This is a genomic window from Curvibacter sp. GW821-FHT01G03, assembly GCF_059422285.1.
This window is the reverse complement of the sequence record NZ_JBWKWP010000020.1, coordinates 55,904-109,572: the sequence shown is the minus strand read 5'-3', so window position 1 is coordinate 109,572 and position 53,669 is coordinate 55,904. Positions and strand designations below refer to the sequence as shown.

Annotated in this window: 55 protein-coding genes (1 of these 55 cut by a window edge); 20 read left to right on the top strand and 35 right to left on the bottom strand. The window is 66.3% G+C overall.

The features are described from left to right. The first annotated feature begins 59 nt into the window (after positions 1-59). The 12 genes from AC07VS_RS24360 to AC07VS_RS24305 all read left to right on the top strand — a co-directional run bounded on the left by AC07VS_RS24360 (position 60) and on the right by AC07VS_RS24305 (position 10,103). A complete protein-coding gene (locus AC07VS_RS24360) occupies positions 60-1,028 on the top strand; it encodes a tripartite tricarboxylate transporter substrate binding protein (protein WP_494752249.1) in 969 nt (322 codons plus the stop codon). 34 nt (positions 1,029-1,062) lie between these two features. Continuing rightward, positions 1,063-1,986, top strand: a complete 924-nt coding sequence (gene hpaD, locus AC07VS_RS24355; RefSeq protein WP_492350529.1) for a 3,4-dihydroxyphenylacetate 2,3-dioxygenase — start codon at positions 1,063-1,065, stop codon at positions 1,984-1,986. A 30-nt stretch (positions 1,987-2,016) separates the two neighbouring features. Continuing rightward, a complete protein-coding gene (locus AC07VS_RS24350) occupies positions 2,017-2,451 on the top strand; it encodes a 5-carboxymethyl-2-hydroxymuconate Delta-isomerase (RefSeq protein WP_494752248.1) in 435 nt (144 codons plus the stop codon). A 31-nt stretch (positions 2,452-2,482) separates the two neighbouring features. Further along, positions 2,483-3,286, top strand: a complete 804-nt coding sequence (gene hpaH, locus AC07VS_RS24345) for a 2-oxo-hept-4-ene-1,7-dioate hydratase (RefSeq protein WP_492350531.1) — start codon at positions 2,483-2,485, stop codon at positions 3,284-3,286. 189 nt (positions 3,287-3,475) lie between these two features. After that, complete coding sequence (locus tag AC07VS_RS24340; RefSeq protein ID WP_494752247.1) at positions 3,476-4,252, top strand: SDR family NAD(P)-dependent oxidoreductase; 777 nt, start codon at positions 3,476-3,478, stop codon at positions 4,250-4,252. A gap of 143 nt (positions 4,253-4,395) precedes the next feature. Then, positions 4,396-5,409 (top strand): Bug family tripartite tricarboxylate transporter substrate binding protein, encoded by a 1,014-nt coding sequence (locus AC07VS_RS24335; protein WP_494752246.1) that lies wholly within the window; start codon positions 4,396-4,398, stop codon positions 5,407-5,409. Positions 5,410-5,456: 47 nt separating this feature from the next. After that, complete coding sequence (locus AC07VS_RS24330) at positions 5,457-6,254, top strand: class II aldolase/adducin family protein (protein WP_494752245.1); 798 nt, start codon at positions 5,457-5,459, stop codon at positions 6,252-6,254. 66 nt (positions 6,255-6,320) lie between these two features. Then, entirely contained in the window at positions 6,321-7,301 is a 981-nt protein-coding gene (locus AC07VS_RS24325) for a 2-dehydropantoate 2-reductase (protein WP_494752244.1), read from the top strand. Next, positions 7,298-8,368, top strand: coding sequence for an alpha/beta hydrolase (locus AC07VS_RS24320; RefSeq protein ID WP_494752243.1), 1,071 nt, complete (start codon positions 7,298-7,300; stop codon positions 8,366-8,368). The genes AC07VS_RS24325 and AC07VS_RS24320 overlap by 4 nt, the downstream gene beginning before the upstream one ends. Positions 8,369-8,464: 96 nt before the next feature. Next, positions 8,465-9,004: a putative metalloprotease CJM1_0395 family protein gene (locus AC07VS_RS24315; protein ID WP_492350537.1), complete on the top strand. Its 540-nt coding sequence runs from the start codon at positions 8,465-8,467 to the stop codon at positions 9,002-9,004. A 55-nt stretch (positions 9,005-9,059) separates the two neighbouring features. After that, positions 9,060-9,683 carry a glutathione S-transferase family protein gene (locus AC07VS_RS24310; protein WP_492350538.1) on the top strand — a complete coding sequence of 208 codons (624 nt, stop codon included), beginning with the start codon at positions 9,060-9,062 and terminating at the stop codon, positions 9,681-9,683. A 72-nt stretch (positions 9,684-9,755) separates the two neighbouring features. Next, positions 9,756-10,103, top strand: a complete 348-nt coding sequence (locus AC07VS_RS24305; protein WP_494655950.1) for a DMT family transporter — start codon at positions 9,756-9,758, stop codon at positions 10,101-10,103. Positions 10,104-10,208: 105 nt separating this feature from the next. On the opposite strand, the gene AC07VS_RS24300 is transcribed toward AC07VS_RS24305, so the two are convergent. The 6 genes from AC07VS_RS24300 to alr form a co-directional block, all read right to left on the bottom strand. Further along, a complete protein-coding gene (locus AC07VS_RS24300) occupies positions 10,209-10,610 on the bottom strand; it encodes a GtrA family protein (RefSeq protein WP_494752242.1) in 402 nt (133 codons plus the stop codon). Next, positions 10,607-11,578 carry a WxcM-like domain-containing protein gene (locus AC07VS_RS24295; RefSeq protein ID WP_494752241.1) on the bottom strand — a complete coding sequence of 324 codons (972 nt, stop codon included), beginning with the start codon at positions 11,576-11,578 and terminating at the stop codon, positions 10,607-10,609. The genes AC07VS_RS24300 and AC07VS_RS24295 overlap by 4 nt, the downstream gene beginning before the upstream one ends. Before the next feature lie 42 nt (positions 11,579-11,620). Further along, entirely contained in the window at positions 11,621-12,553 is a 933-nt protein-coding gene (locus AC07VS_RS24290; protein WP_494752240.1) for a glycosyltransferase, read from the bottom strand. Next, complete coding sequence (locus AC07VS_RS24285) at positions 12,550-13,614, bottom strand: DegT/DnrJ/EryC1/StrS family aminotransferase (protein WP_494752239.1); 1,065 nt, start codon at positions 13,612-13,614, stop codon at positions 12,550-12,552. Before AC07VS_RS24285 ends, AC07VS_RS24290 begins: the two co-directional genes overlap by 4 nt. A 99-nt stretch (positions 13,615-13,713) precedes the next feature. Next, positions 13,714-15,627 carry a hypothetical protein gene (locus AC07VS_RS24280; RefSeq protein ID WP_494752238.1) on the bottom strand — a complete coding sequence of 638 codons (1,914 nt, stop codon included), beginning with the start codon at positions 15,625-15,627 and terminating at the stop codon, positions 13,714-13,716. Positions 15,628-16,246: 619 nt separating this feature from the next. Continuing rightward, positions 16,247-17,365, bottom strand: coding sequence for an alanine racemase (alr, locus tag AC07VS_RS24275; RefSeq protein WP_494752237.1), 1,119 nt, complete (start codon positions 17,363-17,365; stop codon positions 16,247-16,249). Positions 17,366-17,502: 137 nt separating this feature from the next. Here alr and lplT point away from each other — a divergent pair, with 137 nt between their 5' ends. From lplT to AC07VS_RS24250, 5 genes are all read left to right on the top strand, one after another. Further along, complete coding sequence (lplT, locus tag AC07VS_RS24270; RefSeq protein ID WP_492350546.1) at positions 17,503-18,807, top strand: lysophospholipid transporter LplT; 1,305 nt, start codon at positions 17,503-17,505, stop codon at positions 18,805-18,807. Between the two features lie 98 nt (positions 18,808-18,905). After that, positions 18,906-19,199, top strand: a complete 294-nt coding sequence (locus tag AC07VS_RS24265) for a hypothetical protein (RefSeq protein WP_494655948.1) — start codon at positions 18,906-18,908, stop codon at positions 19,197-19,199. Then, positions 19,196-19,468 carry a type II toxin-antitoxin system RelE/ParE family toxin gene (locus tag AC07VS_RS24260; RefSeq protein WP_492350548.1) on the top strand — a complete coding sequence of 91 codons (273 nt, stop codon included), beginning with the start codon at positions 19,196-19,198 and terminating at the stop codon, positions 19,466-19,468. The genes AC07VS_RS24265 and AC07VS_RS24260 overlap by 4 nt, the downstream gene beginning before the upstream one ends. Before the next feature lie 13 nt (positions 19,469-19,481). Then, complete coding sequence (locus AC07VS_RS24255; RefSeq protein WP_492350549.1) at positions 19,482-20,414, top strand: DMT family transporter; 933 nt, start codon at positions 19,482-19,484, stop codon at positions 20,412-20,414. Positions 20,415-20,503: 89 nt separating this feature from the next. After that, a complete protein-coding gene (locus AC07VS_RS24250; protein ID WP_492350550.1) occupies positions 20,504-20,989 on the top strand; it encodes a glutathione peroxidase in 486 nt (161 codons plus the stop codon). Between the two features lie 13 nt (positions 20,990-21,002). Here AC07VS_RS24250 and AC07VS_RS24245 read toward each other — a convergent pair whose 3' ends face one another. The 4 genes from AC07VS_RS24245 to AC07VS_RS24230 all read right to left on the bottom strand — a co-directional run bounded on the left by AC07VS_RS24245 (position 21,003) and on the right by AC07VS_RS24230 (position 24,143). Next, positions 21,003-21,953, bottom strand: a complete 951-nt coding sequence (locus tag AC07VS_RS24245) for a DMT family transporter (RefSeq protein ID WP_492350551.1) — start codon at positions 21,951-21,953, stop codon at positions 21,003-21,005. 91 nt (positions 21,954-22,044) lie between these two features. Further along, on the bottom strand, positions 22,045-22,929 hold the full coding sequence (locus AC07VS_RS24240) for an AraC family transcriptional regulator (protein WP_494752236.1): 885 nt from the start codon (positions 22,927-22,929) through the stop codon (positions 22,045-22,047). 6 nt (positions 22,930-22,935) lie between these two features. Beyond that, a complete protein-coding gene (locus AC07VS_RS24235; RefSeq protein WP_492350553.1) occupies positions 22,936-23,325 on the bottom strand; it encodes a DUF2237 family protein in 390 nt (129 codons plus the stop codon). A 122-nt stretch (positions 23,326-23,447) separates the two neighbouring features. Beyond that, complete coding sequence (locus AC07VS_RS24230; RefSeq protein ID WP_492350554.1) at positions 23,448-24,143, bottom strand: helix-turn-helix transcriptional regulator; 696 nt, start codon at positions 24,141-24,143, stop codon at positions 23,448-23,450. An 88-nt stretch (positions 24,144-24,231) separates the two neighbouring features. On the opposite strand from AC07VS_RS24230, the gene AC07VS_RS24225 reads away from it, so the two are divergent. Next, positions 24,232-24,771, top strand: a complete 540-nt coding sequence (locus tag AC07VS_RS24225) for a cysteine hydrolase family protein (protein WP_494655945.1) — start codon at positions 24,232-24,234, stop codon at positions 24,769-24,771. 27 nt (positions 24,772-24,798) lie between these two features. Here AC07VS_RS24225 and AC07VS_RS24220 read toward each other — a convergent pair whose 3' ends face one another. The 11 genes from AC07VS_RS24220 to AC07VS_RS24170 all read right to left on the bottom strand — a co-directional run bounded on the left by AC07VS_RS24220 (position 24,799) and on the right by AC07VS_RS24170 (position 35,038). After that, on the bottom strand, positions 24,799-25,287 hold the full coding sequence (locus AC07VS_RS24220; RefSeq protein WP_494752235.1) for an EVE domain-containing protein: 489 nt from the start codon (positions 25,285-25,287) through the stop codon (positions 24,799-24,801). A gap of 13 nt (positions 25,288-25,300) precedes the next feature. Beyond that, positions 25,301-25,699 (bottom strand): VOC family protein, encoded by a 399-nt coding sequence (locus tag AC07VS_RS24215; RefSeq protein WP_492350557.1) that lies wholly within the window; start codon positions 25,697-25,699, stop codon positions 25,301-25,303. Positions 25,700-25,810: 111 nt separating this feature from the next. Further along, entirely contained in the window at positions 25,811-26,887 is a 1,077-nt protein-coding gene (locus AC07VS_RS24210; RefSeq protein ID WP_494752234.1) for a ProQ/FinO family protein, read from the bottom strand. Between the two features lie 47 nt (positions 26,888-26,934). Continuing rightward, positions 26,935-28,164 (bottom strand): glycolate oxidase subunit GlcF, encoded by a 1,230-nt coding sequence (gene glcF / locus AC07VS_RS24205; RefSeq protein WP_494752233.1) that lies wholly within the window; start codon positions 28,162-28,164, stop codon positions 26,935-26,937. Between the two features lie 54 nt (positions 28,165-28,218). After that, positions 28,219-28,986: a YoaK family protein gene (locus AC07VS_RS24200; protein ID WP_492350560.1), complete on the bottom strand. Its 768-nt coding sequence runs from the start codon at positions 28,984-28,986 to the stop codon at positions 28,219-28,221. A 29-nt stretch (positions 28,987-29,015) separates the two neighbouring features. Next, on the bottom strand, positions 29,016-30,086 hold the full coding sequence (glcE, locus tag AC07VS_RS24195; RefSeq protein WP_494752251.1) for a glycolate oxidase subunit GlcE: 1,071 nt from the start codon (positions 30,084-30,086) through the stop codon (positions 29,016-29,018). A gap of 207 nt (positions 30,087-30,293) precedes the next feature. Further along, positions 30,294-31,241 carry an SMP-30/gluconolactonase/LRE family protein gene (locus AC07VS_RS24190; protein ID WP_494655940.1) on the bottom strand — a complete coding sequence of 316 codons (948 nt, stop codon included), beginning with the start codon at positions 31,239-31,241 and terminating at the stop codon, positions 30,294-30,296. Beyond that, positions 31,238-32,134, bottom strand: coding sequence for an aldose 1-epimerase (locus AC07VS_RS24185; RefSeq protein WP_494752232.1), 897 nt, complete (start codon positions 32,132-32,134; stop codon positions 31,238-31,240). Before AC07VS_RS24185 ends, AC07VS_RS24190 begins: the two co-directional genes overlap by 4 nt. A gap of 176 nt (positions 32,135-32,310) precedes the next feature. Then, positions 32,311-33,867, bottom strand: coding sequence for an ammonium transporter (locus tag AC07VS_RS24180; protein WP_494655938.1), 1,557 nt, complete (start codon positions 33,865-33,867; stop codon positions 32,311-32,313). 37 nt (positions 33,868-33,904) lie between these two features. Beyond that, positions 33,905-34,243, bottom strand: coding sequence for a P-II family nitrogen regulator (gene glnK / locus AC07VS_RS24175; protein WP_019573583.1), 339 nt, complete (start codon positions 34,241-34,243; stop codon positions 33,905-33,907). Positions 34,244-34,270: 27 nt separating this feature from the next. Beyond that, positions 34,271-35,038 carry a TorF family putative porin gene (locus AC07VS_RS24170; protein ID WP_494655966.1) on the bottom strand — a complete coding sequence of 256 codons (768 nt, stop codon included), beginning with the start codon at positions 35,036-35,038 and terminating at the stop codon, positions 34,271-34,273. Positions 35,039-35,302: 264 nt separating this feature from the next. Here AC07VS_RS24170 and AC07VS_RS24165 point away from each other — a divergent pair, with 264 nt between their 5' ends. After that, positions 35,303-36,868 (top strand): YifB family Mg chelatase-like AAA ATPase, encoded by a 1,566-nt coding sequence (locus tag AC07VS_RS24165; RefSeq protein WP_494752231.1) that lies wholly within the window; start codon positions 35,303-35,305, stop codon positions 36,866-36,868. A gap of 3 nt (positions 36,869-36,871) precedes the next feature. Here the strand turns inward: AC07VS_RS24165 and AC07VS_RS24160 are convergent, their stop codons facing one another. After that, positions 36,872-38,107 (bottom strand): cytochrome-c peroxidase, encoded by a 1,236-nt coding sequence (locus AC07VS_RS24160; protein ID WP_492350570.1) that lies wholly within the window; start codon positions 38,105-38,107, stop codon positions 36,872-36,874. Positions 38,108-38,331: 224 nt separating this feature from the next. Between AC07VS_RS24160 and acpA the strand changes: the two genes are divergently transcribed. Further along, positions 38,332-40,014 carry an acid phosphatase gene (gene acpA, locus AC07VS_RS24155; protein WP_492350565.1) on the top strand — a complete coding sequence of 561 codons (1,683 nt, stop codon included), beginning with the start codon at positions 38,332-38,334 and terminating at the stop codon, positions 40,012-40,014. Positions 40,015-40,096: 82 nt separating this feature from the next. On the opposite strand, the gene AC07VS_RS24150 is transcribed toward acpA, so the two are convergent. From AC07VS_RS24150 to AC07VS_RS24090, 13 genes are all read right to left on the bottom strand, one after another. Then, positions 40,097-40,537 (bottom strand): PaaI family thioesterase, encoded by a 441-nt coding sequence (locus tag AC07VS_RS24150; protein WP_494752230.1) that lies wholly within the window; start codon positions 40,535-40,537, stop codon positions 40,097-40,099. Next, complete coding sequence (locus tag AC07VS_RS24145; RefSeq protein ID WP_494752229.1) at positions 40,534-40,953, bottom strand: PaaI family thioesterase; 420 nt, start codon at positions 40,951-40,953, stop codon at positions 40,534-40,536. Before AC07VS_RS24145 ends, AC07VS_RS24150 begins: the two co-directional genes overlap by 4 nt. Before the next feature lie 242 nt (positions 40,954-41,195). Next, positions 41,196-44,915: a molybdopterin cofactor-binding domain-containing protein gene (locus AC07VS_RS24140; protein WP_494752228.1), complete on the bottom strand. Its 3,720-nt coding sequence runs from the start codon at positions 44,913-44,915 to the stop codon at positions 41,196-41,198. Between the two features lie 8 nt (positions 44,916-44,923). Then, positions 44,924-45,415 (bottom strand): (2Fe-2S)-binding protein, encoded by a 492-nt coding sequence (locus tag AC07VS_RS24135; protein WP_494752227.1) that lies wholly within the window; start codon positions 45,413-45,415, stop codon positions 44,924-44,926. Between the two features lie 124 nt (positions 45,416-45,539). Then, positions 45,540-46,277: a bifunctional nicotinamidase/pyrazinamidase gene (gene pncA / locus AC07VS_RS24130; RefSeq protein ID WP_492349579.1), complete on the bottom strand. Its 738-nt coding sequence runs from the start codon at positions 46,275-46,277 to the stop codon at positions 45,540-45,542. Positions 46,278-46,366: 89 nt separating this feature from the next. After that, positions 46,367-47,125, bottom strand: a complete 759-nt coding sequence (locus tag AC07VS_RS24125; RefSeq protein ID WP_492349578.1) for an ABC transporter ATP-binding protein — start codon at positions 47,123-47,125, stop codon at positions 46,367-46,369. Then, the gene (locus AC07VS_RS24120; RefSeq protein WP_494655933.1) at positions 47,122-47,895 is read right to left on the bottom strand and encodes an ABC transporter ATP-binding protein; all 774 of its coding nucleotides are present in this window, start codon (positions 47,893-47,895) and stop codon (positions 47,122-47,124) included. The genes AC07VS_RS24125 and AC07VS_RS24120 overlap by 4 nt, the downstream gene beginning before the upstream one ends. Then, positions 47,892-49,862, bottom strand: a complete 1,971-nt coding sequence (locus tag AC07VS_RS24115; protein WP_492349576.1) for an ABC transporter permease — start codon at positions 49,860-49,862, stop codon at positions 47,892-47,894. Before AC07VS_RS24115 ends, AC07VS_RS24120 begins: the two co-directional genes overlap by 4 nt. A 97-nt stretch (positions 49,863-49,959) precedes the next feature. Further along, a complete protein-coding gene (locus AC07VS_RS24110; protein WP_492349575.1) occupies positions 49,960-51,165 on the bottom strand; it encodes an ABC transporter substrate-binding protein in 1,206 nt (401 codons plus the stop codon). A 73-nt stretch (positions 51,166-51,238) separates the two neighbouring features. Next, positions 51,239-51,823, bottom strand: coding sequence for an amino acid synthesis family protein (locus AC07VS_RS24105; protein ID WP_494752226.1), 585 nt, complete (start codon positions 51,821-51,823; stop codon positions 51,239-51,241). 49 nt (positions 51,824-51,872) lie between these two features. Beyond that, positions 51,873-52,514: an amino acid synthesis family protein gene (locus AC07VS_RS24100; protein WP_492349573.1), complete on the bottom strand. Its 642-nt coding sequence runs from the start codon at positions 52,512-52,514 to the stop codon at positions 51,873-51,875. Between the two features lie 21 nt (positions 52,515-52,535). Next, the gene (locus AC07VS_RS24095) at positions 52,536-53,456 is read right to left on the bottom strand and encodes a UPF0280 family protein (RefSeq protein ID WP_494752225.1); all 921 of its coding nucleotides are present in this window, start codon (positions 53,454-53,456) and stop codon (positions 52,536-52,538) included. A gap of 10 nt (positions 53,457-53,466) precedes the next feature. After that, a protein-coding gene (locus tag AC07VS_RS24090; protein WP_494655929.1) for a 6-hydroxynicotinate reductase crosses the window boundary here: on the bottom strand, positions 53,467-53,669 show its end. It continues 1,441 nt past the right edge of the window; 203 of the gene's 1,644 nt are visible here — the last part of the coding sequence; the start codon falls outside the window, past its right edge; its stop codon occupies positions 53,467-53,469.

Below are 53,669 nucleotides of genomic sequence, written 5' to 3'. Positions count from 1 at the left end.
GCCCAAAAACGTCGCCGTTTCGCTGGGTAGCCACCACATCCCCCACTGGGGAGTTTGAAATGGACCGTCGTCTTGTTCTGCAAGCCCTGGGCGCCACGTTGCTGCCCGGCCTGGCTCAGGCCCAGTCACCGGCCTGGCCCGCACGCCCGCTGAAGCTGATCGTGCCGTTTCCGCCCGGGGGCACCACCGATCTGGTGGCGCGCCTGGTGGCCACGCAGATGGCCGTCACGCTGGGCCAGCCGGTGGTGGTGGACAACAAGCCCGGGGCGGGCACGGTGATCGGCGTGGACGCCGGGGCCAAGGCGGCGCCCGACGGGCTGACCCTGACCTGCGTGGCCAACAGCTTCTGCGTCAACCAGACCCTGGTGAAGAACCTGCCCTACGACGGCCTGCGCGACCTGCGCCCGGTGGGCTTGATGGGCCTGTCGGAGCATGTGCTGGCCTGCCACCCGGACAGCGGCATCCGCTCCATCGCCGACCTGCGTGCCGCCGCGCGCCAGCCGGGTGCACGGCTCAGCTACGCCTCGTTCGGCAGTGGTACCTCGGCCCATCTGGCCGGCGAGATGCTGCGTGAACAGATGGGCATCGAGCTGACCCACATCCCCTACAAGGGTCAGGCCCCGGCCCTGAACGATTTGTTGGGCGGCCAGGTGACGCTGATGTTCGGCAACTGGCCCGAGTTCAGGGCCCATGTGCAGACCGGCAAACTGGTGGCCGTGGGCATGGCCACGGCACAGCGCTCAACCTATGCGCCCGACATCCCCACCCTGGCCGAGCAAGGCGTGGCAGTCGAATCCAACTCGTGGAACGGCCTGCTGGTGCCCACGGCCACGCCCGATGCGGTGGTGGCCCGGCTCAATGCCGCGCTGCGCCAGGCCCTGGAGACGGCGGCCGTGCGCGAGGCCTTTGCCAAGGGCAGCATCCGCTCGCTGGCGGGCACGCCCGAGCAGTTTGGCCAATTCATCCGCAGCGAAGTGGCCCGCTATGCGCAGGTGATCCGCAGCGCCCACATCAGCGCCGAGAGCTGACCCCACCCACCGACCTCACACTCAGGAGACCGCCATGGGCAAACTCGCACTGGCCGCCAAGATCACCCACGTGCCCTCGCTGTACCTGAGCGAGCTGCCGGGCCCGCGCCACGGCACGCGGCAAGACGCCATCGACGGCCACCATGAGATCGGCCGACGTTGCCGTGAACTGGGCGTGGACACCCTGGTGGTGTTCGACACCCACTGGCTGGTCAACGCCAACTACCACATCAACTGTGGCCCGCATTTCAAGGGCGTCTATACCAGCAACGAGCTGCCGCATTTCATCAGCAACCTGCCGTTTGAATGCCCGGGCAACCCCGAGCTGGGCCGGCTGATGGCGCGCACCTGCAATGAGCTGGGCGTGGAAACCCTGGCCCACGACGCCACCACGCTGAACCCCGAGTACGGCACCCTGGTGCCGCTGCGCTACATGAACCCCGACCAGCACTTCAAGGTGGTGTCGGTGTCGGCGCTGTGCACGGGCCACTACCTGAACGACAGCGCCCGCCTGGGCTGGGCCCTGCGCCGTGCGGTGGAGGAGCACTACGACGGCACGGTGGCCTTTCTGGCCAGCGGCTCGCTGAGCCACCGCTTTGCCCAGAACGGCCTGGCGCCCCAGTTCGCCTTCAAGGTCTGGAGCCCCTTCCTGGAGATGATGGACCACGAGGTGATCGCGCTGTGGCAGCGCGGCGACTGGCCCGCCTTCTGCGAGATGCTGCCCGAGTACGCCACCAAGGGCCATGGCGAAGGCTTCATGCACGACACCGCCATGCTGCTGGGCGCGCTGGGCTGGTCGGCCTATGAGGGCCAGGCCGAGGTCATCACCCCCTACTTCGGTGCCTCGGGCACGGGCCAGATCAATGCCGTGTTCCCCATCACGCCGCAGGACGGCCATGCCATTCCCGCGGCCCAGGCCTCGGCCGCCAGCGGCTACCAGGCCTTTCCGCGCCTGTGACCCCTTTCTGACATTTTTCATTGCATTGACATGCCCCACCTCGTCATCCTCTACACCCCCAACATCGAGCCCGAGACCGACCTCAGCGCCCTGTGCCGCAGCCTGGCCGACACCATGCTGGCCCACCGCGACGAGGCCGGCAAAGCCGTGTTCCCGCCGGGTGGCACCCGGGTGCTGGCCTTCCCGGCCGCGCACCATGCGGTGTCCGATGGCGGGGCGGCCGGCCGGGCCGCCGGTGGCAGCGGCGACTATGCCTTTGTCTACCTGAACCTGCGCATGGGCGCGGGCCGCTCGCCTGCCGTGGTCCAGGCCGTGGGCGAGGCCCTGCTGGGCGTGGTCAAACAGCACTTTGGCCCTCTGCTGGCGCAGCGCCACATTGGCATCACCCTGCAGGTGGACGAGGGTGCGCCCTCGTTTGATGGCAAGTACAGCAACCTGCACCCCTTGTTCAACAAGGCAGTCTGACCCCACCCTCCCCCTGAAAGCGAGACCCCGCATGTTCACCCCCGAGCAGATCGCCACCCTGGCCACCGAGCTGGACCAGGCCGAGAAAAGCCGCCAGCAGGTCGAGCATTTCTCCAAGCGCTACCCCGACATGCGCATCGAAGACGGCTATGCCATCTCGCGCGAATGGGTGCGCCAGAAGATCGCCGCAGGCCGCACCGTGCGTGGCCACAAGATCGGCCTGACCTCGCGCGCCATGCAGCTCTCGAGCCAGATCACCGAACCCGACTACGGCACCCTGCTGGACGACATGTTCTTTGCCGAGGGCAGCGACATTCCGTTCGAGCGCTTCATTGCCCCTCGGGTGGAGGTGGAACTGGCCTTCATCCTCGGCAAGCCGCTGCGCGGCCCCGGCGTCACCCTGTACGACGTGCTCGCCGCCACCGACTGGGTGGTGCCCGCCATCGAGATCATCGACGCCCGCATCGAGCAGTTCGACCGCCACACCAAGGCACCGCGCAAGGTGTTTGACACCATTGCCGACAACGCGGCCAATGCCGGCATCGTGCTGGGGGGGCGCCCGGTGCGCCCCGACGCGGTGGACCTGCGCTGGGTGAGTGCCCTACTGTTCAAGAACGGCGTGATCGAGGAATCGGGCGTGGCCGCCGCGGTGCTGAACCACCCGGCCCAGGGTGTCGCCTGGCTGGCCAACAAGCTGGCCCCCTGGGGCGAAAGCCTGCAGGCCGGCGAGGTGGTGCTGGGCGGCTCGTTCACCCGGCCCACGCCGGCCCTGCCGGGCGACACCTTCCATGCCGATTACGGCCCCCTGGGTTCCATCGCCTTCAGATTCACATGACCCCCACGCTCATCACTCTGTGTATCGCTGCCCCTCAAGGGGGCCCAACCCGCCTTGGGGCGGCCCGGCGGCGGGTTGACATGACCCCCACGCTTGGCACTGCGTGTGCTGCGCTGCCCCCCGAGGGGGCCCAACCCGCCTTGGGGCGGCCCTGCGGCGGGTTGACTCCCACATCGAACAAGGTGTCGCATGACTGAAGTGAATCGCCCCGTCTGCCTGATCACCGGCGCCGCCACCGGCATCGGCGCGGCCTGTGCACGCGAGTTCTCGCGCCAGGGCTGGGATGTGGGCCTGGCCTACTTCGAGCCCACGGCCGCCGAGGCGCGGGCCGTGGCCCGCGAGTGCGAGGCCCTGGGCGCACGGGTGCTGGCCCTGGCGCTGGATGTGCGCGACGACGCACAGTGCCGGGCCGTGGCGGCGCAGATGCAGTTGCATTTCGGCGGCCTGCAAGCACTGGTCAATTCCGCCGGTGTCACCCGCTTCGTGCCCCATGCCGATCTTGAGTCGCTGGATGGCCCTGATTTTCAGCGGCTCAACGAGGTGAACCTGATCGGCCCCTGGCAGATGACTCGCGCCTGCCGCAATGCGCTGGCTGCTTCGGGCCAGGGGGCCGTGGTCAACATCTCGTCGGTGGGCGGCGTGCTGGGGCGGGGCTCTTCACTGGCCTATGCTGCGACCAAAGGGGCACTCAACACCCTCACGCTGGGCCTGGCCCGGGCATTGGCCCCGGCGATCCGCGTCAATGCGATCGCCCCGGGCTTTGTGGCTGGCGGCCTGCCCAGCCGGGTGCTGGGCGAGGCCGAGCACGCCGATGTGCTGCAGCGCCAGCGCCAGGCCTCGGTGCTGCAACGCGTGTCGCAGCCCGACGAGGTGGCGGCGCTGGCCTGGTTCGTGGCCGCGCGGGCGCCAGGCATGACGGGCGAGGTGCTGGTGATGGACAACGGTTTGCACCTGAACGCGGGTTGATCCGGCTCAAAAAGGTTATGAGGCAAAACCAAACACTGCAGGTAAACACGGGTGGCGATACCGCTCAACGGCTGGAAAAATCCGCTCTCAGACATTGACGCCAATGGGGCGTCCGTGCTGAGCCAGACATTCCGGAGACTGACATGAGCCACTTCGACCCCCTGCACCCGAACCGCCGCCAATGGCTGCAAAGCACCGGCGCCGGCGCCTTGCTGGCCGCCCTGGGCCAGTCTGCGCTGGCCCAGACCAACGCCTTCGAATCAATGAAGATCATCACCGGCTTTGCGGCGGGTGGCACCTCGGACACCCTGTGCCGGCGGGTGGCCGACAAGCTGCCCGGCACGGGCTACACCAAGACGGCCTATGTCGAGAACAAGACGGGTGCGGGCGGGCAGATCGCGATCCAGTTCGTCAAGTCGCAAAACCCCGACGGCCAGACCCTGCTGCAGACCCCGATGTCGATGCTGGGCATCTACCCGCACATCTACAAGAAGCTGGCCTACGACCCGGTGGCCGACCTGAGTCCGGTGTCGCTGGCCTGCGTGTTTGACTTTGGCTTTGCCGTGGGCCCCTCGGTGCCGGCCAGCGTGAAGACCGTGCCCGAGTTCCTGGCCTGGTGCAAGGCCAACCCCAAAGAGGCCAACTTCGGTTCCCCGGCCGCCGGCTCGGTGCCGCACTTCGTGGGTTCGCTCCTGGGCCACCACGCAGGCATCGACCTCAAGCACATCGCCTTCCGCGGCACCCAGCCCGCCATTCTCGACATGATCGGCGGCCAGTTGCCCGCGGTGTCGGGCCCACTGGGCGAGTTCTCGCAGCACGTGGCAGCGGGCAAGTGCCGCCTGCTGGCCTCCACCGGCGCACAGCGCAGCAAGTTCACGCCCAACACCCAGACCATGGCCGAACAAGGCCTGAAGGACATGGTGTTTGGCGAGTGGTTCGGCTTCTACCTGCCAGCCAAGGCCCCGCGTGAACTGGTACAGCGCCTGAACACCGCACTGCGCGCCGCCCTGGCCACGCCCGAGGTGGTGGACGGCCTGGGCGCCATGGGACTGGAGGCCAAGTCCTCCACCCCCGTCGAGCTGGCCGCCCTGTTGAAAACCGACTTCGAACGCTGGGGTCCGCTGGTGAAAACCATCGGCTTCAGTGCCGACGCCTAGAGCGTCCCACCGCGCCCCCGACTGGGGGCCCCTTGAGGAAACTGACCATGACCCTGCCCCTCCAGCCCCAACGACTGCCGCCGCCAGCCCCACCCGCGGGCATGCACCCGGATGAGTGGGCCCAACGCCAACAGTTGGCGGCCTGCTACCGGGTATTCGCGCTGCTGGGCTGGACGGAGATGATCTACAACCACATCACGCTGCGCCTGCCCGACAGCGTGAGCGGGGGCGAGAAGCAGTTCCTGATCAACCCTTTCGGCCTGCACTACAGCGAGGTCACGGCCAGCAACCTGGTCAAGATCGACCTGCAGGGCCGGGCGCTCGACGGCTCAACCTACCCCGTCAACCCGGCGGGCTTCGTGGTGCACGGCGCCATCCACGAAGGGCTGGCCGAGGCCCACTGCGTGATGCACACCCACACCACCGCCGGCGTGGCCGTGGCCTGCCTGCAAGGCGGGCTGCAGCAGACCAACTTCTACACTGCGCAGCTGCACAACATGGTCGGCTACCACGACTTCGAGGGCATCACCGTGCATGCCGAAGAAGGCCCGCGCCTGGTCAACAACATCCGCGGCAAGCCCGCGGTGATTTTGCGCAACCACGGGCTGCTGGCCTATGGCCAGACCCTGCCCCAGACCTTTGCCATCCTGTGGACGCTGCAGCGCGCCTGCGAGATCCAGCTGGCCACCCTGTCCATGGGGCCGGCCATCCCGGTGACCGAAGAGGCCGCCATCAAGAGCAGCCGCGATGCCCTGCAGTTCAGCCCCAGCCACGGCGCCGGCCAGGACGTGTTCGACGCCCTGGTGCGCCAGGTGGAACGCCTGGACCGCAGCTACCAGCACTGAAGCCGGCCGCGCGCCACAATCACAGCCTCGCTCATCTTTTGCCCCCTCGGGGGCCCTGGACATCTCATGAAAGCATGCATTTACGGCGCCGGTGCCATCGGCGGCTGGATCGGTGCCGGCCTGGCCGACGCAGGGGCCACCCTCAGCGTGGTGGCCCGTGGTGCCACCTTGCAGGCCCTGCAAACGCATGGCCTGCGCCTTGAACAAGGCGGCCAGCAACGGCACTGGCCGGTGCAAGCCAGTGCCAACCCGGCCGAACTGGGCGTGCAGGATCTGGTGGTGATCGCGGTCAAGGCCCCGGCCCTGGTCGAGGTGGCGCGCCAGATCGCCCCCCTGATTGGCCCCGACACGGTGGTGCTGACGGCCATGAACGGGGTGCCCTGGTGGTTTCTGCAGGGCTTTGGCGGCGGGCTGGCCGGCACGCGGCTGCAGTCGGTCGACCCCACGGGCGAGATCACGGCCGCCATCCCGAGCACTCAGGTGATCGGCTGCGTGGTGCACGCCAGTTGCTCGCTGAACGGCCCAGGCCAGGTGAAGCACCATTTCGGCAACGGCCTGATCATCGGCGAGCCTGCCGGCGGCAGCAGCCCGCGGCTGGAAGCCCTGCTGGCCCTGCTGCTGAAGGCCGGCTTCCAGGCCAGCGCCTCGGCCCAGATCCAGCGTGACGTCTGGTACAAGCTCTGGGGCAACATGACGGTCAACCCGGTGAGTGCGCTGACCGGCGCCACCACCGACTTGATCCTGGGCGACCCGCAGGTGCGTGACTTCATCTCTGCCGTGATGCGCGAGGCCAAGGCCATCGGCGAGCACATCGGCATCCCGATCGACCAGCAGCCTGAAGACCGGCACCAGGTCACGCTCAAGCTCGGCGCCTTCAAGACCTCGATGCTGCAGGATGTGGAGGCGCGGCGCAGCGTTGAGCTCGACGCCCTGGTGGGCGCGGTGCGCGAGCTGGGCCAGTTGGCCGGCGTGGCCACCCCCTTCACCGACGCCCTGCTGGGCCTGGCCCGGCTGCAGGCACAAACCCTGGGGCTGTACCCGCGATGAGCTGCCGCCCCGTTTTCACGCCCGTCCTGTACGGCCTGTACGGCCTGCTGGCCGCGGGCCTGCTGAGCGCCCTGCCCGCCCAGGCGGTGGACGAGAACGCCGGCAACAAAGCCCCGGTCAAGGTGGTGGCGCCCGACACCTTGAGCGTGAGCGGCCAAGCCGGCCAGGGCGCGCTGCGCCTGTACGCGTCGCGGGATCTGCAGGACATGGCCGCGCTGGCCGATGTCGAACGCGCGGTGCTGGTGTTCCATGGCCGGCTGCGCGATGCCAACGTGTACTGGGCCTCGGCACGCAAGGCCGCCCAGGCTGCCGGCCCCGCCGCAGCCCACAGCCTGCTGCTGGTGCCGCAGTTTCTGGCCGATCGCGACGTGGCAGCCCATGCCCTGCCGAGCGACACCTTGCGCTGGAGCCTGGAAGGCTGGATGGGGGGCGAGACCGCCACCGCGCCCGCCGCCCTCAGTTCCTTCGAAGCCATCGACGCCCTGCTGGCCCTGCTGGCCGACCGGAAGCGCTTTCCCAAACTCAGCCAGGTGGTGGTGGCCGGGCATTCAGGCGGCGCCCAGGTGGTGCAGCGCTACGCGGTGGTGGGCCAGGGCGAAGGCCGCCTGCCTGGCGTAGCCGTGCGCTATGTGGTGGCCAACCCCTCGTCCTACCTGTACTTTCACCCCGAACGACCGGTGCCGGCCGTGGCCGCGGCCTGCCCCGGGGTGAACCAATGGAAATACGGCTGGGCCGAGGCGCCAGGCTACGCCAGCCAGCTCAGCCCCGGCGCCTACGAGGCCCGCTACCTGCAACGCGACGTGATCTACCTGCTGGGCAGCGCCGACACCAACCCACAGCACCCGGCCCTGGACAAGAGCTGTGCCGCCGAGGCCCAGGGCCCCTACCGCTACGCCCGCGGCCATGCCTATGTGGACGACCTGCGCCAGCGCCACCCCGGACTGGCCCAGCGCCAGTTTGACGTGCCCGGCGTGGGACACGACGGCGACGCCATGCTGGGCTCGGCCTGCGGCCAGGCCGCGCTGTTTGATGCGTCCGAGGCCTGGGCACGCTGCAAGGCGCCCTGAGTCCGATCAAGCCTGGCCAACTCCCGGCTTGAAACCGGGACGCTTCTGTGCTTCACTTCCTGAGGACGTGCGCCATGGCTGGCGCACGCCCCAGCCATGGCCTCGATCGGATCGTCCACCTCTGCCGCTGCCGCCCCTCCACTGCCGGCCGCCACCAGCCGCGGCAAGGCAGCGGCGCGCACCGAGTTGAGCCCCGAGCAGCAGCGCCAAGTGGCCGCCCTGAAGGCCACCGACCTGCGCGTGCGCAACCATGAACAAGCCCACATCTCGGCCGGGCAGGGGGTGGTCACCAGCGGCGCCCAGTACACCTACACCACCGGCCCCGACGGCGTGCGCTACGCGGTGGCGGGCGAGGTGGGCATCGACACCTCGCGCGAGCAAAAGCCCGAGGCCAACATCGACAAAGGCCAGCGCATCCAGTCAGCCGCCCTGGCCCCGGCCGACCCCAGCCCGCAGGACCGCCGCGTGGCCGCCGTGGGCGCCGAATTGGTGGCCGACGGCCAGAGCGAGCTCAACGCTCAGCGCCACCAGCAGGCCACAGAACGCACCAGCCCACAGGCCCGGCAAGGCACGGCCGCCTACCGCTCGGTAAACTCCGGTTCGGACACCGACACCCGCCTCAGCCTGTTCGCCTGAACCGCCCATCGGCCGGCCGACGTGCCCAACCCCTGCATCCTTCACCGGAGTTTTCATGTCCCGTCTGCAGCTTTATTTCGCCCCAGGCACCTGCGCCCTGGCCGTCCACATCGCCCTGACCGAAGCCCAGGCCGGCCACGAGCTGGTTCGCGTCAACTTTGCCGAAGCCCAGCAACGCACGCCCGAGTACCTGGCCGTCAACCCCAAGGGGCGCGTGCCCGCCCTGGTCACCGAACAGGGCGTGCTGACCGAAACCCCCGCTTTGCTGCTGTACGTGGCCCAGCGCTTTCCTGAGGCCGGCCTGGCCCCGCTGGACAACCCCTTCCTGCTGGCCCGCATGCAGGAGGTGAACAGCTACCTGTGCTCGACCGTGCACATCAACCACGCCCACCGGCCGCGCGCCTCGCGTTGGGCCGACGAGCCCGAAGCCATTGCGGCCATGCAGCGCAAGGTGGCGGCCAACATGACCGAGAACTTCCAGCTGATCGAAAAGCACTACCTGCAAGGCCCCTGGGTGCTGGGCGACACCTACTCGGTGGCCGATGCCTACCTGTACACCATCTCCACCTGGCTGGCCAGCGACGGTGTTGACGTGGCGCAGTTCCCCCAGGTGGTGGCCCACCGCGAACGCCTGCTGCAGCGCCCGGGCGTGCAACAGGCCCTGGCCTCGGGCGCTTGATGGGCCCCAAGCAGCGGGGTCCCCTGCAGGCGGCCCACACGATGCAATCCGAGCGCGGCGAGGTGCCTGGCCATGCTTGAGGTCCCTGAGCCGGCCTCGGTCAACCGCTGGCTGCTGCTGGGCACGGCCATCGTGGCCGAGGTGATCGGCACCAGCTTCATGAAGTCGTCCGAGGGCTTCACCCGCCTGGGGCCTTCGCTGGCCGTGGTGCTGGGCTACGGTCTGGCCTTCTACCTGCTCTCGCTCACGCTCAAGGTGATGCCGGTGGGTGTGGCCTATGCAGTGTGGTCAGGCGTGGGCATCGCACTCATCACCGTGATCGCATGGGCCGTACATGGCCAGCAGTTGAACGGCCCCAGCCTGCTCGGCCTGGGCCTGATCATGGCCGGTGTGGTCGTGCTGCAGCTTTACGCAGACTGAATCGTCCGCCGCAAAAAGGCCCTGTGGCGCCACGTCAAGGCTGCAGTGGCCGGCAAGCCATTGAACCGCAGCCCAAACTGGCCTGCCCGCCAGGAGCCCTCCTGCTCACTCTCGACCCTTGGACTTGCCAAACATCAGCACGCCTTTGCCCAAAAAATAATTGAGGGGAACCATCATGGCGGTGACCTCAAGCGGCGCCCAAACGCGGCTCTGATGAAAGACCTCGACGAGAGTGGACAACAGCGGTGCCGACAAGGCATATTGAACCAGATAGATCCAAGGATAGGAAAATGCACCCCGCCATGAGAGCCCAACCCTGAAGACCCACAGAGCATTCAAAGAATACGATATCAAGATACCTGAGACATAGGCCACGGCAAAGGCAACTTGATAATGCATCCAGTTCTTGAGCGCCAAATAAATAAGCCATGACAGACCTGTATTGGCGACTCCGCTCAAGATAAAGCGAACGACACGACCCAACCCCTCTCGCCAGGAAGCCTTCATCGGGCACCCGTGTGGGAAGTCAGTGTCATGAACTCTGTGTAATCTCTGACATAATCTGCTGGATCATAGGAATGTGATGCGAAGACCAGCAAGATTGCATCTTGCGAGTATTTGTATTGAGTGCCCCAAACCATGGGGGGCAGATACAGACCTGCGGCTGGATTGTCCAGCAAGACCTCCATGCGCTGTTGACCATCATCCACCATGACCGAACAACGGCCTTTCACACAGATGAGAAACTGATGGCACTCTCGGTGCGCATGCTCACCTCTGGTCTTTTCACTTGGCACATTGAAAACCAGGAAATAGCGCTTCGGAGCAAATGGAATTTGCGACTCAAAATCACCCACGGACAAATCACCACGCATATCCTTGACCAATCTCAGATGATGCATGGTGACGCCGCGTACCGCCAAAGGATAGGAAGCTGGCTCTTCTTTCGAATCTGAACCAGAAAATCTCGGAGTCGACAAAACCTGCTCTACGCCATCACGGACAGGTGTCTGGCTGTTTGAGTAACCCGTAATCCGCGCTGGATTCCCCATCACAATGGCATTCGGAGGAACCGACTTGGTCACCACTGCACCGGCCCCGACCATGGCTCCTTGGCCGATCACAATCCCGGGCAGGAGACTGGCGCCAGCACCGATCGAAGCGCCTCTTTCAATGATTGTTTTTAGAAATTTCTCAGGTTGCTGACGGGAGCGGGGAAATTTGTCATTTGAAAAGCTGACATTGGGGCCGATGAAGACATCGTTCGCCACACGCACCCCATCCCACAATTGAACACCTGATTTGACAGTAACACGATGCCCCAACTCGACGTCATTCTCTATGAAACAATGCGAGCAAATGTTGCAATCCTCTCCGACCACAGCCCCTGGCAATACCACCACATACTGCCAAACGCGGGTCCTCGCTCCTATTTTTAAAGATTGAACATCGGCTGCTGGGTGTATCGTAGGCATATTTATTTTATGGATGATGGGTCGACCTGGATTTCATTGGAATCAGAGGTCATTTTTAAATTTTCTGGCCACGATCGACAGCGGCCTCTGCTTTGTGTTCTCATAGGCCCGCCACGCATAATTACCGACAACGCCAATTCCCAGAAGATTGAGTCCTCCTAGAAAGAGCACGGCCAGCATCGTTGCAGCATAGCCTGGTACTGGAATCAGTCCGAAGATCTTGGCCACCACAACCAAGACACTGAGCAGCAATGAAACAACAACCCCCACACACCCAAGGCGGATCAACAGCCTGATGGGATAGTCAGTGAAAGCAAAAACGCTGTCCAGCATGTACTCAGCCTTTTTACGGAAACTCCAGGCTGATTGACCATGCACGCGTTCTTTCCGCTCATAGCCAACCAGTTCACGTCGAAAACCGAGCCAGAATATCAATGCAATCAGTGAAGACCGAGACTCCTCCAGCTTGAGGAGCTGCTCTCTGAAGTCATGGTTACAGCCAAAAATATCGACTCCGCCTGGTGGCATTTCCGGCACGATCCAGCGTCGATACAAGGCCCAGAACAGGCCAGATGTCATGCGACTCAGCAAGGGGTCTTTGCGGGACACGCGGGTGCCCAGAGCCACATCGCAGACGTCCCGCTCCAGCAGATCGAAGAAATCAAGCAGCAATTGCGGCGGTTCCTGGAGATCGGCCGCCATGACGCCAAAGTACGCCCCTCGTGCGGCTGCCAAGCCCGTTCGGATGGCCGCAAAGGAGCCGAAATTCCGCGAGTGGACCAGCAACTGGGCTGCAAAAGTGAAGCGAGGCAAGGCCTCCCGCACTCGTTCGAAACTGCGATCAGGACTGCCGTCGATGACAAACACGGCTTCCAACAAACCATTCAAGGACGTGTTCAGATGCGACAGGACCTCAAACAGATCCGGCAGGGATTCCTCATTACCGTAGATCGGTATCACCACTGAATATTTCATGGTCGCCAACTGTTGACGGACTCCACAACATGGGCCAAGTCCTGCTCCGTCATTTCCGGATAGCAAGGAAGGGTCAGAACCTGGCTTGCCAGCAGATCAGTGCAGGGCAAGTCCCTGTCTGCGTACCCCGTCAGAACGGGTTGCCGATGATCGGGAATCGGATAATGCACGTCCGTCGCCACGCCCCGCTCAAGCAGATGCGCCGCCAGGGATGCCCGCGCCTCAACGCGAATCACAAAAAGGTGCATCACATGGTTTTCGTCCAGGTCTGTCGGCACCTCGACCAGGGGATGGACCAGGCCACGGATATAGCCATGAGCCAGATGACGGCGACGAGCGTTGTCTTGGTCCAGAAAGGGTAGGAAAACCCTCAAATATGCGGACTGCAGTTCATCCAGGCGACTGTTGCGACCGCCTGGATAGGTGACCTTGTACTTCTGGCTCCAACCATACTGGCGCAATTGACCCAGGGCCTGCGCTGTCTTCGGATCACGGCAAACCACGGCGCCACCGTCTCCCAACCCACCCAGATTCTTGGTGGGGTAGAAACTGAAGCAGGCGGCATCGCCAAAAGCCCCCACACGGCGCCCTGCAACCCTTGCGCCATGTGCCTGGGCACAGTCCTCGATCAGGGGCACGCCACGGTCTGCGCAGAGCTTGGCCATCACATCGATACCAGGCACCGCGCGACCGTACAAGTGAGTGACAACAACGGCCTGGACCCCTGCCTCAAGCGCCTTTTGAACTTCAGCAACCGACACACACTGGGTGGACAAGTCGACATCCATGAAAAAGGGCGTCGCACCCAGATGCAAGAGACTGCCGCAGGTGTACATGCCGGCATTGGCAACGGTGGCCACGACATCGCCAGCCGCCACCCCAAGCGCACGCAGGGCCAGTTCAATGGCATCGCTGCCGTTACCCACACCGACTGCAAAATCGACACCGACAAAAGCAGAGAATTCTTTTTCAAACGCCGCGGTCTCGGGCCCCAACACCAGCCACCCGCTGTCCAGGACACGTTGAGTGGCCTGCTCAAGAGATGTTTGATATCGACTCAATCGGGCAGATATATTATTAATCGACTGCATAAATCAACATATGGAACGGCCTCAATTAAAAATGCGATCAGACATCAATAATTATTAATCATGAGGCAATCAATCCGGGATCAAGAGCTTGCAACGCAGATCAACGTCACCCAACGAGACGGATGGATTCAATGAGTCAAAATCAATGCGTAATGAATGACCAAATCCGACTTGACTTTCCAAAATGAAGTTCATCCACTCGGAATGATCACCCGTATCATCCTGCAGTTGCTTCGTAGCAGAGTGCTCGATCTGAAAAAAATCTTGCCCATCGGCCGTATAAAAAACACCTACCATCGCCTTTTGAAGACCTTGATTTCTAATACCAAGCTCAAGAATCCTACAAGCTCTTGCAGGAATATTTCCAGGTATATTTAAAAATAGTTGAGCCTTTTCTCCAGTGACAAAACCACCCACCACATCATGCGGAAGATTGGTTGTTCGAAGCCAGACAAACTGTGATGAGGCCTTGTCGCGAGAATACCTAAGCCAACTAGCCGGGAAATCCGCCTTCTCAGGCAAAGGCAGAACTGGAACCGACTGAACGAATGACGACTGCAACTTGCGAGCATATGCGTACGCCCTTGACAAATCAGCAATGAAATTAACCTGCGGACATTTCAGAGGACGCCCTTCCTGAAGTTTTTTAACCAAGCAATCGCGAAGCTCCAATTGAAAAGAGCTGGTCTCTTGAAAGTATTGATTGTGCTTATAAACACCAGAATTAATTGCATGGAGCACTAGCAAAGAAGCAACAATTAAAACCAATCTCCGCAGATTTTCCAGCCTCACGAACCGACAACTCTGAATCGCGAAGCAAACGCATGCCAAACACCACGGCCACCACAAGGTGACCCAAAAATAATGAAATCGAAGCATGCCAAACTCGAAGACCTTGAGGGGGGTATTAATATCAGGAGACCGCCAGTTAGTGCGCCCTGCAGCCACCATCATCAAGTAAACGAGGACTCCAAAAAACAAAGTCCCAACGATAGTCAGCAATTGAATTGACTTGTCGTCTGAAGATTCTTTAACAAGAAAGCGCCCGGCGGCCCAGCAGATCGAGAGGAAAACTCCACCTCCTACAAAAATAGCGATCAGCATGGAAGCCCCCCCCTGAGGCAACATCAAGGCACGAGCCAGTTTCCCAAGGAGGTAGCACCAAAAATCCATTTCCGTTGGCCATGCCATGACCACAGGGTGGGGATTTACGCCATTTCGAGGAAGCAGCGCCCAATAGCAGTGCGCATACGCCGCAATTGACCCGATCAATGTAAGACTCACCCCAGCCCGCCGTAACGGGACGCCCGCTTGATCATTTTTTTTACGCAAGACCCAAGAGAAGCAGAGAAAAAAAACACCTGTCGTCAACGAAGCAAATGCACCGGATATATACGTCAGGCTGGCCAAAAGCGCGAGAATTAAGACGAGTGGCTGACGAAGACGATCACGCATGGAATTCGCCAGCACCAAGCGAATTATTCCCAAAATAAAAATCAAAGGAAGTGCTTGGTGATACGCCATGTTCTGCGCGCCCCAATACGATCCAGGCTGCAGCATGTAGAGTGTCAAGGAAAAGCAGGCAGCACATAACACAAAGTCGCTCAGAACTCTGCGCAGGAGAGTCCACTGCAGACAAAGCAAAGCTCCCATGACGACCGAATAGGTTATGGTTTGGTAGGCAATTGAATTGCCGCGCAAAAAAATTTGCGCGAGATCGTCCAAAAAATAACCCAAAGGAGCCAGCGTCCCCCCAGCGGCAGCAAACAATCTAGAAGAACTGAATGAGCCTATATTTTCGGCGTTGAAAATTCTCCAGTCATCATAATATGGTAAATCAATCCCATTAATCAACCACGATATCAAACTCGAAAAATAGCCAATAACAGGCAGGACACACAGAACCACACCTACTATCACACCAATATTTAACTGTGACGTAACTCGACCCGACCGAGGATCGACTTGATCATGCAGCATCATTTCAGTACACCAACAAAAGATTGGCGTAACCGCAACAGCCCCTCACGGTACTGTGAAGTGCTCACATCGGGCCGGGAGACCTTCAGAAGCCCCCAGAAAAAGATGACGACTCCGATCATTTATTACCTCACAATCGACTTTGAAATGAGATGGGCGTCACAAGCAAAACCGCCGAGCACGCAAAAACTCCGAGAGAACCCTGCGGCCACTGTCATCCATCAATAGCGGGACGCCATTCCCGGATGATCTCAAAACCAATATTTATGCAGTTTGTTATAAATTTCTGCGCTGAACAGTTTAACGCGAATGCGTTGAAACGTTATTCAAAGGAAGTAACCAGCGTAAGCCATGGAAAATTACGCCTCACGAGCGAGAAACGCGCTCCAGACAATCGTCACAAAATTGATCCGGAGAATCGACACTCGGCCTACGCCGATCAGGAATCGGGTGACCCGTTCGCTGGCTATGGAGCAGTTGCGCAGCCTCGCTCCGACTGGATGACTTCGAAGGATTGATGGATTGGTACCGGTCTGGCCGAAGGGTCTACTTCAGGCCAAGAAGATCATCCATGGGCGCTGTTAAACCTAAACAGGCACCGAAGTGACTCAAAGGTGTAGCCTCAGCCGTTGTCCACGGCCATGGCCATGGCCACCCGGGGCGCTACTGCGCACATCAGTTCGTAACCCACGGTGCCGGCGGCGTGGGCCACCTCGTCGATGGGCAGCACGGCGCCCTTGGACGAACGGCCCCACAGCGTGACCTCGCTGCCGAAGCCGAAGGGCACGCCGGCCTGTTCCAGCGGCGTGAGGTCGAGCATCAGCATGTCCATGCTGACACGGCCCACCAGGCGGGTGCGCACGCCATTCACCAGAATGGGGGTGCCGGTGTCGGCATGGCGTGGGTAGCCGTCGGCGTAACCGCAGGCGGCGATGCCCACGCGCATGGGCACCTCGGCCTGGAAGCGCGAGCCATAGCCCACGGTGGCGCCCGGCGCCAGCGTCTGCACGGCCAGCAGGCGGGTGTTCAGGCTCATGGTGGGCTGCAAGCCCCAGTGGGCGGCGCTGTGCTCCGGAAAATCAGGCGCGCTGCCATACAGCACGATGCCGGGGCGCGCCCAGTCACTTTTGACGCGGGGCTGCACACTGTGGCGCAACGTGGCCGCACTGTTGGCCAGGCTGCGTTCACCGGGCAGGTCGGCGGTGGCCGCCAGGAAGGCCTCTTCCTGGTGGGCGATGCCGCGCGGGCCGTCGGCGTCACTGAAGTGGGTCATCAGCGAAATCTCGTCCACCTGGGGCAAGGCATTGAGCCGGGTCCAGGCCGAACGGTAGCGCTCGGGGGTGAAACCCAGGCGGTTCATGCCGGAGTTCATCTTCAGGAACACCCGGTGCGGCACCTGGGTCTTGTGAGCGGCCAGCATGTCGATCTGCTCGTCGCAGTGCACCGCATGCCACAGATCCAGGCGCGAGCACAGCTCCAGGTCGCGCGATTCAAACACCCCTTCCAGCAACAGAATGGGGCCACGCCAGCCCAGCCGGCGCACGCGCTCGGCTTCGGCGAGGTCCAGCAGGGCAAAGCCGTCGGCACCCCGCAGACCTTCGAAGGCCCGCTCGATGCCATGGCCGTAGGCATTGGCCTTGACCACCGCCCAGACCCGTGCGTCGGGCACGGAACGACGCACCTGCGCCAGATTTTGCTGCAGCGCAGCAGTATGAACGGTGGCCTGGATGGGACGCGGCATGACGGGAAGCTGAAGTCGAAGTAAGGGGATTTTGGCATTTCAGCCCGGGGGGCGCGTGATATAACCGTTTGCCTTTTTGAGGCCTCGTTCAACATTACAAAAGTATCAGTTTTGCTGATGCACGAATCAGCCACTCCATGAAGCGCGGTTTCTACACCATCATGTCGGCGCAGTTTTTCAGCTCGCTGGCCGACAACGCCATATTCGTGGCCGCGGTTGAACTGCTCAAAAGCGAAGGCGCCCCCGAGTGGCAGCGCGCGGCCCTGGTGCCCATGTTCGCCCTGTTCTACGTGATCCTGGCGCCCTTTGTGGGGGCCTTTGCCGACGCCCAGCCCAAGGGCAAGGTGATGTTCATCAGCAATGCGATCAAGGTGCTGGGCTGTCTGCTGATGCTGTTCGGCACCCACCCCCTGATGGCCTACGCCGTGATCGGCCTGGGCGCGGCGGCCTACTCGCCGGCCAAGTACGGGATCCTCACCGAACTGCTGCCGGCCTCGCAACTGGTCAAGGCCAATGGCTGGATCGAGGGGCTGACCATCGCCTCCATCATCCTGGGCGTGCTGGTGGGGGGGCAACTGGTGGGGCATTCGGTGTCGGGCCTGTTGCTGTCGTTTGACTTCCCGGTGTTCGACACCGGGGTCGATACCCCGCCCGAGGCCGCCATCTTCGTGCTGATCTTTGTCTACGCACTGGCCGCCTGGTTCAACACCCGCATCCCGCACACCGGCGTCACCATGCGCTCCTTGCGCCAGAACCCCGAGCAGAGCGTGCTGCGCAATGCCCTGAACCTGGTGCCCGATTTCTGGACCTGCAACTCGCGCCTGTGGCACGACCGGTTGGGCCAGATCTCGCTCTCCACCACCACCTTGTTCTGGGGCGTCAGTGGCAACCTGCGCTACATCGTGCTGGCCTGGAGTGCGGCCGCACTGGGCTACAGCACCACCCAGGCCTCGTCCCTGGTCGGGGTGGTGGCCATCGGCACGGCCGTGGGTGCCGTGGTGGCCTCGATGCGCATGCGCCTGGAGCACGCCACCCGCGTCATGCCCCTGGGGATTGCCATGGGCGTGCTGGTGGTGCTGATGAATTACATCGACAACGTCTGGCTGGCCGCGCCCTTCCTGATCCTGCTGGGGGGCCTGGGTGGCTTCCTGGTGGTGCCAATGAACGCGCTGCTGCAACACCGTGGGCACAACCTGATGGGCGCAGGCCGCTCGATTGCGGTGCAGAACTTCAACGAACAGGCCTGCATCCTGGCCCTGGGCGCTTTCTACAGCCTGTCCACCAAGTTCGGCCTGTCGGCTTTCGGCGCGATCACGGCCTTCGGCCTGGTGGTGGCGGTGGCCATGTGGCTGATCAAGCGCTGGCACCAGCACAACTGCGTGCAGCACGCCGACGAGCTCAAGGCGCTGATCACGCTGGCGCGCAACGACCAAGGGCATTGAGGTTTCGATCCAGGAGGGCGCTCACCTGGGTGCTCACCTGAGTGGTCACCTGGCCGGTGTATAACCCGCCTCAGCGCCTCAACAGCGGGAGCCCCCCCATGCCCAAGAACGCCGCCTTCACCCTGAAGCTGGAGCCCGCACTGCGTGACGCCTTCCTGGCGGCAGCCCAGGCGCACGGTCAGCCGGCCGAGCAGATCCTGCAAGACCTGGTCCGCGGTTTTGTGCAGCGCCAGCATCAGGCACACGACTACGCCACGTTTCTGCACGACAAGGTTGCCACTGCGCGTGAGCAGGTGCGCGCGGGCCGGTACCACGCGGCGGGCGAGGTAGACGCCCGGTTTGCAGCCCGGCACCCGGCCTTGCTGGCCCAGGCGGGGCGGGCTGTCACATGAGGGTCTTCTGGGCCTCGGCCGCCGAGCAGGACCGCAGCGACATCTTCGACTACACCCGCCAGGGCAACCCGCTGGCCGCCATCCAGATGGACCACCTCTTCGCCGAATGGGCGGCTCGCCTGGCCGGGCACCCCTTGCTGGGCCAGGCCGGCCTGATCCCGGGTACGCGTGAACTGATTCCCCACGAAAACTACCGCCTCGTCTACGAGGTACAGAGTGACACGGTGTGGATTCTGGCCCTGGTGCAAACGGCCCGCACCTGGCCATGACCCAGCCCACCTCATGAACCGACCTGCCCTGCACAGCCCCCCGAATCACGCCTCACTGCAAGCCTTGCCCTGTGTGCTGGCCCTGATGTTCAACGCCTTCGTCTGGGGCGTGTCATGGTGGCCACTGCGCCAACTGGAGCAGGCCGGCCTGCACCCGCTGTGGGCCACCGCGCTGATCTACCTGCTGTCGCTGAGCGTCACCCTGCTGCTGCGCCCCGGGGCGCTGGGTGGCCTGCTGCGGCACCGCGGGCTGTGGCTGTTGTCGCTGGGCGCGGGCATGACCAATGTGTGCTTCAACTGGGCCGTGACGGTGGGCGATGTGGTGCGCGTGGTGCTGCTGTTCTACCTGATGCCCGTGTGGTCCACCCTGCTGGCGTGGTGGCTGCTGGGTGAGCGGCCGCGCCTGGTCTCGCTGCTGCGCATGGCCCTGGCCCTGGCCGGGGTGGCGGTGGTGCTGAAAGCGCCGGGCGTGGATTGGCCGGTGCCCGAGTCCATGGCCGATTGGCTGGCCCTGGGCGGCGGTGCCAGCTTCGCCTTGACCAATGTGTTGCTCAAGCGTTTCAGCAACGCCCCGGCCGAGTCCCGGGTGCTGGCCATGTTCGGCGGTGGCTCGGTGTTGTCGTGCGCCACGGCGGCGCTGGGGGTGGTCCAGGGCCACATCAGCCCCCTGCCTGCGGCCGCACCCGGCTGGCTGCTGCTGGCCGCCGGGCTGAGCCTGGCCTACCTGCTGGGCAATGTGGCTTTGCAATACGGCGCCTCGCGCCTGGCCGCCAGCACCACCTCGCTGGTGATGCTGTCGGAGGTGCTGTTTGCCAGCGCCTCCTCGGTGCTGCTGGGGGCGGCCGAGCTGCCGCTGCGGGTGTGGCTGGGGGGTGCACTGATCGTGGCCGCTGCCGCCTGGCAGGCGCTGGCACCCAGCACCCCCGGCGAAGGCGCCGCGCATTGATGGCGATACGGAATGTCGCACTTCTGACGGTGCGGCTGTTGGGCCCCCGCTAGCATGGCCCACCCCACCACCATCGATTGGATCCTTGCATGCCCAGCGTCTACGATTTCGAAGCCCAGCAGATCGACGGCCAGACCGTGCCCCTGAAGCAATTCGAGGGGCAGGTGCTGCTGATCGTGAACACCGCCAGCGCCTGTGGTTTCACGCCGCAGTTTGCGGGGCTGGAGGCGCTGAACCAGCGCTATGGCGGGCGCGGTCTGGTGGTGCTGGGCTTTCCATGCAACCAGTTCGGCCACCAGGACCCGGGCAGCGATGAGCAGATCGCCAGCTTCTGCCAGGTCAACTACGGCGTGAGCTTTCCGATGATGAGCAAGATCGAGGTGAACGGCCCCCACGCCCACGCCCTGTACCGCTGGCTCAGCGCCGAAGCCCCGGGTCTGCTGGGCAGCAAGATGATCAAGTGGAATTTCACCAAGTTCCTGGTGGGCCGGGATGGCCGGGTGATCCGTCGCTATGCGCCGCAGGATGCCCCGGCCAGGCTGGCCGGCGACATTGAGCAGGCGCTGGCCAGCTGATCTGGGGCCAGGTTCAGTGCCCCACAGGGCGCTGGAAGGCCCGCACGCCCATCATCACCCCGCCCATCAACAAGCCGATGCCGGTCCCGGTGAGCCAGCCAGGCCACTGGCCGCGGTGCAGGAAGCCGTAGGCCAGGGCGGACAGGGTTTCGAACACGATCAGTTGGCCCGTCAATGAGGTGGGCAGCAGCTTGCTGGCCCGGCTCCAGGCCAGGGTGCCAGCCCAGGAGGCGAACAGGCCCATGGCCAGCATCAGCCCCACAAAGAGGCCCGGCTGGGGCCCCAGGCCCATCCACCAGGTCTGCCCGGGCAGTCGGCCCTGCCACAGGCCCCAGGCCAGCCAGCCCAATGCCGCCAGTGGCAGCGTGGCCAGGCCTTGTGCGGTGGTCCAGGTGGTGGCCGACAGGCCCGGGTGCGCCTTGAGCCAGCGGGCATTGCGGATGGGGTACCAGGTCCAGGCGGCCACGGCCACCACAGTGAGGCCAGCGCCCAGCCCGTAGGCATGGCCTTCGCTACCGCCCAGGCGCGCCATCTCCGACTGGTTGACGCAGGCGATGCCCCCCACGATCAGGCCCAGCGAGGGCATCAGCCGGGCCCAAGGCAAGGAGCGGTCATGCCAGTTGGCACACACCGCGATCACCACCGGCAGGGTACCGATCAGCACGCTGGCCAGGGGCACGCCGGCCGCCTGGATGCCCGCCGAAAGAAACAGGTAGTACAGGATGTTTCCCACCCACGCGAGCTTGAATGCCTCCACCCAGTCGGCGCGGCGCAGGGCCGCCAGGCGACTGCGGTCAGGCCAGGCCAGCAGCAAGGCCACCACGCCGAAGGCGATGTAGCGCCCAAAGGCCAGCGCCGCCGGCGGGTAATCGGGCAACAGGGCGGGGGCCACAAAGACCAGGCCCCACATGAGGCCGGCGGCCAGGGCATAGGCCACGCCTCGGATCAGATCGGCAGTTGCCATGGGGAAATAGGCTGTCTCAGCAAAAGGTCGAAGCGGCGCAGTGTGCCCCAGGCACGGGCGCCGGTCTTGTACCGGATTGCGCTGCGGCCTCTCAGGAACGCAAATCCAGCTGGCGTTGGTAGGCGCCCGGGGTGATGCCGTAAAGGCGACGCATCAGCCGGTTCAGGTGGGGCTGATCCACCAGCCCGACGCTGGCGGCCACCTCGGCCGGCGCCACGCCCTGGGCCAGCAAGGCCTTGGCCCGGGCCCCACGGCGCGCCTGCAGGTAGACCTGCGGGGTATGGCGGGTGCTCTGCTGGAAGCGGCGCAGAAAATGAAAGGGTGACAGCCCCGCCACCCCGGCGAGCTCGTCCAGGCGCAAGGTCTGGTGCAGGTGGGCTTCCAGGTAGTCCTGCACGCGGGCCAGCGTGAGCGCCGACAACCCGGCCTGGCGAGGCGGCATGCCGGCAGCGCGGCCATGGCGACGCACCAGCTCATCGACCAGCACGGCCAGCTGACTGTCAAACGCCAGCGGCTGCCCGACACAGGCCCACAGGACATCCAGGGCCTGGGTCACCCGCTGCCCCAGCACCGGGTCATCCACCGCGGCTTGGGCAAAACGCTGCACCGGCTGGCCGCTGAGCTCGGCCAGCACGGCCGGCTCCAGGTAGACCATGCGATAGCGCCAGCCCTGGGCGGTATCGGCGCGCCCGGTGTGCAGCTCGTCGTCATCCATCAGCACCAGGGAGCCTGGGCCGGCCACGTGCTCACTGCCGCGGTAGCGAAAGCGCTCCACACCCCACTCGACCGCCCCGATGCCAAAAGCGTCGTGGGCATGAGGCGCAAAGACGTGGTCGACGATTTCGGCCCGGTACAGCTCCACCCCGGCCCGGTGCGGCACCCGCCGGTACAGGGCGCGATCGCGCGGCGAGTCAAAGGCCTGTGGCACGCCGCTGGGGCGCAACGGGGGCTCGGCGTCGGGCACAGGTGCGTTCAACAAGGCTCAGGACCGGCTGGGCTGGCGCCAGGCGTGCCGCTGCAGCGATTCGAGGGTCACGAACTGCAGCGCGCTTTCATGGGTGGCCTCCAGCACCACAGGTGGGGCCACGCCTGCCTCCAGCGCCTCGCGCCAGCGCAGCGCACACAGGCACCAGCGGTCGCCCGGTTGCAACCCGGCAAAGCGGTATTCAGGTCTCGGGGTGCTGAGGTCATTGCCCACACTGAGCGAAAAGGCCAGGAAGTCGGCCGTCACACGGGCACAGACCAAGTGGCTGCCGGCGTCGTCGGCGTCGGTCTGGCAACAGCCGTCTCGGAAGTAGCCGGTCAGGGGGTCGTAAGAGCAGGCCATCAGCTCGGTGCCCAGCACGTTTTTCGCAGGAGACAAGGTGGTCATGGGGAAACTGCGCCAAGGCGCCGGATTGTTGGGGGCGTGTTCAAGGTCTCAGCCCCCAGTGTGCGACAAGCTGGTTTGCACTTTGTGAAATGTGAACAAAAACCCCGCCTGGTCCACGTGCATCAGGCGCGCTCGCGGCGCCCCTGGCCCACCTCGCGCAACAGGTCGGCCAGGGTCTTGCCGGCCTCATCGCGAAAACGATCCTCCAGGCACTCCAGCTGGGTCATGCGGTCCAGCCGAAAGCTGCGGAAGGCCTGCCGGCTTTCACACCAGGCGGCCAGCGTCCAGACCTGTCCCCAGAAAAAACAGCCCAGCGGCCGCAGCGTGCGTTCGCTGTGCTCGCCCGACAGCGCGTGATAGCACAGCCGCACCTTGTGGCGCGACTGGGCCGCCTCGCGCAGGCGCTGCAGGTGCTGCTGAACCTGCGGGTCCTGCCCCAGGGTGGGGGCATAAACGGCCTGCGACTCGGCCGCCGCCCGCGCCCCTGCGGGCAGCACCGACAGGATCTTGCCCAGGGCCTGTTCGGCCTCGCGCGCCAGGGCCGGGTCGAACCAGGCCTGGGCCAGGCGCACGGCCGCCAGCAGAGCGCCGGCCTCGGCCTGGGTGAACATCAGGGGCGGCAGCTCGAAGCCAGCCCCCATGCGGTAGCCCACGCCAGCCTCGCCCTCGATGGGCACGCCCTGGTGCTGCAGGTCGGCCACATCGCGGTAGATGGTGCGCTCGGACACCTCCAGCCGCTCGGCCAGAAAGGCGGCCGTGCTGAGGCGACGACCGCGAATCAGCTGGACGATGTGAAACAAACGGTCGGCGCGGCGCATGGGCATTGGAACGGTTGGGTGGGGTCAGGTGGGCCGGCCCCGGATCGACGATGATGCCAGTTCATTCTTTGCCCGGAAGCCCGACGCCATGAAAACCGCCCTGATCGTGATTGATGTGCAACAAGCCCTGTGTGAGGGCGAAGGCGCCGTCTGGCAGGCCCCCGCGCTGATCGAACGCCTCAATGGCTTGACGACGCGGGCCCGGCAGGCCGGCGTGCCGGTGGTTTTTGTGCAGCATGAAAGCCCGGGCAGCCCCTTGGCGCACGGCTCGCGGGGCTGGCAGTTGGCCGACGGGCTGCAAGCCAGCACCCTGGACCTGCGGGTGCGCAAGACCACCCCGGACTCGTTCCTGAACACCGGGCTGAAGCTGCGCCTGGAGGCGCTGGGCATCCAGGCCCTGGTGCTGTGTGGCATGCACACCGAGTTCTGCGTGGACACCACGGCCCGGCGTGCGCTGGCCCTGGGCTACCCGGTGACGCTGCCGGCCGATGGCCATGGCTCGGCCGGCAATGCGGCCCTGAGCGCAGAGCAGGTGGTGGCGCACCACAACATCACCTTGAGCAACATCAGCAGTTTCGGGCCTCGGGTACAGATCGTGCCCTGTGCCGAGCTGAGTTTCGGGGCATGAGCCCCATCTCACGCCCGGCGACCCGCCTCAGGCCGGGCCAGCCACGCCCATGGCGTGGGCGATCAGCCCCATGTCGTGGGCACTGAGCTCGAACAGACCGAAGCGGAAGCGGGCGCCCCAGCGCTGGCGGTCTTCGACAAAGTCGAACCGGTCCAGCAGGGGGTGGATCGGTACCTCTCGGGCCACTGGCAGGTAATGCACGTCGCGCCGGAACGGCACGAAGCCACCGCCCATGTCGAAGGCATAGGGCTGGCCCGGCGCCACCCGGCCGATCGAGACCAGGCTTTGCAGCCGGTCGCTACCGCCCATGCGGGTGCTGGGCGAGTAATAGGCCACCCAGTCGCCGGGCTGCAGACGCGCCAGCGGGCCTCGCTTGCCGCGGCAGACCTGCATGAAGCCCTGCGGGGCGTGGTCGCGGCCGCGGCGGGCGTGCTCGGCGCAAGCCACGGCCATCCAGTGGCGCGGCACACGGTCGGGCAACAAGGGGGCATCCGGGAACAGGGGCATGGCGTGCATGGCGTGCCCCGGCTCAGCGCTGAGTGCTGTGCAGGCCCACCAGGTTGCCCTCGGTATCGTGCACATGGGCAATGAAGCCGATGCCGTGGGGCAGTTCGATGCAGGTGTCCAACACCTGACCACCCGCCGCGCCAACGCGGGCCACGGCCGCCGCCAGCGAGGGGCTGCAGTCCAGGTAAGGGCGCACGCCCGCATCGGGGGCCACGCGGCGCCCGGGGCCGGCCACCAGGCAACCGCCCGGGGCCGGCTTGTCGTGGCAGAACACGGCCATGGGGCCGCCGCCAAAATCTTCGCGGTGCATGGGGCGGGCCAGCACGGCCTCATAAAAGGCCTGGGCACGGTCCAGGTCGGCGCAGGGGATCTCGAACCAGGTGATCGCGTGGCGGGTGGAGGTGGCAGAAGAGGTGTTCATGGTCTTTTCCTTCAAGCAGGGTTGTGAAGGACGCCATGTTGCGGGGGGGCTGCTGACAACGGGGTGTCAGCAGCCTGCGGCGCGGGGCCGCAGAGGACAGAGATGCCCGACTCAGGCCGCGGGGGCTGCGGGCAGTTCAGACGCTTCGGGCGCGTCGTCAGCCACCTCGGCCGCAGCGGAGGCGGCAGCATCGGCCGCAGCGATCGCATCAGCCGCCATCTGCCGACGGCGCTGGGCGCGCTCCACGGTGCGGGCCGCGTCGCGCGGGTCGAACCCGTACATGTCGGCAAAGGCCTGCACGGTCTGGCCGCTGGCTTCGAAGGCGCGCAGGCGGGCTTCGTCGCGGGCGGCGGCTTCGGCGGCCTCGGCCAGGGCTTCGTCGAGCACGGCATTGGCGGCTTCGTCACGGCCGATCACGCGGGCCGCATAGGCCTCTGAGCTCAGGCCCGAGGCCTCGAAGGCCTGCACGATGCGCCGGCGCAGCTTGGGACGCAGGTCTTCGGCGCCCGGGCGCTGCTGGCGACGGCGGAATACCTCCAGCAAGGCATGGTGCACGTGCTCGGGGGCCATGGCTTCGACCGGCTGGCCATGCAGGTCATGGCGCTGCTGGCCTGCGGCCACCGCCGTCAGATAGCGGCTGGAGCGGGTGTGCAAAGCCAGGGCGGCCTTCAAGGCTTCGCGCTCGAACACCTCGGGGTGGGCGTCCTGCAGGTCCTGGAAGATGCCTCGCTTGAGCGGCAAGGGCTGCTCGCCAAACAGGGCCGGGTACAGGCCGGCGAGTTGATCGAGCACGGGGTGGCTGCGCGCCGGACGGGCAGGCTTGGACGACTGAGGGGCTGCCGCACCATGCTCAGCACGCTCGGCGCCAGGCTGGCGTTGCGGGCGGCGGCCACCTTCACGGCCTGGGTTGCGACCACCGTCACGTCCACCGTCACGACCCCGGTCACGGGCCGCTTGGGCGGCCGCTGGCTGGGCGGCAGCACCCTCACCGCCCTCGGGGCGCGAGCGCCCACGGCCACCGCGGCGGCCACGCCGCGCGCCGCGCTCAGGGGGGGCGCCGGCCTCGCCAGCGGGTTCCTGCGCGGTGACGGCACCGGTCGGAACTTCGGATGCGGCGGCCTGCGGCAACGCCGACGCGGCATCGGCCAGAGGAGGTACGCCAGCGGTTTCGGACACGGATTCAGTCATGGCAGAACGGATTTCGCAAAGGGACAAACCCGCCATCATGCCAGCACTCAGGCTTGCAGGGCCTCATCGAGCACCTCGACCCAGTGCTTGACCGGTGTTGCGGTACCGCTTTGCAGGTGGGTGATGCAACCGATGTTGGCGCTGACGATGACCTCTGGTTGCAGCGCTTCGAGATGCCCCACCTTGCGGTCGCGCAGCTCGTAGGCAATGTCGGGGTTGAGCACCGAGTAGGTGCCGGCCGAGCCGCAGCACAGGTGGGCCTCGTTGCGCGCCACCTGCACGGTGAAGCCCAGCTCGCCCAGATGGGTCTCCACGCCGCCACGCAGTTTCTGGCCGTGTTGCAGCGTGCAGGGCGGGTGGAAGGCCACCACCCCCTGCGGGGCGCTCTTCAGGCGCGATTTGAGCAAGGGCACCAGGTCGGGCAGCAGTTCGCTGAGGTCACGCGTCATCGAACTGACCAGGGCGGCCTTTTCGGCGTAGGCCGGGTCATCGCGCAGCAGGTGGCCGTAATCCTTGATGGTGGCACCGCATCCCGAGGCATTGATGACCAGGGCCTCGACCTGGCCACTGCTGAGCAGGGGCCACCAGGCGTCGATGTTGGCGCGCATCTGGCCCAGGCCACCGCTCTGGTCGTTGAGGTGAAACTTGACCGCCCCACAGCAGCCGGCCTGGGGTGCGGTGACGCACTCGATGCCCGCGGCATCCAGCACCCGGGCGGTGGCGCTGTTGATGTTGGGCGACAGGGCCGGTTGCACGCAGCCGGCCAGGGTGAGCACCTTGCGGGCATGGCTGGCGCTGGGCCAACGCCCCGCCGACTGGGGCAGCGGCACCTTGGCGCGCAGCGTGGGTGGCAGAGCGCCGCGCACCATCTGGCCCAGTTTGAGGGCGGGGGCAAACAGCGGCGAAGGCAGGCCCTCCTTCAGCAGCCAGCGCACGGCCTTCTCGGACGCCGGGCGGGGCACCTGCTCGTCCACGATCTGGCGCCCGATGTCCACCAGATGCCCGTATTGCACGCCGCTGGGGCAGGTGCTTTCGCAATTGCGGCACGTCAGGCAGCGGTCCAGGTGCATCTGGGTCTTGCGGGTGGGGGCCTCGCCCTCGAGCACCTGCTTGATCAGGTAGATGCGGCCACGCGGGCCATCGAGTTCATCGCCCAGCAGCTGGTAAGTGGGGCAGGTGGCGGTGCAGAAGCCGCAGTGCACACATTTGCGCAGAATGGCCTCGGCCTCGCGGCCGGCCGCGCTGTCCTGGTATTGGGGGGCGAGATGGGTTTGCATGGTGGGAGCGGTAAAGGAGCGTGTTCTTGGGCCGCAGGCGGCCGTTGGAGAGAGTCAGTCGGCGGCGGCCCGCTGTTCGACCAGGCGCCCCAGCCGACGCAGGTCACCCAGCAGCGGCGGCAGCGACAGGGACAACAGCAGCGTGGCCAAAGGCAGCACCCAGATGAAGCCGATGTGCTTGAAGCCGGCCGCCCCCACGATGCCGCCCACGGTGAACAGGCCCAGCAAGGAGGCAAACAGCTTGAGCCGGGCCGGGTTGGCACGCACCTGGGGGCCGGCCCCGGGCACGCTGCCGTTCCAATACAGCATCTTGCCCAGTTCGATGCCCAGATCGGTGACGATCCCGGTCATGTGGGTGGTACGGATCTGGGCCGAGGAGATCTTGGTCACCAGCGCGTTCTGCAAGCCCATGATGAAGGCCAGCAACAGCACGGTGAACGGCACGGCAAAGGGGGTCTGGCGATTGAAGGTGCTGCCGATCAGGCCGAACAGCAGCATCAAGATGGCCTCCAGCAGCAGGGGCAGCGCGTAACCGCTGCGCAAATGGTGCACCCGGCCCCAGTTGACCAGCACGGCCGTCAAGGCGGCCCCGGCCGTGAAGGACAGCAAGGCCCCACAGGCCGACGCCACCAGCAGCACATTGCCCAGCACCAGGTTGTCGGCCAGCATGGACACAAAGCCCGACATGTGTGAGGTGTACATGCCTACCACCAGAAACCCACCCGCGTTGATGGCGCCGGCATTGAAGGCCAGCAAAAAGCCCAGCATCCGGTTGGTGGCCGGGGTACGGTGCAGTCCGGTGAGGTGTCGCAGGCGGCGCATGGGGTGGCGGCGGGAAGGCTCGAGCCGGCTTACCAGCCGCGGTACAGCCGGCCATGGCCGAACACGCCGGCCGGGTCGAACTGCTGCTTGAGGCCGCGCTGGATGCGATCGAGTGCCGGCGACAGCGGGGTGAAGACGTCGAGTCCGGCGTCCGGCCCGCGAAAACGGGTGGCATGCCCGCCCACACTGACCGCGTGGTGACGCAGCCGTTTGGCCTGGTCCGAGGGCGCATGCAACCAGCGCTGCGCGCCGCCCCACTCGATCAGGGTGGGCCCCAGCTGCAAAGGCACGGCGGTGTCAGGCACGGCCAGGCGCCACAGGCTGAAATCGGCCTGGGGCTGGAAAAAGGGGTGGGTCTGCTCGCGCAGCGACTGCCAGAAGGCCTGCGCCGGCTCGGGCGCCAACAGCTCGCCGCCCAGGCGCTGGCAGGCGGCCTGGACCGCGGCCTGGGCGCCGCGCAAACGCAGGTGGAGCACACCGGCCAGCCAGCACGAGGCATTGACGGGCAGAGGCTGGCCGCCCCAGGCGTTCAGGCGGGTCAGTGCGGTGGGCTCGTCGAATTCAAAGCGCAGCGTGGCCTCGGCCACCGGCACCGGCAGCACCTTGAGCGAGACCGAGGTGATCAGCCCCAGCGTGCCCAGTGAGCCCGCCAGCAGGCGCGACACGTCATAGCCGGCCACGTTTTTCATGACCTGGCCGCCAAAGGTGAGGTGCTCGGCACGGCCATTGACCAGCTCCAGCCCCAGCACGTAGTCGCGGACATTGCCCACCGCGGCCCGCGCCGGTCCGGCCAGGCCCGCCGCCACCATGCCCCCCACGGTGGCACCGGGGCCGAAATGCGGTGGCTCAAAGGGCAGGCACTGGCCCTGAGCCGCCAGTGCGGCCTCCAGCTCGGCCAGGGGGGTGCCCGCACCGGCGGTGATCACCAGTTCGCTGGGTTCGTAGGCGCTGATGCCCGACAGGCTGCGGGTGTCCAGGACCTGGCCATGCAGGCTCTGGCCATAGAAATCCTTGGTGCCACCGCCGCGGATGCGCAGGGGCGTGGCAGCGGCGGCGGCGGCGCGAATGCGCTCGATGAGGGTTTGCAAGGCGGTCTCCATGGGCGCAAATGGTACGCCCAGGGCCCGGGAGGCGCGATAGGCAGCCACGTGATTTTTTTGAACGCCCTGCATGCAGAAAATTGAGCCAGGGCAAATTCCACCGACCAAGGCCGGTCCGGAGCGGGTCCGCAGGACGCCCCCGGGCGGGGTCGGGGCTCAGAGGCTGTTCACGCCTCCCACGGGCCGCGCGAGATCGTGAACTGGCTCTCAGCCCTCGGCGAAGAAATTCACCGGCAGGCCCGGCACGTCGACCCGGGCGGCCAGCACGCGGCCGTTATCAGGCCAGCGCTCGGCCTCGGCCTCCGGACGGCCGTTGGACGCCGTGGTGACATACAGGGTGCGGCCATCGTCGCCCCCGAAGCAGGGCATGGTGGGGCAGCGGGCGGGCAGTGGCACCTCGGCCAGCAGTTCGCCTGCGGGCGAGAACTTGAGCAGGCGGCCGCCTTCGAACTGAGCGCTCCAGTAGTTGCCCTCAACATCGACCGCCGCACCGTCGGGGCGGCCACCATAGCCTGCGGCGGCGGCCATGTCGTCGGAGCGGAAGCCTTCGGGCTTGGGGGGCAGTTGGGCGAACAGGCGATGTCGGCGCAAGGCCCCGCTGGTGGGGTCGAAGGTCCAGGCGTCGATGCGGTGGTCCTGGGTGTCGGCCCAGTACAAGGTGCGGCTGTCGGGCGACCAGGCCAGCCCGTTGGACACCACGTTGTTGATGGCGCGCAAGGCCAGCGTGGGCTTGCCCCCCTCGCGGGCGTCCACGCTGAACAGCTCGCCCAGGCGGCGGTCGCGGGGCTCATAGATGGTGCCGGCCCAAAAGCGGCCCTGCGGGTCGCAGCGGCCATCGTTGAAGCGGGTGGTACGCGGGTCATAACTGAAACCAGCGATGCGCTGCAAGGTGCCGCCCCAATCGCGGGCGCGGTAGACACCATCACGCAGCGCCAGCACCAGGCCGCCAGCGTGGGCCGGTGCCACGCACCCGGGCTCGCTGGGCAGGGCCCAGTGCTCGATGTGGCCAGTGAAGACGTTGCAGCGCAGCAGTTCACGCCCGGGGATATCGACCCAGTACAGCATCTGCTCGTGCGGGTGCCAGAACGGCGATTCTCCAAGTTTGCTGCGTTCGGGGCTGACGGCCTGCCAGTTCAGTTGCAGGGTGGTGCTCATGCGGGTTCTCCTTCGTCATGGCTGACTTCGATGCTCATCTGCAAGGTCAGCGACTCGCCTGGCGCCAGCGTGCGCACCCCCAGTTCGGCCGGGGTGCGGCCCTGCGCGTGCTGCAGGTTGATGGCGTTGTTGGCATGGCTGACCGGCTCAATGGCCACGCTGTCTCGTTGAGGCTGGGTGCACACCACCAGGTAGGCGGTGTTGCTGCGCACGCGCACCGTCATGACCGGATCGCGCAAGGTGGCCAGGCCACGCCAGCCCTCGAAACAGTGGTCCAGGTCCAGCAGTTTGGCATCGGCGTGCAGGCCCGTGGACGGGGTGCGGTGAGTGGGCAGCTTGTCGGGGCCCATTTCCCAGCGAGCGGTGGCTTCGAAGGCCAGGTGGGCACCGGCCCGCTTGACGAACCAGGGGTGCCAGCCCAGGCCTGCAGGTACGGGCTGGGGCGACTGGTTGGTCATGCTCAGCGTCAGCTCCAGGGTGTTGTCGCGCAGGCGCAGGGTCTGGGAGGCGTCAAAGGCAAAGGGCCAGGCGCCGTCGGCCGGGTGTTCGAAGGCCATGAGCAGGCTGTCAGGGCTTTGCTCCAGCACCTGCCAGGCGCGTTGCCAGCCCACGCCGTGAATGGCATGGGGCTCGGGCGCGTTGTTGTGCACCAGGGGGTGGCCGGTGCCTTGCCAGTGCAGCACGGAGTGGCCGATGCGGTTGGAATACGGCACCAGCGGGTAGCTGCCGGATTGCCGGGCCTGGGCCAGGCCCTCAGGCGGCGGCAGGCGCAGCACCGGCTCGCCGCGCCACCACAGGCCGGCCAGACAGCCCCCCAGGTCGGGGCGTACTGCGCAACGCAGTTCACCGCCTGCGGCGGTGTTGTCCAGGATCAGGGTGGGGGCATCGTGCATGGCATTCACCTTGGCGGCCGGGGCGGCGAAAAACGGAATCCCGGATTGTGCCCTCGGCCCGGAATGGCTCGCGCAAAAAAAGGGCCCGCCGAAGCGGGCCCAATATCCAAGGGAGACTCTCAATGAAAAAAACCTCGGAGGGGTCGCAGGGCAGCTACGGCCCCTCCGGCATGGCCTCAACGGTTGTAAGCCGTTTCGCCGTGCGAGGTGATGTCCAGACCTTCGCGCTCGTCTTCTTCGCTGACGCGCAGGCCAATGGTCAGGTCGACCACCTTGTAGGACACGAACGAGACCACGCCCGACCAGACCACGGTGACCAGGACGGCCTTGGTCTGGATCCAGACTTGGGAAGCGATGGAGTAGTCAGCAGCAGTGATGCCGGTGGCCGTGACCCAGTCAGCCACGAAGCCAGGGCCGCCCAGGGAAGGCGAGTTGAACACGCCGGTCAGGATGGCACCCAGGATACCGCCCACGCCGTGCACACCGAACACGTCCAGGGTGTCGTCAGCGCCGAGGATCTTCTTCAGACCGGTCACGCCCCACAGGCAGACAAAGCCAGCCAGCAGACCGATCACCAGTGCACCGCCGATACCGACGTTGCCGGCAGCCGGGGTGATGGCCACCAGGCCGGCGACGGCGCCAGAAGCAGCACCCAGCATCGAGGCCTTGCCCTTGTGCAGGGCTTCACCCACGGACCAGGACAGCACAGCGGCAGCAGTGGCGCCGAAGGTGTTGATGAAGGCCAGGGCGGCAAAACCGTTGGCTTCCAGAGCGGAGCCGGCGTTGAACCCGAACCAGCCCACCCACAGCAGCGAGGCGCCGACCATGGTCAGGGTCAGGCTGTGAGGCGCCATCGATTCCTTGCCGTAGCCGATGCGCTTGCCGACCATGAAGGCACCCACCAGGCCCGCCACAGCGGCGTTGATGTGCACCACGGTGCCGCCGGCGAAGTCCAGCGCGCCCCATTGCCAGATCATGCCGGCCTTGCCGTTCATGGCATCCACAACGTCCTTGCCGGTGTAAGCGTCCGGGCCCATCCAGAACCAGACCATGTGGGCGATCGGAGCGTAGCTGAAGGTGAACCACAGCACCATGAACATCAGCACGGCCGAGAACTTGATGCGTTCGGCAAAGGCGCCGACGATCAGCGTGCAGGTGATGCCGGCGAAGGTGGCCTGGAAGGCGGCAAACACGATTTCAGGAATCACGACACCCTTGCTGAAGGTGGCAGCGTTCACGAAAGTGCCTGCGGCGTTGTCCCAGATGCCCTTCATGAACAGCCGGTCAAAGCCGCCGATGAAGGAGCCCCCCTCGGTGAAGGCCAGGCTGTAGCCGTAGATGAACCACAGCACGACGATCAGCGAGAACGTGACCATCACCTGCATCAGCACGGACAGCATGTTCTTGCTGCGCACCAGGCCGCCGTAGAACAGGGCCAGGCCCGGCACGGTCATCAGGATGACCAGCAGGGTGGAGACCATCATCCAGGCGGTGTCGCCCTTGTTGGGAACCGGCTGCGGAGCAGCGGCAGCAGCAGCATCGGCCGGGGCGGCTGCGGCTGCGGCAGGTGCTGCGGCATCGGCCGGCTTGGCATCAGCGGCCTTGGCTTCGGCAGCAGGTGCTGCAGCAGCCGGTGCTTCAGCCGCGGGCGCGGCGGGAGTCTGAGCCAGCACGGCGCCGCCGGCAAACATCAGACTGAAACCCAGTGCAATCGTTGCGAATAGCTTTTTCATGGTTGTGACTTTCTTTCGGACGTGACCGAGGGCTCGTTTACAGGGCCTCTTTACCGGTCTCGCCGGTACGGATGCGGACCACCTGCTCGAGGTCGTACACAAAGATCTTCCCGTCGCCGATCTTGCCGGTGCGGGCTGCGGACTCCACGGCTTCGATGACGCGCTCGACCAGGTCGTCGGCCACCGCAGCTTCGATCTTCACCTTGGGCAGGAAGTCGACGACGTATTCGGCACCGCGGTAGAGCTCGGTATGGCCCTTCTGGCGACCGAAGCCCTTCACTTCCGTGACGGTGATGCCTTGCACACCCATCGCGGACAGGGCTTCACGCACCTCGTCCAGCTTGAAGGGTTTGATGATGGCGGTTACGAGTTTCATGCGTTCTCCTAGGGCCAGGGCCGCTGATCAGAAGTTGTACTTGACGCTGACGACGACACCGTCACGACCGAGGTTCTTGTTGGACGGGGACACGTAAGCGCCGCTCTTGGCGTCGGTACCGAGCACGGCGCCCGACACGACGAAACCATTGCCCAGGTCCTTGTTCAGGGTCAGGGCGTAATCGGTGTAGCTGTACAGGCCATTGTTCTTGACCAGTTGGCGGCCCACGTGAGGCACCAGGCTCAGGCCATTGCCCAGGTCGAAGGTGGCCGACACGTCGAGGTAGCCGCTGTTCTTGCTGTTGGGGGTACCGAACAGGTCGGACAGGCTGTGCGAATACTTGGCGGTGACCACGTTGTAGGTCAGGGCGCCGTAGATTTCATCGGTGTTGGCATTGGTGCCCGACACGTTCTTGTAGGTGTTGCCCACGTATTCGTAGCGCAGGTAGCCCACGTCGTAGGCCACGTCCTTGACCACTTCACCGCGGTAGCCGCCATACAGGTCGAGCTCGACCGGGCCCTTGGCGTTGACGCCGGCCACCGTGCCGCCGTCCTTGATCCACTTGATGGTGGAGGCCCAGGCACCCACGTAGAAGCCGCTGGTGTGGGTGAAATCGACGCCGCCTTGCACGGCCGGCAGGAAACGCGACTGCGAAATGCCGCGATAGCGGTATTCGGAGGCCAGGCTGGCGTTGAAGGCCAGCGTGTTTTCAGGCGCGGCAGCCGGAGCTTCGGCCGGTGCAGCAGTCTGGGCAAACGAAGACGAGGCAGCCAGGGTCAGAGCGGCCAGGATCATTGTTTTTTTGACGTCGAATTTCACGGAGTTCTCCTGTTAAAAAAAATCATCGGGTTGACGCTGCACTTATGCAGGTTGTGTGCCAACTTTTGCGGCTCTTTGCGCAAATCCCCGTTGCCGCCAGCGGAACGCCCTGGAAGTGGGCGGGTCTTTTTGTTTCAAAATTGTTAGAAGAGCACCTAATTGGTGCAATTACGTGCAGCCTACGCCGATCGGCCTCCCAATGCACTCTTCTGGTGACGAGATGAACAGGAGCGCATGAAAATGGGTCTTTCTTTGGTGCAAAGCCGGGTTTTGCTCGGTTTCGAGGCGCTGCCGGTGACCGTTGAGGTGCATCTGGCCAATGGCCTGCCCAGCTTCACCCTGGTGGGCCTGGCCGAAGTCGAAGTCAAGGAGGCGCGCGAGCGCGTGCGCTCGGCCCTGCAGAACTCGGGGCTGGAGTTTCCGCACAACAAGCGCATCACCGTCAATCTGGCGCCCGCCGACCTGCCCAAGGACTCCGGCCGCTTCGACCTGCCCATCGCCCTGGGCCTGCTGGCCGCCAGCGAGCAGATCGACCCGGCCCGGCTGGCCGGGCACGAGTTCGCGGGTGAACTGTCGCTGTCCGGCGAACTGCGCCCGGTCAGCGGCGCACTGGCCATGTGCCTGGCCCTGCACCGCCAAGGGGGCGAGCCCGTGCAACTGGTGCTGCCCCCCGGCAGTGCCGAAGAGGCCGCCCTGGTGCCCGACATGCCGGTCTGGCGCGCCAACCACCTGCTGGACGTGGTGCAGGCCTTTGCCTGGTCGTCCGGCGAAGGCCCGACCGCCGAGGCCGAAGCGGGCACCGGCCTGGTGCGGGTGCAGGCACCGGCGCGCAACCCGGCCTTCAGCGGGCCGGATCTCCGAGACGTTCGGGGCCAGGCCGCGGCCAAGCGGGCCCTGGAGATCGCCGCGGCCGGCCACCACAGCCTGCTGATGAGCGGCCCCCCAGGCTCTGGCAAATCCATGCTGGCCCAGCGCTTTGCCGGCCTGCTGCCCGACATGAGCCTGGACGAGGCCCTGGAAAGCGCGGCCGTGGCCAGCCTGGAGGGGCGCTTCAACATCAGTGACTGGGGCCGCAGGCCCACCCGGCAGCCGCACCACACGGCCAGCGCCGTGGCCCTGGTGGGGGGCGGATCACCGCCCCGCCCCGGCGAAATCTCGCTGGCCCACCATGGTGTGCTGTTCCTCGATGAAATGCCCGAATTTCCGCGCAGCGCCCTGGAGGCCCTGCGCGAGCCGCTGGAAACCGGTGAGATCACCATCTCGCGGGCCGGGCGGCGGGCCAACTTCCCGGCCCGCTTCCTATTACTGGGCGCCATGAACCCCTGCCCCTGTGGCTACCACGGCTCGACCCTGCGCGCCTGCCGCTGTTCGCCCGAGCAGATCGCACGCTACCAAGGCCGACTCAGCGGCCCCCTGCTCGACCGCATCGACCTGCACCTGGAAGTGACGGCCGTGCCGGCGCTGGAGTTGCTGCCCGGCGTGACCAACGCCGTGCCGCCCCTGCCCGCCACCGACAGCGCCGAACTGCGCGCCCGCGTGGCCCAGGCCCGGGCCCGCGCCCTGCGACGACAGGGCGGCCCCAACCGAGACCTGCAAGGCCAGGCGCTGGACACCCATCTGCAGCTGGGCGAGGGCGTGGCCGGCCTGCTGCAGGCCATGAGCCGCCAATGGGCCTGGTCGGCCCGCGGCGTGCACCGGGTGCTGCGCGTGGCCCGCAGCGTGGCCGACCTGGCCGATTCAGACACCGTGCTGGCCGAGCACCTGGCCGAAGCCGCGCAGTACCGGCCGCTGGTGGTGCGGCGCTGAGGCTCAGCGCCGCGCCGCCGGCAAATCGCTGTCGGTCAAGGTGCGCAGGAAAGCCACCAGATCGCGCACGTCCGCCTCGCTGAGGCGAGCCCGCCCGCCCGGGCCGGTGCCGAAGGGGGCCTCGGTGTTCACATTGGATTCGTAGCTGGCGGGCAGATCGTCATACTTTTTCACGCGACCGTCGCGGCCCCGCGGATACACGCGCTCAGGCCGGGCATCCCGATCGGCATAGAAGCGCACCGCATCCTCCAGCCGGTGGTAAGCCCCGTTGTGAAAGAACGCCTGGCGCACCGCCACGTTGCGCAGGCTGGGGGTCTTGAACAGACCACAGTACTCGGGGTGGTCCTTCAGATCGGTGCGCAAGGGGCCACACAGGCCCAGATCGAACCAGGCCGGATCGGCGTTGGCACGGATGGCGGGGTTGCGTGGCACGCCCAGGGCGATCAGGCCGTGGTCGGTGAACTCCGGAAACGCCCCACGCTTGACCGCACCCGGGTGGCACTGCAGGCAGTTGCCCTTGTTCTGGTCGTTGAAGACGGCCATGCCGCGCCGCTCGGCCGCATTGAGCTGGGCCTGGCCGCGCAAAAAGGCGTCGTAGCGGCTGTTGTAGGGGTAAAAATCGGCCGGGCTTTGCTGGAACACCTCCAGCGCCCAGAGCAGGCCCTTCCAGGCCTTGTCGGGCTGGCTCAGCACCTGGGGCCCGAAAGTGGTGCGAAAAGCGCCTGCACTCGGTGAAGCGGCCAAGCGAGCCACCACGTCCGCCGGGCTGCGGTTGGCCATCTCCAACGGTGACAACAAGGGCATCTCGGCCTGCTCATGCGCCGAATTGGCGCGCCCGTCCCAGGTGCGCCCCCCGGTGGGGCCCTGGTCGATGCTGTCGTTGCCGTCGCTGTCATTGAAGTGCTCGCTGAACGGGGGGGTGGCCTGCCGATAGCGCAGCGAGGGCACAGCACGCAAGCCCTGCAGGCGCCCGTCGGGGCCGCCCAACTGCACCGCCAGGGCGTTGGCCGGCCCATACGCGTGCTGCGGGCTGTGGCACGAGGCGCAGCTCATGCGGCCCGAGGCCGACAAGGCTGGCTCATTGAACAGGCGCCGCCCCAGCTCGGTCAGTTCGGCCGGATTGGGTTGGCGCTCGAAGCGGGTGGCATAGAAGGGCTGGGCTGGCTCCGACGGTGCGGCCCCAACCGTGCCCGCCAAGGCACACCAAGACAACACAGCAGCAGAAAAAGCAGAAGACAGACGGCTCACGGGCGACGCTTTCGACAACAGAGGTCGCCCTTGTACCGCCGCCCCGTGGCAATGCCGTGACAGCCAGACAGTCGGCTGTGGGCGGACACGAGGGCAGCCGCCCCATTGCAAAGACACGGTAAAGAAGGGCCGGATTCCGCGCATGTAAACGGTCTGTCACAGGCGCTCGGAACACTGAGCCGTCCATCTTTGTCACCCACCGGGATCACTCCACCATGAAAAACCGTCCCTCGCTGAAAGGCCTTGCCGTCTTTCCCTTGACCGTGCTGGCTGCACTGGCGCTGAGCGCCTGCGGCAGCGACAGCGTCGACACCACCACCGCCCTGCGCTCCAAGGTGAAGAACGTGGTCGTCATCTACGCCGAAAACCGCTCCTTCGACGGCTTGTATGGCAACTTCCCAGGTGCCAACGGCATCAGCAACCTGTACGACGCCAACGGCAAGCTGACCTCGGCCTACGTGCCGCAAAAAGACCGCAACGGCAACGTGCTGGCCACCCTGCCCCAGACCTGGGGCGGTGTGACGGCCGGCGGCGTGACCCCGGTGGTGACCCAGGCGCAAAGCGCTGGCCTGGCCAACGCGCCGTTCTCGATCGAAACCGCCTTCCAGGCCGCCTCGAACGCCGTGCTGACCACCGCCACGGTGACGCGCGACCTGTACCACCGCTTCTTCGAAAACCAGATGCAGATCAACGGCGGCGCCAACGACATGTTTGCCGCCTGGTCAGACGCCGGCGGCCTGACCATGGGCCGTTTCGACACCAGCGGTACCGCCATGTACAAGCTGGCCCAGCAATACGTGCTGGCCGACAACTTCTTCCAGGGCGCCTTCGGCGGCTCGTTCCTGAACCACCAGTACCTGGTGTGCGCCTGCGCCCCCGAGTACCCGAACGCCGACACCGCCACCGCCGCCCCCACCATCGCGGTGCTGAACAAGGACGCCAGCGGCAAGTACACCAGCACACTGACCACCAAGTCGACCAGCCCGGCCTCGGCCCTGGACGGCGCCCCCAGCTATGTGCTGAGCGGCAACATCACCCCCGCCAACTACTTTGGTGACGGCAAGTTCTACGCCGTGAACACCATGCAGCCGCCCTACCAGCCCAGCGGCAACGCCCCGGCCAACGTGACTGGCAGCAACGGCCTGTACGCCAACGCCACCAAGGCCACCACCCTGCCCGCGCAGACGGCCACGAACATCGGCGACCTGATGGATGCCAAGAACGTGACCTGGAAGTGGTACAGCGGCGCCTGGAACAGCGCCCTGGCCGACGGCGTGCAAGACCCCTCGGCCACCCGCTCGGTGATCTACGCCGGCAACAGTTTTGGTGTGGCCACCACCGCCAATGTGGACTTCCAGCCGCACCACCAGCCTTTCAACTACTACGCCAAGGCCGACCCGGTGACCGGCGCCGCCTACCGCACCAACCACCTGAAGGACTACAACGACCTGGTCGCCGATGCCGCCGCCGGCACCCTGCCCGCAGTGACCTTCTACAAGCCCGAAGGCCTGTACAACCAGCACCCCGGCTACGCCAATATCAAGGACGCCGACAGCAAGATCGCTGACCTGATCGCCAAGCTGCAGGCCAGCCCGCAGTGGAACAACATGGTGGTGGTCGTGACCTATGACGAGTTCGGCGGCACCTGGGACCACGTGGCCCCGCCCAAGGGCGACCTGATCGGCCCCGGCACCCGCATCCCGGCCCTGGTGATCTCGCCCCTGGCCAAGAAGGGCACCGTGGACCACACCCAGTACGACACCGCCTCGGTGCTGCGCCTGATCACCCGCACCTTCAGCCTGGACACCCTGCCCGGCCTGGCCTCGCGTGACGCCGCATTGAAGGCCAATGGTGCCTCCGTCATGGGCGACCTGACCAATGCGCTGCAGCTGAACTGATCGAGCATTTGAGCGGAGCATTTGGGCGCTGTCAGCGCCCAAGCCACAGGCCGGCCCCTCTGCCAGGGGGCCGGCTTTTTTATCAGCGCGTTGGCAAGCTGGCTGGGTCCACCATACCCGCCACGAAGAATGTCGCTTTGGCACTCATGATTGGCACCTCATCCACCATGACAATGGCGTTGGCAAAGGCCAGACGGGCACCGACCTTGACCACCGTGACACGCGCCTCCAACCAATCCCCGATCTTGGCGACCCCTACATAGTCCAGACCCAGGCTCACCGTGGTCAGCCGCATCGGCGGCGTCTGCGACAAAGCGGTCACGTAGCCCAGCGACACATCGGCCAGCGTGGCGAGCAGTCCCCCGTGCACGGTGCCTGAGGCGTTGGTGTGCTTTTCTTCGACGCGCAGGCCCAGCACCAAACCGTCCTTCACAGGTTTGAAGAAATAGGGCCCCGTGGCCTCCAGAAAGGGACTGGTGCGAAAGAGCGGCTGGAAGCTAGCGGGGGGGCTCGCCGTGCTCATGTGCGTTCCACCTTGGCAAGGGTCGCCAATGCGATGGCAACCAGCTTTCTGTCGCCCGCGCGCTCAGCAAACACTTCGGCCTGGGTCACCACCGTCCGTGACGATTCCTTGATGACTGAGCCGACACCGATCAGGCGATCACCGAGCGCAGGTGCCAGAAAGTTGAGCTTGTACTCCGAGGTGAGCACATCGCCTGCCACAGAGCCCGCGGCCCAGGCACAGGCGCTGTCCGCCACAAAGCCGATCACGGCACCATGCACAAAGCCGTGGTGCTGATTCACCCGGTCCGCCACAATGGGTATGACGAGCTCGACCCTGCCTGGTTCAATGGAAAGGACCTCGGCTTGCAGGCAGGTGGCAAAGGGCGTCTTCGCGATGATGGATTGCAAATAGGCCTTCATGGCATCGTGGTTCATGAGCAGTCTCCTGATGGGTTGAACAGTGAGTGCCGGAACGGCCGCTGCACTCGCATGCCCCCATGGGCCCAACAGAACGGCGGGTTCAGCACACCACAATTGAAGGCCCATGGAGTGCCCAGTCCTGTCCCCCACGCGGCAAGGCCGGGTCCGCTACGACCAACGCTGTCCAATGCTGATCGACGGGGCCTACCTGCCCCCTGACACCTAAGCCATCGACAAGGGCGGCATGCACCGCGACATCAAGGATGCGCAGCCCCCGCCCGCAGCCGCGCCAGCGCCCCCGGCAGATCCGCCCAGGCGGGCTGCCCCGGCGCATAGCGCTGACGCAGCCAGCCGACCAGTTCGACGATCTGGGTGTCGCTCAGGGCCTGGTCGAAGGCGGGCATGAAGCCCAACTCAGCGGTGGCAGGCTCGCGCACGCCGTGCAGCAGGGTGCGCAGCAGGTTGTCGGGGCGTTCGCTGTGCAGCTTGCTGCTCAACGCCAGGGGCACGTTGGCGCCCAGCAGGCGCGGGCCGTCGCCGTCGTGGTGGCAGGCGGCGCAGGCACCTTCGAACAGGCGTTGCACCCGCCCCGGGGCCGGGGCCTGGGCCGCGGCGGTGGCGACCTGACGCGCGGCGCGCTCAGGGGCGTCGGGCACGGCAGGGTTGAAGCTGGCCAGGTAGGTGGCCATGGCGCGGATGTCGCTGTCGGGCAGGGCCTGCAGCTCGCGCACCACCGGGGCCATGGGCCCCAGGGCAGCGCCATGCTGGGCACTGTGGCCGTGGCGCAGGTAGTCGTACAGGGCCTGGCCTGTCCAGGGCACGGGGGCGCGCGACAGGCCGGTGAGGGCCGGGGCCTCCCAGCCGTCGATCAGGGCACCTGACAGAAACGCCGCCCCGCCCTGCTCGGCCCCCAAGGCGTTGCGCGGGGTGTGGCAGGCGCCGCAGTGGCCCAGGCCCTGCACCAGGTAGGCGCCGCGGTTCCATTCGGGGCTCTGGCCGGGCTCGGGCTGCCAGGGGCTGGGGTCATGGTAGAGCGCGTTCCAGCCCGCCATGAGCCAACGCTGGTTGAACGGAAAGCGCATCTCGGGCGCCGGGGTTTCGGCCCGCACCGGGGGTTGCGACATCAGCCAGGCGTACAGCGCGGTGAGGTCGTCATCGCTCATCTTGGCGAAGGCGGTGTAGGGAAAGGCCGGGTACAGGTGATGGCCGTCGCGCGACAGGCCCTCGCGCATGGCGCGCTGGAAGGCACTGAAGGACCAGCGGCCCAGGCCGGTCTCGGGGTCGGGCGTGAGGTTGCTGGTGTAGAGGCGGCCGAAGGGCGTGTCCATGGCCCGCCCGCCCGCGTTGACGGCCCCGCCCGGCGCGGTGTGGCACACCGCGCAGTCGCCTGCCGCGGCCAGCAGCCGCCCTCGCTCCAGCGTGGCCGCGTTGTAGACCGAGGCCCCGCCTGTGCTCTGCACCGGTGCGATGGCCGGGCGCCAGCCCAGCACGCTCAGGCCCAGACCGACGCCCGCGGCCAGCAAGGCGCCGACGCGGGCCCAGGGGCGACGCTGGCGTGGCAGCACGGCACCAGGCGGCAGACCGGCGGGAGCTGGCAAGGCTGGAGGCAAGGCCTGCGGCGGCGCTTCTGCGCCTGCCCCGGGCCCGGCCGACGGCAAGGGGTTGAGCGCGGCACGCACCACCTCGGGCGTGAAGGGCGGCGCCCGAAAGCGCACGCCAGTGGCATCGAAGATGGCGTTGGCAATGGCCGCCGTGCCGGGCACCGACGACGATTCACCGGCCCCCAGCGGGGCTTCGCCGGGGCGCGGCATGTGGACGATCTCGACCACCGGCACTTCGCGGAAGCTCAGGATGGGGTAACTGCCCCAGTCGCGGCTGGCCAGCACCGGCGCAGCAGCCGCAGCCCCCTCGGTGCGCAGCGGGGTCTCGAACTGCAGTTGCTCTTTCAGGGCCCGGCTGGTGGTCTGCACCACGTTGCCATGCACCTGGCGTTCGATGCCCGCGGGGTTGACCATGAGTCCCGCATCGTGTCCCACCACCACCCGGCGCACATGCACCTCGCCGGTTTGGCGGTTCACGTCCACATCGGCCACCCAGGCCGCCCAGGCGGCGCCGAAGCCGGGCCACTGGCTGTGCACATAGCGCGCATAGGCAAAGCCCTGGCCGTGCAGCCAATCGGGCTGGGCCGGGTCGGCCTGCAGGCGGGGGCCGGTGCGGGGCTGCCAGCCGGCCTTCTGTGCCGTGGCCTGCACCAGTTCGATGGCACGCGGGTCGCTCAGGTGCTGCAGCCGGTAGGCCACCGGGTCGATGCCAGCAGCGGCGGCCAGTTCGTCGATGTAGCTTTCGTGGGCAAAGGAGTTGGGCAGGGCCGAGACGCCGCGCAGCCATGAGGCACGGATCACGGGCGGCATGTCGTTCACCGCCACGCGCAGGTTGTCGTAGTCGTAGGGCGGGCGGGCCGTGCGGTCGCCCATCTCGTAGGCCTGGGCCGTGGGCTCGATGCGGCGGGTGAGCAGCAGCGCCAGCGTGGGCGCGCCGTTGCTGGGGTAAGAGGTCTCGAAGTCGTAGGCGGCCACCGAGCCGTCGGCATTCAGGCCGCCGCGCACCTGCATGAGTTGGGCCGTGCCCTTGGGCTCCCAGAGATGCTCCTGCTCGCGGGTGAGCTGCACGCGCACCGGGGCCCCCACGGCCCGCGACAGCAGGGCCGCATCGGCGGCCACGTCGTCGGCGCCGTTGCGGCCATAGCAGCCCGAGGCCTCCAGGCGAACCAGGTCGATGTCGACATCGGCCAGTTCCATCAGCCGGGCCAGGTCGGCACGCAGCACATGCGGGTTCTGGGTGCCGGCCCACACGGCCAGGCGCGGGCTGTGCCCCGCCGGCTGCCAATGGGCCACCGCACACGACGGCCCCAGCGAGGCATGCAGCTGGTAGGGCCAGACATAGGTGCGGTCCATGGGCTGGGCCGCGGCGGCCCGGGCGGTCTCGACATCGCCCTCGTCGACCAAGCGGCGCTGGGTGGCCGGGTTGTTGCGCAGCGCCTGCTGCACCGCCTCGGGGTGGCCCAGATCAGGCAGGCCGGGAAAGGGCTTCCAGCGCACACGCAGCTCGCGCAGGGCCTGCTCGGCGTGCTCCTCGCGCTCGGCCACCACGCCCACGAAATCGCGGATCACCACCACCGCCCGCAGGCCCGGGATGTGGGCTACCGAGGCCTCGTCCACCGACTCCAGCGTGTTGCCGATGAAGTCACCATGGTCGGCCCCGGCGTAGGGCGGACGGACGACCCGCCCATGCAGGATGCCGGGCAGGCGGAAGTCATGCACGAAATCACCCTGGCCCTGCACCTTGGCGGGGATGTCCACCCGGGGCACGGATTGGCCGACCAGGCGGTAGTCGGCGGCCGGCTTGGTGGGGGTGGCCGGGTCCAGCCGCAGCGAGGCCTGGCGGCCTTGCAGCAGCCGGCCCAGGGGCCAGGCCTCGGTGAGGCCGGGCCCTTGCAACAGACCGTCGCGCAGGGTGAGGGACTCGGGCTGGCAACCCGCTTGGGCCGCGGCCTCGGCCAGCAGCCAATGGCGGGCCTGGGCGGCGGCCTGGCGCAGTGGCTGGGCATGAATCTGCAAGGTGGCACTGGCGATGGTGGCGCCCTGGTTGGGCGCCCGCGTGGTGTCGCCCAGCACCATGTGCACGGCGGCCATGGGCAGGTCGAGTTCTTCGGCCACGATCTGCGCCAGGGCGGTGCCGATGCCGGTGCCCAGGTCAACGTGGCCATTGAGCGCGGTGACCGAGCCATCGTCCCACACGGCCAGCAGCAACTCGGGGCCTTCGGCGGGGTTGCTGGGCACGGACAGAGGTTGGCCTGGCGTGGGGGTGCGGGGCGGCGGCGGATCGCGCCAGACCAGCAGCACGCCCTGGGCGGCAAAGTAATCGGCGCGGTGCTGGGGGATCTCGGCGCGCCGGGTCACGGGCCGGGGCGGGGTCATGGGCAGTGTCATTCACCCACCCCAGCGCCACGCAGCAGCACCGCAGCGCGCTGCACCGCGCGCACGATCTCGACATGGGTGCCGCAGCGGCACAGGTTGCGCGAGAGTTCACGCCGGATGGCGGCCTCGTCGGGGTCGGGCTCACGCGCCAGCAGGGCCGCCGCCATCATGACCATGCCGTTGAGGCAGTAGCCGCACTGGGCCGCCTGTTCGTCAATGAAGGCCTGTTGCACCGGGTGCAGACCCGCCGCGTCCGAACCAGGGGCCAGCCCCTCCAGCGTGGTGATGCGGCGCCCGGCCACGCCCTGGGCCGGGATCACGCAGGCCCGTGCCGGCACGCCGTCCACCCACACGGTGCAGGCGCCGCACTGGCCCAGGCCACAGCCGTACTTGGGGCCATTCAGGCCGAGGTCGTTGCGCAGCACGTGCAGCAGGGTGGCCTGGGCCGAGTCGGGCAGGGTCACGGCCTGGCCGTTGACCTCAAGAGCGGGGGTGGGCATGGCAGATCTGGCAAGCGGGGCAGAGGTGATAGCAGCCGGTTCATTCAGTGTTCACTGAACTTGAAACGCGTGGCTGCCCAGTGTGGCCGGGCGCGCCCGGTCCGCACAGGGGGTTTTCAGCAGGTCACGCCAAGGCCAGGTCGCTGGACTGGATGCGCTTGACGCCCTTGGCCGCCATCTGCTTCCAGGCGGCGTCGAGCGAGCCGTTGAGGTCGATGCCGCGGCAGGCGTCTTCGATCACATAGGTGTTGAAGCCCAGGCGCCGGGCATCGAGTGCCGTCCAGGCCACGCAGAAGTCGGTGGCCAGACCGGTCACGAAGACGGTCTTGATGCCGCGGGCCTTGAGGTAGCCCGCCAGGCCGGTGGCCGTCTTGCGGTCGGCCTCTTCGAACGCCGAGTAGCTGTCGACATGCTGGTGAAAGCCCTTGCGCAGAATGATCTGGGCCTGGGGCACCTTGAGGTCCTTGTGCAGGGCCGCGTCGTCGGTGCCTTGCACGCAATGGTCGGGCCACAGCACCTGCTGGCCGTAGCTGAGCTTGGTGGTTTCAAAAGGCTTCTTGCCGGGATAGCTGCTGGCAAACGAGGCATGGGCCTGGGTGTGCCAATCTTGCGTGACCACCACGTTCTCAAAGGCGGGGGCGATGCGGTTGATCACCGGCACCACCTCGTCGCCCTTGGCGACGGGCAAGGTGCCACCGGGCACAAAGCAGTTCTGCACGTCGACCACGATCAGTGCGCTGTCGGCACCGGGCTTGATGGCGGCCGCGAAAGCGCGTTGCGACAGGCCGGCGCCCGCCAACCCGAGCAGGGCGGCAGACTGGAGAAACTGGCGGCGTTGGGACATCGAAAGCGGCAAAGACATGGCATCACTCCTGGGGGTTTGGATGACTGACACAACAACAGATGAGGGGCGCACCACGGCAAGCATGAGCCGTGCCGCCCCGCGGGCTTTCACACACTCAGGTAGGCCCGTCGCACCTCTTCGTTGGCGGCCAGTTCGGCCATCGAAGCCTGGTAACGGATCTGGCCTTTTTCAAGCACATAGGCGCGGTCGGAGACCAGCTCGGCAAAGTGCATGTTCTGCTCGGACAGCAGGATGCTCACACCCTGGGCCTTGAGCTCAAGGATCATGTGCGCCATCTGCTCGACGATGACCGGGGCCACGCCTTCGCTGGGCTCGTCAAGCAGCACCAGGTAGGGGTTGCCCATCAGGGTGCGCGCCACCGTCAGCATCTGCTGCTCGCCACCGCTCATGCGGCCACCGGCACGCTGGCGCATCTCGCCCAGGTTGGGGAACAAGGTGTACAGGCGATCGGGCGTCCACTCGGGGGCGGCACTGCCATCGGGCCAACGGCGCGGCGGCTGGCGTCCCACCTCGAGGTTCTCAGTCACGCTGAGGTCGGTGAAAACGCGCCGGTCCTCTGGCACAAAGCCCAGGCCCAGGCGGGCCGCCACATGGGGCTCGCTGCGTGAGATGTCCTGGCCCAGGAACTCGATGTGGCCGCGGCGCTTGGCCAGCATGCCCATCAAGGCCTTGAGGGTGGTCGACTTGCCAGCGCCGTTGCGGCCCATCAGGGCCACCACCTCGCCGCGCTTCACGTCGAGGTCGATGTCGTAGAGGATTTGCGCTGCGCCGTACCAGGCGGCCAGGCCACGGGCCTGCAACAGTGCCGGGGCCAAGGCTTGGGAAGCGGTGCTGGGGTTGCTCATGCCAGGGCCGTCTCTTTCTTTTCGAAGGTCTTGCCGGAGCCGAAATACACCTCCTGCACCTTGGGGTGGTCGCGCAGTTCAAGGGGCTTGCCCTCGGCGATCAGGCGGCCGCGGGCCAGCACGATCATGCGGTCGGCGTAGGCGAACACCACGTCCATGCTGTGCTCGGTGAACAGCACGGCCATGCCGCGGTCGATCACCAGCTGCTTGGTCAGGGCCATCAGATCGTTGCGTTCCTTGGGCGCCATGCCGGCGGTGGGTTCGTCCATCAGCAACAGCTTGGGCGAGTTGGCCATGGCAATCGCCAGTTCGACGCGTTTGACGTCGCCATAGGCCAACTCGCTGCAGGGGCGGTCGGCCTGGGGCTTCATGCCCACCTGATCGAGCAGGGCCAGGGCTTCGTCGCGCTTGTGATCCGAGGCCTTGCGCCAGAACGAAAACAAGCGGTCATCCACCGAGATCAGCGCCATCTGCACGTTCTCGACCACCGTGAGAGAGGCAAAGGTCTCGGCGATCTGGAAGGTGCGCCCCACGCCCAGGCGCCAGATGTCGCGCGGCTTGCGGCCCACCAGCTCATGGCCATCGAGCACGATGGAACCACTGTCGGCCGGCAGTTGGCCGTTGACCATGTTGAAGGTGGTGGACTTGCCGGCGCCGTTGGGGCCGATCAGGGCCAGCAGTTCACCCGCTGCCAGTTCGAAATGAATGCCGTCCACGGCCTTGACGCCGCCAAAGGCCTTGCCCAGGCCGGACACTTTGAGCAGGCTCATGCGGCCTCCTTGGATGCAGAAACAGGGCTCACCGAGACAGAGGCCTTGGCGCCGCCCCTCTGGTTGAGCGGTTCGCGGGGCTTGCGCCCCTCGCGCCAATGCTCCACCGCATGCTTGATCGAGCCCGCAATGCCCTGCGGGAACAGCAGCACCAGCAGCAAGATGATGCCGCCCAGCATGGCGCGCCAGTAGTCGGTGTTGCGGGCCACGGTGTCGTGCAGCCAGGTGAAGGTGACGGCCCCCACCACCGGGCCCGACAGGGTCTGCAGGCCGCCCAACAAGACCATCACCAGGCCATCGACCGATTTGCCCACAGCCAGGCTTTCGGGCGAGATGCTGCCCTTGGAGAAGGCGAACAGCGCCCCGCCCAGGCCGGCAAAGCCCCCGGCAATGATGAAGGCCACCCACTGCATGCGCTTCACGTCGATGCCGATGGCGTCGGCCCGCAAAGCCGAGTCGCGCCCGGCTCGCAAGGCATAGCCGAAGGGCGAGAACAGCACGCGGCGCAACAGCAGCACGCCGGCAGTGACCAGGGCCAGCGTCAGGTAGTAGTAGTGGGTTTTGTCGGACAGCCACTCGGCCGGCCACACCCCGGTCAAGCCGTTGCTGCCGCCGGTGAAGCCATCCCATTGGTAGCAGATGGCCCAGGTGATCTGGGCAAAGGCCAGGGTCAGCATGGCCAGGTAGACGCCCGACAGTCGCACGCAGAACCAGCCATACAGAAAGGCCCCGGCCGCGGCCACCAGGGGCGCCAGCAGCAGGGTCAGCTCCATGGGCAGGCCGGCGCTGCGCACCAGCAGGGCGGCGGCATAGGCCCCGATGCCAAAGTAGGCGGCGTGGCCGAACGAGTGCATGCCGGCCGGCCCCATGATGAAGTGCAGGCTGGCCGCGAACAGGGCCGCGATCATCAGGTCGATGGCCAGCACCGACAGGTAGGGCGAATCGGCGGCGAGCCAGGGGAGTGCCACCAGCGCCAGCATCAGCAAGGCCCCACCCAGCTTGAACCAGCTGCCGGGGTGACGCAAGGGCGCCTCGGGCAGGCCCACGTTGCGGCTGTTGGCCTGGGGCTTGCCCATCAGGCCCCAGGGGCGCACCACCAGCACCACAGCCATCACCAGGAACTCGACCACCAGGGTGAGCTTGGAAAACGACACGCTGTAACCGAACAGCTCGACCACGCCCAGCCAGATGCACACGGCCTTGATCTCGGCAATCAGCAAGGCGGCGGCGTAGGCGCCCGGGATCGAGCCCATGCCGCCCACCACCACCACCACGAAAGCGGCACCGATGGTGTTGAGGTCCATCTCCAGGGTGGCCGGTTCACGCGGCAATTGCAGGGCGCCGCCCAGGCCGGCCAGCAGGGCCCCCAGGGCGAACACCGCCGTGAACAGCCAGGCCTGGTTGACGCCCAGGGCGCTGACCATCTCGCGGTCTTGCGTGGCAGCGCGCACCAGGGTGCCCCAACGGGTGCGGGTGAGCAGCAGTGTGAGCGCGCCCAGCACCACCGGGCCGACCACGATCAGGAACAGGTCATAGGCCGGGAAGTGGCGACCCAGGATGCTGACCGAGCCGGCCAGGCCTGGCGCCCTTGGGCCCAGCAGTTCCTCCGGGCCCCAGATCCACAGCGCGGCGTCCTTGATGACCAGCACCAGGGCAAAGGTGGCCAGCAGCTGAAACAGCTCGGGGGCCTTGTAGATGCGACGCAGCAGCAGCATCTCGACGGCCGCGCCGATCAGGCCGGCCCCCAACGCGGCCAGCAGCAGGGCGGGCCAGAAGCCCAGGCTGTTGCCCAGCGCGCCCACCAGGCTGTAGGCCAGGTAGATGCCCAGCATGAAAAACGAGCCATGCGCAAAATTGACGATGCGCGTGACGCCGAAGATCAGCGACAAACCCGCAGCCACCAGGAACAGCGAGGACGCCCCCGCCAAGCCGTTGAGCAGCTGCACCACGAAACTCGAAAAGCCCATGCCAAACCCCTCAGGACGTGTCACACCCGGCGGCTCTGCCCGCCAGGGGACGGCGGCGCCAGCGGCGCCGCATTGATCACCCGACCTTCAACCGAACTCAGTCGGCCGGACGCATTTTCTTGACTTCGTCAGCGCTGGGCTGGAACTTGGCGCCATCGAGGTAACGGTAGTCCACCATCACGCCCTTGCCACCTTCGTTCTTGGTGCGACCGATGAAGCCGCCCATCGTGGACTGGTTGTCTTCGGTGCGGTAGGTGATGCGACCGAACGGAGTGGGCACTTGCAGGCCCTTGAAGGAGACCACCAGTTTCTCGGTGTCGGTGCTGCCCGCCTTCTTGATGCCCTCGGCCAGCGACTTGATGGCGCTGTAACCCACGATGGAGCCCAGGCGCGGGTAGTCGTTGAACTTGGCCTGGTAGGCGCTCAGGAAAGCCTTGTGCTCAGGCGTCTGCAGGCCATACCAGGGGTAGCCGGTGACGATCCAGCCGTTGGGGGCTTCGTCCTTGAGCGGGTCGAGGTACTCGGGCTCGCCCGTCAGCAGACTGACCACCGAGCGGCCTTCGAACAGGCCACGGGTGTTGCCCTCGCGCACGAACTTCGAGAGATCGGCGCCGAACAGCACGTTGAACACCGCATCGGGCTTGGCATCGGCCAGGGCCTGCACCACCGAGCCGGCATCGACCTTGCCCAGCGGGGGCGCCTGCTCGGCAACAAACTCGACATCGGGCTGCGCCGCCTTGAGCAACTGCTTGAAGGTGGCGGCGGCCGACTGGCCGTATTCGTAGTTGGGGAACACCAGGGCCCAGCGCTTTTTCTTGAGGGCAGCGGCCTCGGGCACCATCATGGCCACCTGCATGTAGGTGGAGGGGCGCAGGCGGTAGGTGTAGCGGTTGCCGTTCTGCCAGACGATCTTGTCGGTCAGCGGCTCGCCGGCCAGGAAGAACACCTTCTTCTGCTTGGCGAAATCGGTCAGTGCCAGGCCGATGTGCGACAGGAACGAGCCGGTCAGCACGTCCACCTTCTCACGTGAGAGCAGCTCTTCGGCGGCGCGCACCGCGTCGCCCGGGCTGGCGTTGTCGTCGCGGCTGATCAGCTCGACCTTCTTGCCCAACAGGCCGCCGCCGGCATTGATCTCGGCAATCGCCAGCTCCATGCCTTTCTTGTAGGGCTCAAGGAAGGCGGGCTGCGCCTTGTAGCTGTTGATTTCACCGATTTTGATGACATCGGCCGCGTGAACTGTGCCCAGCACGCCGGTCAGGGTGACCAGGGCGGTGGTGCGGATGAGGTGGGGGGTCAGCTTCATGGTGGGGCTCTCCTGGGTGTGGGGGTGAGATGAGCGGAAAAGCAGAACAGGCAGGGTGAAGAATGGGTCTGGGTCAGCGCAAGCCGTCCTGGCCCTTGATCTCATGGGCCTGCAGGCCGCCGATGCGGGCCAGCGGGCGACCACTGTCGGTGACCACCACGGCCACCACGATCTCGTTGGCCCGCGGGGCATCGGCGACGCGGGCTTCCATGGCGTCGAAATGACTGCGCACATAGGCGGCATCCTTGTGGCCCAGCGGCACGTCGATGGCCGTGCCCAGGCTGCCCAGCTTCTTGGCCGAGGGCACCAGGGCGGCGCCTTTTTCAACGGCCACGCGCAAAGGAGCGCCCAGCTTGGGGTGCAGGATGGCGGCGGCGTGCTCCAGCTCACCGGCCTCGCCCACGATGGCGGCCTTGCCGTAGCTCTGGGCCTGGGCCGGGGTGATGCCCAGCGCCTTGACGCAGCGCTCACCGAGCAGGCCACCCAGCTCTTCGCCGATGGCAATCAGCTCGTCCAGGTTCTCGGCGTAGCGGCCGGCCAAGGGGTTTTCGATCACGGCCATGGCCAGGGCTTTGCGCACAGGGGGCTGCACGTCCTGGCCCATTTCACGGCGGACTTCGTCGACTTGCACGATGATTTTTCGGATCTTGGCAGACATGGGGGGGGGTTCCTCGGGCTCGGTGTTCTGGACAGGTGGGCGGCAGCGCTCAGCGCAGGCCATCCCACAGGCTGATGTCGGCGGCCTTCAGGCCGCCGACGCGGGCATGCACGCGCGGGCCGGTGCTCATGGCCAGGATGAAGACGATCTCGTCGGCGCGCGGTGCACCGGGCACGCGCACCTCGATGGCATCGAAATGGCTGCGCACATAACTGGCGTTGATGTGCGTGAGCGGCACGTCGAGTGCCGCCCCCGGGCCCCCCACCTTCTTGGTGGACGGCACGATGGCCAGCGCATTGGCAGGCTGCCCGGTCTTGACCTCGGCCTGGCCTTTTTTGTAGGCGTCGCGGTCGCCCTTCCAGCCCAGCAGTTCGCGCATGGCATAGCCACCGGGCACATGCCACAGTGCGCCATGCTCCAGCTCACCCGCTGCCCCCACGATGGCGCCTTTGCCGTAGCCCTCGATGCGTTCGACCGGCACGTCCATGGCAGCGCGCAGCCGCTGCGCCATGTCCAGGCCGACGGACTGCAGTGCCTCCATCATGGGCAGGATGTCTTCCACGTAGCGGCCGGCAAAGGGGTTGGTCAACACGGCGCCGATGGCACCACGCTGGAGCGGCACGGCCGCCGGGGGCCCGAATTCGTGCCGTATTTCTTCAACATGGGTGAAAACGCGTCGGATGTCGATCATGCTGTGAGCCTGTGCATTTCGTTAAGCAAATACTGAACCAACTTTGGCCGAACCGGCCAGGGACAAGGGCTTTGCCGGGCCATCCCCGATTTCAGGTCCGCCGGTGGCCCGGCTCTGCCCCTGGCAGCAGAGCAAGGCGAACCATACCAGCCCGGCGTCCCTCAATTCTTCCGCTTTTTTCAAGCCCTGGTGCAAAGCGTCGGCCACCACCCCTGCGGGCAGCGAGCCCACCTGCACGGTGACCAGGCGCGCCCCCAGATCGGTGTCGTCACGCAGCGTGTGCGCCGGGGCGCGTTCGATCGCGGGGTGTTCGGCCTGCACCGCGTTGGCGATCACGGTGGCGGCGGCATCGGCCTGGGCAGCCGTGGCGGCCAGCACCGTGACGCTGTCGGCGATGCCCAGCGAAAAGCTGCGCCCGCGCCAGCCACTGGTGGCCACGCCCCGCACCGGCCAGTGGGGCTGGATTTCGAGCTGACCGTCCAGGCTCAGGCCGTGCCGCAACTGGGCGCCATCGAGCCGGGCCAGGTCGGCGTACAAGCCCACACGGGCCGACTGGCCCGGTGTCAGGTGCAGGGCGATGTCGCCGCCGTTGTTGACCCAGGCGCGGCGCACGCCGGGGCGACGGTAGGCTTCGAGCACGGTCTGCGCCACGGCACCAGCCACAGCGGCCATGGAGGTGATGAAGGGCTGGCGATAGGGGAAGCAGGCCTGCCACATCAAGCGGGCCACCGGGCCTTGGAGCGGGCAGTTCGCCGCCACGGGCGCACGCAGCGCAGGCAGCTCGGCCACCAACTCGGCCAGCAGGCCCTGAAAGCGTTGCCAGGCCTGCTCATGCGCCTGCGCCACGGCCGGGGCCTGGCCCTCGGCCGCGATCACCAGGTCGATGGGGCCATGCTGGAAGTGCCAGCGTTCGCCTTCGAGGGCCTGTCGGGTGGCTTGCATGGGGCGCGCCTCAGCCCAGCAGGGGCGGACGGCCCAGGGGCCAGGGGTTGGCATCGGGCTGGCGCTGCCACTGCAGGGCCTGGGGGGCGCCCTCGTTGTGCCAGGCGCCACGCGACAGCACCTCGGCCAGTGAGCGGATCTGATCCACATGGCCACCCAGCGCGGCGTAGTCGCTGCGCCGCATGCTGAATTCGATGGGCGCGACGATGGCCG

Bases quoted from the DNA above. Each gene is read 5' to 3' on its own strand.
- AC07VS_RS24360 (WP_494752249.1), top strand. From the start codon at position 60: ATGGACCGTCGTCTTGTTCTGCAAGCCCTGGGCGCCACGTTGCTGCCC.
- hpaD (WP_492350529.1), top strand. From the start codon at position 1,063: ATGGGCAAACTCGCACTGGCCGCCAAGATCACCCACGTGCCCTCGCTG.
- AC07VS_RS24350 (WP_494752248.1), top strand. From the start codon at position 2,017: ATGCCCCACCTCGTCATCCTCTACACCCCCAACATCGAGCCCGAGACC.
- hpaH (WP_492350531.1), top strand. From the start codon at position 2,483: ATGTTCACCCCCGAGCAGATCGCCACCCTGGCCACCGAGCTGGACCAG.
- AC07VS_RS24340 (WP_494752247.1), top strand. From the start codon at position 3,476: ATGACTGAAGTGAATCGCCCCGTCTGCCTGATCACCGGCGCCGCCACC.
- AC07VS_RS24335 (WP_494752246.1), top strand. From the start codon at position 4,396: ATGAGCCACTTCGACCCCCTGCACCCGAACCGCCGCCAATGGCTGCAA.
- AC07VS_RS24330 (WP_494752245.1), top strand. From the start codon at position 5,457: ATGACCCTGCCCCTCCAGCCCCAACGACTGCCGCCGCCAGCCCCACCC.
- AC07VS_RS24325 (WP_494752244.1), top strand. From the start codon at position 6,321: ATGAAAGCATGCATTTACGGCGCCGGTGCCATCGGCGGCTGGATCGGT.
- AC07VS_RS24320 (WP_494752243.1), top strand. From the start codon at position 7,298: ATGAGCTGCCGCCCCGTTTTCACGCCCGTCCTGTACGGCCTGTACGGC.
- AC07VS_RS24315 (WP_492350537.1), top strand. From the start codon at position 8,465: ATGGCCTCGATCGGATCGTCCACCTCTGCCGCTGCCGCCCCTCCACTG.
- AC07VS_RS24310 (WP_492350538.1), top strand. From the start codon at position 9,060: ATGTCCCGTCTGCAGCTTTATTTCGCCCCAGGCACCTGCGCCCTGGCC.
- AC07VS_RS24305 (WP_494655950.1), top strand. From the start codon at position 9,756: ATGCTTGAGGTCCCTGAGCCGGCCTCGGTCAACCGCTGGCTGCTGCTG.
- AC07VS_RS24300 (WP_494752242.1), bottom strand. From the start codon at position 10,610: ATGAAGGCTTCCTGGCGAGAGGGGTTGGGTCGTGTCGTTCGCTTTATC.
- AC07VS_RS24295 (WP_494752241.1), bottom strand. From the start codon at position 11,578: ATGCCTACGATACACCCAGCAGCCGATGTTCAATCTTTAAAAATAGGA.
- AC07VS_RS24290 (WP_494752240.1), bottom strand. From the start codon at position 12,553: ATGAAATATTCAGTGGTGATACCGATCTACGGTAATGAGGAATCCCTG.
- AC07VS_RS24280 (WP_494752238.1), bottom strand. From the start codon at position 15,627: ATGATGCTGCATGATCAAGTCGATCCTCGGTCGGGTCGAGTTACGTCA.
- alr (WP_494752237.1), bottom strand. From the start codon at position 17,365: ATGCCGCGTCCCATCCAGGCCACCGTTCATACTGCTGCGCTGCAGCAA.
- lplT (WP_492350546.1), top strand. From the start codon at position 17,503: ATGAAGCGCGGTTTCTACACCATCATGTCGGCGCAGTTTTTCAGCTCG.
- AC07VS_RS24265 (WP_494655948.1), top strand. From the start codon at position 18,906: ATGCCCAAGAACGCCGCCTTCACCCTGAAGCTGGAGCCCGCACTGCGT.
- AC07VS_RS24260 (WP_492350548.1), top strand. From the start codon at position 19,196: ATGAGGGTCTTCTGGGCCTCGGCCGCCGAGCAGGACCGCAGCGACATC.
- AC07VS_RS24255 (WP_492350549.1), top strand. From the start codon at position 19,482: ATGAACCGACCTGCCCTGCACAGCCCCCCGAATCACGCCTCACTGCAA.
- AC07VS_RS24250 (WP_492350550.1), top strand. From the start codon at position 20,504: ATGCCCAGCGTCTACGATTTCGAAGCCCAGCAGATCGACGGCCAGACC.
- AC07VS_RS24245 (WP_492350551.1), bottom strand. From the start codon at position 21,953: ATGGCAACTGCCGATCTGATCCGAGGCGTGGCCTATGCCCTGGCCGCC.
- AC07VS_RS24235 (WP_492350553.1), bottom strand. From the start codon at position 23,325: ATGACCACCTTGTCTCCTGCGAAAAACGTGCTGGGCACCGAGCTGATG.
- AC07VS_RS24230 (WP_492350554.1), bottom strand. From the start codon at position 24,143: ATGCGCCGCGCCGACCGTTTGTTTCACATCGTCCAGCTGATTCGCGGT.
- AC07VS_RS24225 (WP_494655945.1), top strand. From the start codon at position 24,232: ATGAAAACCGCCCTGATCGTGATTGATGTGCAACAAGCCCTGTGTGAG.
- AC07VS_RS24220 (WP_494752235.1), bottom strand. From the start codon at position 25,287: ATGCACGCCATGCCCCTGTTCCCGGATGCCCCCTTGTTGCCCGACCGT.
- AC07VS_RS24215 (WP_492350557.1), bottom strand. From the start codon at position 25,699: ATGAACACCTCTTCTGCCACCTCCACCCGCCACGCGATCACCTGGTTC.
- AC07VS_RS24210 (WP_494752234.1), bottom strand. From the start codon at position 26,887: ATGACTGAATCCGTGTCCGAAACCGCTGGCGTACCTCCTCTGGCCGAT.
- glcF (WP_494752233.1), bottom strand. From the start codon at position 28,164: ATGCAAACCCATCTCGCCCCCCAATACCAGGACAGCGCGGCCGGCCGC.
- AC07VS_RS24200 (WP_492350560.1), bottom strand. From the start codon at position 28,986: ATGCGCCGCCTGCGACACCTCACCGGACTGCACCGTACCCCGGCCACC.
- glcE (WP_494752251.1), bottom strand. From the start codon at position 30,086: ATGGAGACCGCCTTGCAAACCCTCATCGAGCGCATTCGCGCCGCCGCC.
- AC07VS_RS24190 (WP_494655940.1), bottom strand. From the start codon at position 31,241: ATGAGCACCACCCTGCAACTGAACTGGCAGGCCGTCAGCCCCGAACGC.
- AC07VS_RS24185 (WP_494752232.1), bottom strand. From the start codon at position 32,134: ATGCACGATGCCCCCACCCTGATCCTGGACAACACCGCCGCAGGCGGT.
- AC07VS_RS24180 (WP_494655938.1), bottom strand. From the start codon at position 33,867: ATGAAAAAGCTATTCGCAACGATTGCACTGGGTTTCAGTCTGATGTTT.
- glnK (WP_019573583.1), bottom strand. From the start codon at position 34,243: ATGAAACTCGTAACCGCCATCATCAAACCCTTCAAGCTGGACGAGGTG.
- AC07VS_RS24170 (WP_494655966.1), bottom strand. From the start codon at position 35,038: ATGATCCTGGCCGCTCTGACCCTGGCTGCCTCGTCTTCGTTTGCCCAG.
- AC07VS_RS24165 (WP_494752231.1), top strand. From the start codon at position 35,303: ATGGGTCTTTCTTTGGTGCAAAGCCGGGTTTTGCTCGGTTTCGAGGCG.
- acpA (WP_492350565.1), top strand. From the start codon at position 38,332: ATGAAAAACCGTCCCTCGCTGAAAGGCCTTGCCGTCTTTCCCTTGACC.
- AC07VS_RS24150 (WP_494752230.1), bottom strand. From the start codon at position 40,537: ATGAGCACGGCGAGCCCCCCCGCTAGCTTCCAGCCGCTCTTTCGCACC.
- AC07VS_RS24145 (WP_494752229.1), bottom strand. From the start codon at position 40,953: ATGAACCACGATGCCATGAAGGCCTATTTGCAATCCATCATCGCGAAG.
- AC07VS_RS24140 (WP_494752228.1), bottom strand. From the start codon at position 44,915: ATGACCCCGCCCCGGCCCGTGACCCGGCGCGCCGAGATCCCCCAGCAC.
- AC07VS_RS24135 (WP_494752227.1), bottom strand. From the start codon at position 45,415: ATGCCCACCCCCGCTCTTGAGGTCAACGGCCAGGCCGTGACCCTGCCC.
- pncA (WP_492349579.1), bottom strand. From the start codon at position 46,277: ATGTCTTTGCCGCTTTCGATGTCCCAACGCCGCCAGTTTCTCCAGTCT.
- AC07VS_RS24125 (WP_492349578.1), bottom strand. From the start codon at position 47,125: ATGAGCAACCCCAGCACCGCTTCCCAAGCCTTGGCCCCGGCACTGTTG.
- AC07VS_RS24120 (WP_494655933.1), bottom strand. From the start codon at position 47,895: ATGAGCCTGCTCAAAGTGTCCGGCCTGGGCAAGGCCTTTGGCGGCGTC.
- AC07VS_RS24115 (WP_492349576.1), bottom strand. From the start codon at position 49,862: ATGGGCTTTTCGAGTTTCGTGGTGCAGCTGCTCAACGGCTTGGCGGGG.
- AC07VS_RS24110 (WP_492349575.1), bottom strand. From the start codon at position 51,165: ATGAAGCTGACCCCCCACCTCATCCGCACCACCGCCCTGGTCACCCTG.
- AC07VS_RS24105 (WP_494752226.1), bottom strand. From the start codon at position 51,823: ATGTCTGCCAAGATCCGAAAAATCATCGTGCAAGTCGACGAAGTCCGC.
- AC07VS_RS24100 (WP_492349573.1), bottom strand. From the start codon at position 52,514: ATGATCGACATCCGACGCGTTTTCACCCATGTTGAAGAAATACGGCAC.
- AC07VS_RS24095 (WP_494752225.1), bottom strand. From the start codon at position 53,456: ATGCAAGCCACCCGACAGGCCCTCGAAGGCGAACGCTGGCACTTCCAG.